We start from the raw sequence: 57,477 nt of genomic DNA, 5'->3' as shown, positions 1-57,477 counted from the left end.
CACCGTGGCAGAGACACCGTCAGCGGGGTCGTACTGCAGCTCCGTCGTGTACGGGTTGATGACCTGGCCGCAGCCGGTCAGGGTGGCGCCGAGCGTCACGGCGGCAAGAAGCACGCCTGCGCGGCGGCGCTGGGGGTTCATGATTCGTCGCGTCACGTGCCCAAGAGTATCGCCACCGCCGCGCGCATGCGCGCACCGGGTGCAGAGGTGACCGAATCGACACACAACTTTTTCGCCGTTCGCCGCGTGTCGCGCACCGCACGCACCTGCGAGGGGGCCTCATCGGGGTGTGCTATGGACCGGTGGCGAGGTTGGAGACGCCGTCGTTTTGCCCGGAATGGCGCGGCTGCGTGGTATTCTGGGGGTCGCGAAAGGGGCTATTACCACATGGAATTCAAAGTCGGCGAGACCGTCGTTTACCCGCACCATGGAGCCGCCACGATCGAAGAGATCAAGGTGCGCAAGATCAAGGGCGAGGACAAGCAGTACCTCGTGCTCAACGTGGCTCAGGGCGACCTGACCATCGAAGTCCCTGCAGAGAACTGCGACCTCGTCGGCGTGCGTGACGTGGTCGACAAGGCCGGCCTCGAGAAGGTGTTCGAGGTGCTGCGCGCCGAGCACACCGAGGAGCCGACCAACTGGTCGCGCCGGTACAAGGCAAATCTCGAGAAGCTTGCCTCCGGTGACGTCATCAAGGTCGCCGAGGTCGTGCGCGACCTGTGGCGCCGCGACCAGGATCGCGGCCTGTCCGCCGGCGAGAAGCGCATGCTCGCCAAGGCCCGCCAGATCCTCGTCTCCGAGCTGGCGCTCGCCGAGCACACGAACGAGGACAAGGCCGAAGCCACGCTCGACGAGGTCCTCGCGTCCTGAACGCCGGAGCCGTCGTCGTCGCCGCCGGGCTCGGCACCCGTCTCAAGGCGGGCCGACCCAAGGCGCTCGTGACACTGAGGGGGGTTCCCCTCGTGACGCACGCCGTCCGCCGCATCCTCGCGGGGGGCGGCGTGTCGCACGTCGTCGTCGTCACTCCGGCGACGCACGAGAGCGACTTCGACGAGGCTCTCGCCGAGTTCGACCCCACCCTCGTCACGCGCGTCGGCGGCGGCGCGGAGCGCAGCGACTCGGTGCGGGCGGGCCTTGCCGCGCTCGATGCGTCGTGCGACGCCGTTCTCGTCCACGACGCAGCGCGGTGCCTCGCGCCGCCGTCGCTCGTGGCTCGGGTGCTGGCGGCCCTCGACGACGGCGCTGACGCGGTCGTGCCGGGCGTCGCCGTCGTCGACACGATCAAGCTCGTCGAGGCGCGGGAGGCGCAGACGGTCGTCGCGTCGACTCCCGCACGCGCCGCGTTGCGCGCGATCCAGACGCCGCAGGGCTTTCGGCGCTCGGCGCTGCTCGCGGCCCACGCCTGCGGCGCCGACGCCACCGACGACGCCGCGCTCGTCGAGCTCGCAGGAGCGGACGTCGTCGTCGTCGCCGGTGACGATCTCGCCCTCAAGGTGACGACGCCGCTCGACATGGTGCTGGCCGAGCACCTGCTCGCCGCGGACGATGCCGTCGCCGGTGAGGTCACCGACACCCACCCGAGAGGTCAGTCATGACGCACCCCGTCTCATCGTCCGATCAGCCTGCGTCGCCGGTGTCGATGTCGTTGCCGCGCACCGGGATCGGTGTCGACATCCACCCGCTCGCCGACGACGAGCGGGAGCTGTCCCTCGCAGGTCTGACATGGCCGGGGGAGCGTGGCATCGAAGGTCACTCGGACGGCGACGTCGCCTCGCACGCCCTGTGCGACGCGCTCTTCTCGGCTGCCGGGCTGGGCGACCTGGGGCAGCACTTCGGCGTCGACCGCCCCGAACTCGCCGGTGCCCGCGGCGCGACGCTGCTCGCCGAGGCGGCGCGCCTCGTGCGCGAGGCCGGGTACGAGATCGGCAACGTCGCCGTGCAGATCGTCGGAAACCGCCCCAAGATCGGATCGCGTCGCGACGAGGCACAGGCCGCGCTCTCGGATGCGCTCGGCGGCGCGGTCGTCTCGGTCAGCGGCACGACGAGCGACGGGCTCGGCTTGACGGGCCGAGGCGAGGGAATCGCGGCCATCGCGACCGCGCTCATCGTGCCGCGCGCCTGAGGCGTCACCCGTTCGAGCTGTGTCACGCCGTGACGGCGGCTTCCTGATTCCCCGCCTCGGGGCGTCGAAACCCTTGTGATGACGGGGTTGTCAGCGCCGGGCACTACATTGGAACCAAAGTCGGGCACATGCGCCGAGGCCACCTCGAAGCGGTGCACCGACCCGTCGAGCCACCTTCCACACGAGGAGATCTTTCGATATGTCCCAGACGGTCAAGGGCGTCATCGCCCGCAGCAAGAACGCCCCGGTCGAACTCGTCGACATCGTCGTGCCCGACCCCGGCCCCGGTGAGGTGGTCGTCGACGTCGAGGCGTGCGGCGTCTGCCACACCGACCTGTCGTACCGCGACGGCGGCATCAACGACGAGTTCCCGTTCCTGCTCGGCCACGAGGCGGCCGGGCGCGTCGAGAAGATCGGCGAGGGCGTGACGAACGTCGAGGTCGGCGACTTCGTCGTGCTCAACTGGCGCGCCGTGTGCGGCGAGTGCCGTGCGTGCAAGAAGGGTCAGCCCTGGTACTGCTTCGACACGGCCAACGCGACGCAGAAGATGACGCTGGCCGAGGACGGCACGGAGCTGACGCCCGCTCTCGGGATCGGCGCGTTCATCGACAAGACTCTCGTCGCCGCCGGCCAGTGCACGAAGGTCGAGGAGTCCGACGCAGCCGCGGTCGGCCTGCTCGGCTGTGGCGTCATGGCCGGGTTCGGTGCGGCCGCCAACACCGGCCAGGTCGAACGCGGTGAGTCCGTCGCCGTCATCGGCTGCGGTGGGGTGGGGTGCGCGGCCATCGCCGGTGCCGAGATCGCCGGTGCGGCGCGCATCATCGCCGTCGACATCGACGACGCGAAGCTCGAGACGGCGAAGAAGTTCGGCGCGACCCACACGATCAACTCGAAGAACGTCGACGCCGTCGAGAAGATCCGCGAACTCACCGGCGGGTTCGGCGCCGACGTCGTCATCGACGCCGTCGCACGCCCCGAGACGTACGAGCAGGCGTTCTACGCCCGTGACCTCGCCGGCCGCGTCGTCATGGTCGGCGTGCCGACGCCCGATCTGAAGATCGAACTGCCGATGATCGAGATCTTCGGTCGCGGTGGCGCGCTCAAGTCGAGCTGGTACGGCGACTGCCTGCCCGAGCGCGACTTCCCGGCGCTCGTGGCCCTCTACAAGCAGGGCCGCTTCGACCTCGACGCCTTCGTCACCGAGCGCATCGGCATCGACGCCGTCGAGTCGGCGTTCGAGAAGCTGCACGAGGGTTCGGTGCTGCGTTCGGTGGTGGAACTGTGAGCGCCCCCGCGGGCCCGGAAGTCGTCGTCGCCGACGGCGGTCTGCGCATCGAACGCGTCGTCACCTCCGGCACCTTCGAGCTCGACGGCGGTAAGTGGGACGTCGACAACAACGTCTGGCTCATCGGCGACGACGAGCAGGTGATCGTCGTCGACCCGGCTCACGAGGCGGCGCCCATCCTCGACGGCGTCGCGGGCCGCGAGGTCGTTGCCATCGTGTGCACGCACGCCCACAATGACCACATCACGGCCGCCGCCGACGTGCGCGCCGCGACAGGTGCGCCCGTCCACCTGCACCCGGGCGACCGCGTGCTGTGGGACATGACGTACGACTGGGCGCCCGACGAGTCGCTGAGCGACGGGGACGAGCTGCGGGTCGCAGGGGCCACCCTGCGCGTCATCCACACCCCGGGGCATGCGCCGGGCGCGTGTTGTCTGTACCTCGAGGCGCTCGACGTCGTGTTCACGGGCGACACGTTGTTCCAGGGCGGCCCCGGTGCGACCGGTCGGTCGTACTCGGACGAGGACACGCTGCTCGCCTCGATCCGCGCGTCGTTGTTCACGCTGCCGGGCCACACCACCGTCCTGACGGGCCACGGTGAAGCGACGAGCATCGCGGCCGAGGGCGCCACGATCGGAGCTGGGTCCGAGCAGTGAGCATCCGAGGGTGACCCGCGTGTTCCTGCGCGGTGGTTCGACGGACGTGGCGCAGACTGGGAGGATGCGTCGCCCATCGAGCCTGCCCCTCGCCCACACCCGCCCCGATCGTCGCCTCGTGCACACCGGGGCGATCCTGGTCGGCGTCATCACGCTGGGGGCCGTCGGCGCCGGATGCTCCTCGGACGCGAATCACTCGGCGCCCGCGGCGAACGTGTCGTCGGGCGCTGGGGGTTCGGCGTCGGGAACGCACTCGGGCGCTGAATCGCCCGGGTCGTCGACGAGTTCGTCGAGTGCCGCGCCTGCGGCGACCATCACCATCGCCTCGAACGTCGCCCAGGGCTCGCCCCTGGGGTTGTCGCAGCCGGTGACGGTGAGTGCGAAGGGCGCCGATTCGAGCCCGGCACAGGTCACGGACGTCACCGTCACCGACGCGGCGGGCAAGAGCGTCGAGGGCAACTACGACGCGAGCGCGGGCACCTGGACGCCGGCCGGCCTGTTGACCAAGAGCGGCTCGTACACCGTAACGGCCACGGCCGAGACCTCGGACGGGCAGAGCGCGACGAACTCGCGGACCCTCCTCGCCGCCGCAAACGGTGCGAGCACGACCGGCCTCTACGCCGTCACGCCGTTCAAGCGTTCGAACGTCGGCAACGCTCAGCCGGTCGTGCTGACGTTCAGCCAGGCCGTGCCGCAGGCGCAGCGCGCCGAGGTCGCCAAGCGGTTCACCGTGAAGGACACGGCGAATGTGGAGGGCGCGTGGCGTTGGGTCAGCCCGACGCGCCTCGACTACCGCCCGAAGAACAAGTGGCCGGTCGGCGACAGCGTCACTGTCACCGGCTCGATCCAGGGCATGCCGATCGGCCAGACCTGGGGCGCGGGCACGCTCGGTGACGTCGGCTTCGACGTCACCTCCGACCTCGAGGCGGTGTACGACCCCGCGACGCACGAGGTCACCGTCAGCGAGGGTGGCAAGGTCACCCGCGTCATGAAGTCGGGTGGTGGCAAGAAGGGCTTCGAGAGCCTCACCGGCAAGATGGTCGTGACGGGCAAGGAGCGGACGGTACGCATGACGTCGTGCAGCGTCGGCATCTCCTGCACGCCCGGCGAGGCGAACTACTACGACGAGCAGATCAACAACGCCGTTCAGGTCTCCGAATCGGGCACCTACCTGCACGCCGCACCCTGGGACGACCTCATCGGCAAGGCGGACACATCGCACGGATGCTTCCACCTGTCGGCCGCCGACGCGAAGTGGTTCTACGACAAGGTGCTGCCCGGCAACCTGTTCGTCTCCAAGGGCACGAACAACCCCGTCTCCGTGACGAACGGCGAGGGCGACTGGAACCTCACCTGGCAGCAGTGGATCTCCTGAGCCACTGATCGACGCTGCGCCGCTCGATGGTGGGCAGGCGCTCGGGCGGGGCGTCAGGGCTGCGCGTCGCCGATAGACTGTGCGGCGTGAGCCTGCAGATCTTCGACACCGCCACGCGCGAACTGCGCGACTTCGAACCAGTTGAGCCCGGCAAGGTCGGCATCTACATCTGTGGGCTGACGACGCAGGGTTCGCCGCACATCGGTCACCTGCGCTTCGCCGTCGCGTTCGACGTGCTGCGCAACTGGCTGACGCGCGGTCACGGCTACGACGTCACGCTCGTGCGCAACGTCACCGACATCGACGACAAGATCCTGCGCAAGTCCGCGGAGGCGGGGGAGCCCTGGTTCGCGTGGAGCTACCTTCACGAACGTGAGACGAGCGACGCGCTCGACATCCTCGGCGTTCAGCGACCGACGTACGAGCCGCGCGCGACAGGGCACGTCACCGACATGGTCGAACTCATGGAACTGCTCATCGAACGCGGCCATGCCTACCCGGCAGCCGACGGTTCGGGCGACGTCTACTTCGACGTCAAGAGCTTCGACGAGTACGGCGCGCTGACGCGGCAGAAGCTCGACGACATGGAAGACGCCGCTGACGCCGACCCGCGTGCGAAGCGCGACCCCCGCGACTTCGCGCTGTGGAAGGGCCGCAAGGCCGACGAGCCGGCGTCCGCGAACTGGCCGACGCCGTGGGGTGAGGGGCGCCCCGGCTGGCACCTCGAGTGCTCCGCGATGGCGCGTCGTTGGCTCGGTGACACGTTCGACATCCACGGCGGCGGCATCGACCTGCGCTTCCCGCACCACGAGAACGAGCAGGCGCAGTCACGCGCCGCAGGTCTCGGTTTCGCGCGCTACTGGATGCACAACGGCTGGGTGACGCTGAGCGGCGAGAAGATGAGCAAATCGCTCGGCAACACGCTGTCCGTCACGGAGCTGACGAAGACGGTGCGTCCGCTCGTGCTGCGCTACTACCTCGGCTCGGTGCACTACCGTTCGACGATCGAGTACACGTCCGATTCGCTGGCGGAAGCGAATGCCGCCGTCGAGCGCATCGAGGGCTTCCTGCGTCGCGCCCTCGGCGAGGACGCCGTCCTGACGAGCGCCGACCTCGCCGACGTCGAACTGCCCGAGGCGTTCGTCGCGACGATGGACGACGACCTCAACGTCTCCGGCGCGCTCGCAGCGTGCTTCGACGCCATCCGCGAGGGCAACACCGCCATCGACGAGGCCGATGTGCGGCGCGTCGAAGAGCTCGCGCTGCAGGTCGCCGCGATGACCGACGTCCTCGGCGTCAACCCGCTCGACCCGAAGTGGTCGGGCAACGGATCGGCCGGCGGTGACGAGACGAAGCGTGCGCTCGGCGCGCTCGTCGACGCTCTCGTCGAGCAACGCAAGACCGCACGTGCGGCGAAGGACTTCGCGACAGCAGACATCATCCGCGACCAGCTGGCCGACGCCGGCGTCGTGGTCGAAGACACCCCCGACGGCGCCCGCTGGAGCGTGGCGCGTACGGGTCGAAAGGACAACGACTGATGCCAGGCAACTCATCGCGCCGCGGTGCGATCCGCAAGGGAGCGTCGAAGAAGGGCGCGACGACCGGCAGCGGCGGTCAGCGCCGACGCGGGCTCGAGGGCAAGGGCCCGACGCCGCGCGCGGAGGAGCGCCCGAACCACAAGGCGTACAAGTCGGCGCAGCGCTCCGGCGCCGCCAAGAACGCGCCCAACGCGCGACGTTCGAGCGGTGCGCGCCGCGACCGGACGTCGAGCGAGATCATCGCCGGGCGCAACTCGGTGCTCGAGGCGTTGCGTGTCGGCGTGCCTGCCGCGACGCTGTACGTCGCGAGCCGCATCGACTCCGATGACCGCGTGCGCGAGACGCTCAAGATCGCGCAGGAGCAGGGCGTCGCGATGCTCGAGACGCCGCGCGGTGAACTTGATCGGCTCACGGACGGCGCGGTGCACCAGGGCCTCGCGCTGCAGGTGCCGCCGTACGAGTACGCGCATCCGAGCGACCTCATCGACCCCGAACTGCCCGGCACGCCGCTCGTCGTCGCGCTCGACGGCATCACCGATCCCCGCAACCTCGGCGCCATCGTGCGTTCGACGGCGGCGTTCGGCGGCCACGGCGTCGTCATCCCGCAGCGTCGCAGCGCGGGCATGACCGCGTCGGCGTGGAAGACATCGGCGGGCGCCGCGGCACGCATCCCCGTCGCGCAGGCGAGCAACCTGACGGCCGCGCTCAAGGAGTTCAAGAAGGCGGGCTTCTTCGTCATCGGCCTCGACATGGACGGTGACGTTGACCTGCCCGGCCTCGAGCTCGCCGACCGGCCGCTCGTCGTCGTCGTCGGCTCCGAGGGCAAGGGCCTGTCGCGTCTCGTCAGCGAGACGTGCGACCAGATCGTCTCTGTGCCGATGAGCTCCGCGGTCGAGTCGCTCAACGCCGGCATCGCGACGTCCGTGACGCTGTATCAGGTGGCCGTCAACCGCGGGCTGGGCTCGACGCGCTGAGCCCCGGAGGTCGGATGCGGGAGGCTCCCAGCCCCGTATCGTGGTACGTCCAGGCACCATGATGAACGAGAGGGAGACCTTCACGATGTCGAACCACGACTCCTACGACGGATACCAGCCCGGCGACGGCCAGAACCCCGGTCACTACGGTCAGCCGTACCAGTACGACCAGACCGGTGACCAGGGGCAGTACGGGCAGTACGGTCAGCCGCACCAGAGCCAGTCGAACCAGTACGGCGCCCACACGTCCTACGACCAGACGCAGGCCAACCCCACGGCCGGCGCCCAGGCGTACGGGCAGCAGGTGCCCGCTGATCAGTCCTTGTCGGGCGCCGGGTTCTTCAAGGCGCTGTTCGACTTCTCGTTCTCGACGTTCATCACGCCGAAGATCGTCAAGTTCGCCTACGCCATCTCCGTCGGCGCTCTGGGGCTGTTGTGGGTCTTCATGGTGATCGGCGGCTTCGCGGACAACGCGGCGTCGGGTTTGCTCGCTCTCATCATCGGCCCCGTCCTCATCTTGCTGTACCTCGTCTTCATCCGGATGACGCTCGAGTTCTACGTCGCGATCGTTCGCATGAGCGAGGACATCCACCAGCGTCTGCGCTGACGCGTGCCCTGACGCGAAACGGCCCGGTTCCCTCGGAGAGGGGAACCGGGCCGTTTCACGTCTGGCGAGCTCGAGGCTCGCCCGCGGTGGGCGGGCGTCAGTCGCCGCGCACCACGATCGTGTGGACGATCTTGTCGTGCAGCGTCTGCTTGGTGTCATCCCACAGCGGCCACAGCAGGTCGACGATGAGCAGGAGTCCGCCGCTGATACCGCCGGCGACGGCTTCGAGCAGGTAACGCCCGAAGCCGACACCGGCGCCCGTCGGCTGACCCGTGCGCTCGTCGACGACCTTGAGGTGAAGCATCTTCTTGCCGAGGCTCTGGCCCGTCCTGCCCTGACGGATGGCGCGGTTCCAGAGGTTGAACAGCAACGCGACGAGCGGACCGAGCAGCGCCAACGCGACACCGCCGCCGGAGACGTTGTGCAGCGTCGAGTTGCCGTTGATGTCTTCCACCGAGTAGCTGTCCTTGAACGCCAGCCACAATCCGAGACCGGAGATGACGATCATCGGGACGGCCGACAGCAGGCTGTCGATGAGGTAAGCGCCCACGCGCGACCCCCATGAACCGTAGGGCGCGGACCCCACCCGTCGAGCGGGCGCACCGTACTGCTGCCCCTGATAGGGCTGATTCTGGTACGGCTGGCCGGGCTGCGGCGCACCCTGGTAGCCCTGCGGTTGGTACGGCTGGCCCTGGTACTGCTGGTACTGGGGGCCCGGCTGCGACTGCGCGCCGCTGCCGTACCCCTGGGCGCCACCGTGCTCGGGCGGCGGAACGTAGGGGTCGTATCCGTTGCTCATGTCCGTTCCTTCTCGTCAGGCGTCGATGGCGGGTGGGCCCCTCAGGCCGTGCGGACGACGAGCGAGTGGACGGCCTTGTCGTGCCACGTCTGGTTCTTGTCGTCCCACAGCGGCCACAGGTAGTTGAGCAGGGGGATGAAGAACAGCAGCGGGATCAGCTGCGACGGCAGCGAGATCAGGATGTCGACGGCGAGGCGGCCGAGACCACGGCCGACACCCAGGTACTGGCCGGTCCGCTCGTTGATGACGCCGATCTTGAGCACCTTCTTGCCAATGCTCTGGCCTCGCTTGCCCTGCAGGTATCCCTCGTTCCAGAGACGGAACAGCAGACCGAGCAGCGTGCCCGCGCCCATGAACGCCCAGGCCCGGTCCGTGAAGGGATCGGTGGGGTCGGCGCCCGGCGCGTCCCAGCCGTCCTTGAGGAAATCTCCGGTGCCGAGCGCGATGCCGACGCAGATGATGGTCGGCAGGATCGTGATGAACCAGTCCAGCAACGCCGCACCGACACGCGAACCCCAGCTCGCGAGGATCGGCATGTTCGGTGCGCCCTGACCGTACTGCTGGGCGTAGCCCGGTGCGCCGTAGGCGTCCGGCCGGCCGTAGCCGCCGCCGTACTGCTGGCCCGCGTCACCGTACTGCTGGGCAGGCTGGCCGTAGCTCTGTTCCTGGTATTCCTGCTGGCCGTAACCCTGCTGGTCATGGCTCGGCTGTCCGTAAGCAGGCTGGCCCTGCGGCGCGCCGCCGTACTGGCCCGGCTGCGCGGCGGGGTCGTGCGGATTCTGACCGTACGGCTGGCTGCCGTATCCATTCGTGTTGTTGCTCATGATGATTCCCTCCTGTGCTCCTTCGCACACGAGGTTACCGGGGCGCCGCGCTCAGCGCGCGGTCATCTGCAGGGGCGTTGCGTCGGGGGCGATGACGTTCTGCTCGTCCGGTTTCGTCGGCAGGATGTTCTCGACGTAGTCGGCGACGGCTTCCTCGATCGTCACGCCACGCTGCAGACGCTCCGACATGTACCAGCGGTGCTCGAGCACCTCGTGGAACATCTCGGCTGGTTCGAGCTTCTGACGCAACTGCGGCGGTACCGTGCGGGTGATCGGTTCGTAGATCGTCGCGAGCCAGTCATGCGCGACGGCGCGTTCGTCGTCGCTCTGGCGGTTCTTGCTCGCCGTGAAGCTGACGAGGTCGTTGAGCAGTCGTCGCGCCTGGTTCTCGCCGACCTCGAGACCGGTGAGGTGACGCAGGCGGCGCGTGTGGTAGCCGGCCTCGACGATCTGGGGCTTGATCGACATCGTCGTGCCGTCGATGTCGGTCGTGATGTCGAGCTCGCCGACGTCGAATCCGAGGTCGTTCAGCGAGCGGATGCGCTGTTCGACGCGCCACGCGTCCGAGGCGTCGAAACGCTCGGCCTGCGTGAGTGCCTCCCACAGCTCGTGATAGCGCTCGACGATCGTGTTGCTCACCTCGATGGGGTCCATGTCGTCGGGCACCATGCCGCCAGCCTGCAGATCCATCAGCTCCCCGGCGATGTTGACCTGCGCGATGTCGAGGTCGTGCTCGCGCTGGCCCTTCGACAGCTTCTCGCGCAGCTCACCGGTCTCCGCGTCGACGAGGTAGGCGGCGAACTCGCCCGCGTCACGACGGAACAGGGCGTTCGACAGTGACACATCACCCCACCAGAAACCGACGAGGTGCACCTTGACGAGCAGGACCGCGAGGGCGTCGATGAGGCGGGTCGCCGCGTCCGGGCGCAGCGTCTGGCTGATCATCGCGCGGTACGGCAGCGAGAACTGCAGGTGCCGCGTCAGCAGGCACGCGTCGAGCGGTTCGCCGTGCACGTCGGTGCGTCCGGTGACGACGGCGATCGCCTCGACGCACGGCAGGTGCAGGCGCCGCAGCTGCTTGAGCATCGCGTACTCGCGCAGCGCGATGTCGGCCTTGATCTCCTTGACGGCGAGGATGCGGCCGTCGACCTTCGCGAAGCGGACGATGTGACGCGAGATGCCGCGCGGCAGTGCCGCGAGTTGATCCTCTGGCCACTGCTCGAGGGGCACGCTCCACGGCAGTGCGAACAGCGCGGGGTAGGGGCGTGCTGCCTTGATGTCGAGTGCCACCTCGTCATCCTCCCACCGCGCGGGGGCGGCTGCCTGCATCCGCGTGACGGTGTGTTTCACCCGAAACGGTGCGTCGGCCACCCGTCGATACGTCGAGCGGACGATGGCCGCTCGCCATCGTCCGCTCGATCGTCATGTCAGCCCCTCGCGGGTGCGCGTTCAGTCGTTGATGCGCTCGCCGGTCTCGACGTCGAAGAGGTGGATGTGATCGGTCTTCGGCGCGAAGTACAGCGTGTCGCCCTTCATCGGGGGGCGGCGGCCGTCGACGCGGGCCATGACCTGCTGGTCCTCGCCCTCAACGGTCGTCTTGCCGTAGACGTACGCGTCGGCGCCGAGCTCCTCGACCATGACGACGTCGACCTCGAGACCCGCGTCGGACGGCGCGAGGTCCTCCGGGCGGATGCCGAGCGTGACACGGTTCGAACCGGGGCGGGCGTCCGCGGGCAGCGGAATCGACGCGGTACCGAGCAGCACCTTGTTGTCCTTGACCGGCACCTCGAACAGGTTCATCGCGGGGCTGCCGATGAAGCCCGCGACGAAGACGTTCTTCGGGTGGTCGTACATGTTGCGCGGCGTGTCGCACTGCTGCAGCAGACCGTCCTTGAGGACGGCGACGCGGTCACCCATCGTCATGGCCTCGACCTGATCGTGGGTGACGTAGACGGTCGTCACGCCGAGGCGACGCTGCAGGTCGGCGATCTGCGTGCGCGTCTGCACGCGCAGCTTGGCGTCGAGGTTCGACAGTGGCTCGTCCATGAGGAACACCTGCGGCTGACGCACGATTGCGCGACCCATCGCGACGCGCTGACGCTGGCCACCCGACAGGTCCTTCGGCTTGCGCTCGAGGTACTGCGTGAGGTCGAGGATCTGCGCGGCCTCCTCGACGCGCTTGCGGATCTCGCCCTTGTCGACGCCGGCGATCTTGAGCGCGAAGCCCATGTTGTCAGCGACGCTCATGTGCGGGTAGAGCGCGTAGTTCTGGAACACCATCGCGACGTCGCGATCCTTCGGCGACAGCGCCGTGACGTCGCGTCCGTCGATGAGGATGCGGCCGCTCGTCACCTCTTCCAGGCCGGCGAGCATGCGCAGCGAGGTCGACTTGCCGCAGCCCGACGGGCCGACGAGGACGAGGAACTCGCCGTCGGCGATCTCGATGTTGAGGTCGCTGACGCTGGGACGATCGGCCCCGGGGTAGGTGAGGGTGACGTTGTCGTACGTGACGGTTGCCATGGGGTTTTCCTTAGCGCTCACCGGCAGGAACGTGCCGGACGATCCGTTGTGAACGGGCGGCGCACGGATGTGACGCCGCACACAGCATGCCTGATGGGAGTGGCTCTTGACCAGCCCTTCTGCACATTTGTTTCAGTAGCGCTCATCTGAGCACCCCGTCTCGAGGGGTAGGTGGGTCGATCTGCATGCTCGCTCGGCCCTGCCTATCACCCGATCAACGCTCCTTGATCAAATCGTGACCGTGAAAAACTTTGCAGACCCTGAGTACACGCTGCATGCTGTGAAGCAGGCCACACTCGAGGTGTGGCCCTGAACAATCGGAGCACTCATGACCAAGCGCAGTGTGGCTGTCGCATTCGCGGGCGTCCTCGCCCTCTCCGTCTCCGCGTGCGGCGGCGGCTCGTCCTCGTCCGACTCGTCGAAGAGCGACACCTCTGCGGCTTCGTCGAAGTCCGGCGACGCGAAGGCGTCGGGCAGTGCTGCCGCCGGCAGTGACGTCAACGCCAAGGACCCGAAGCGTGACGCCAACGCCGACCTCGTCATCTGGGCTGACGGCACCGCGGCCCCCGTCGTCTCCAAGCTCGCGAAGCAGTTCGCGGACGAGAACGACGTCAAGGTTTCCGTCCAGGTCTCGACGGACGTGCGCGGCAACTACGGCACGGCCTTCAAGGCGGGCCAGGCCCCGGACGTCATCGTCGGCGCTCACGACTGGATGGGTGAGCTCGTCTCCAACGGCTCCGTCGCGCCCGTGCAGATCCCCGCCAACGTCGCTTCCGGCTTCAACAAGGAGGCCATCGCCGCGACGAAGTACAACAACCAGTCCTACGGCGTGCCCTACGCCGTCGAGAACATGGCGCTCGTGCGCAACACCGACATGGTCAAGGACGCGCCGAAGACGATCGATGAGCTCGTCTCCACCGGTCAGAAGGTCGTCGACGAGAAGAAGGCGACGAACGTCCTCTCCCTCGAAATGGGCAAGCAGGGCGACGCCTACCACGGCATCCCGTTCCTCACCGGCTTCGGCGGCGGCATCTTCGGCACGAAGGCCAACGGCGACTACGACGCGAGCAAGCTGCTCGTCAACTCGCCCGAGAGCCTCAAGGGCGCCAACCTGCTCGCCGAGCTCGGCAAGAAGAAGGTGCTGTCGACCAACGTCGACAAGACCAACGCTGATGCCCTGTTCGCCGACAAGAAGGCGCCGTACATCGTCACCGGCCCGTGGTCGCTGCCGACGTTCGACAAGGCCGGCATCAAGTACGAGGTCTCCTCGCTGCCCACCGTCGCCGGTGGCGGAAAGATGACGCCGTTCCTCGGCGTGCAGATGTTCTACGTCAGCTCGAAGGCGAAGAATGCGACCGTCGCTCAGACGTTCACCGCGTCCTTCCTCACCACCGCCGCCGCGCAGAAGGCGCTGTTCGAGGTCGGCAAGCGTCCGCCGGCACTGACGGCGGCGTACGACGAGGTCATCAAGTCCAACCCCGACGTCGCGAAGTGGGCCGAGGCCGGCAAGGGCGCGAAGCTCATGCCGAACATCCCCGCGATGAATGCCGTCTGGGGCCCGATGGGTCAGGCGATGGCCGACGTCATCTCCGGCAAGGCAGCCCCCGACGCCCGCTTCAATGCGGCGCAGAAGGAGATCGAGGCCGCCATCAAGGCCGGCAGCTGACGATCCACCCACGTCGCACCCGTGAGCCGGTGACCACGTCGGTCGCCGGCTCACGGCGCGTCGAGCGTCGACGACGACGCCCATCACGACAGGCCTGACGGCGCCCGCGAGGCGCCTCACGCCCCAGGCTGGTGCGGTGAGCACCGGTGAACGAATTCCCCGAGCGATGGAGAAGGACATGGCGACCCTCGCCGCCCCCGAGCAGACGTCGGGTCTGCCGCCAGCCAAGAGCCCCGTGTGGGCGCCGATCCTCAAGTGGGCGCTCGTCGCGGCCACCGTCATCCTCTGCATCTATCTCGCGACGCAGCTGGCCGACAAGGGGTACGGCCTCGCCGTCGTCGGTGTCGCGTTCGTCGCGATGGCCGTGCTCGTCGTGTACGGCACGCGCCGCAACGTGCCCGCGAAGTATCTGTTCCCGGGCCTGATCCTGCTGCTCGGGCTGCAGGTGTGGCCCATCGTGTACACGGCCGCGACGTCGTTCACGAACTACGGCCAGGGCCACCTCGTCTCCAAGGAGGAGGCGACGAAGCAGGACATCGCCTACTCCGTCCAGCAGGTCGCGGGGTCGCCGACGTACGGGCTGTCGATCGCCGTCAAGGACGGCCAGGATGTGACGTCCGCGCCGTTGCACTTCCTGCTGACCGACGAGAAGGGCAAGCACTTCGTCGGTGACGCCAAGGGGTTGCAGCCGCTCACGGGCAAGACGGAGATGGGCATCGGCCACCTCAAGTCGGCCGAGGGCTATCGCGTCCTCAAGCTCGGCGAGGCGAACAAGCGCAAGGACCTCGCCAACTTCGCGGTGCCGACGAGTGACGGCCACGGCATCAAGGCCAGTGGCGTCTCGCAGGCGTTCGAGGGCGCGCCGACGCTGAAGTGGGACAAGGCGAAGAACACCCTCACCGACTCCGCCACGGGCACGGTATATGTCGAGAAGGATGCACGCTGGGTGCCGCAGTCCGGCTCCGCGAGCCCGCTGCCGGTCGGGTGGAAGCAGGGCGTCGGGTTCAAGAACTACACCGACCTCGTGACGAACGACACGATTCGCAAGGGGTTCTTCGGCATCTTCGCGTGGAACATGGCGTTCGCCATCCTGTCGGTGCTGTCGACCTTCGTGCTCGGCATGCTGCTCGCGCTGCTGCTCAACGACCCGCGCATCAAGGGCCGCGCCATCTACCGCAGCCTGCTCATCCTGCCGTACGCCGTGCCCGTGTTCGTCTCCGCGCTCGTGTGGGCGTCGATGTTCAACCAGGACTACGGCCTCATCAACAACCTGACCGGCCTCGACATCGACTGGTTCGGCGACCCGTGGGCCGCGCGCGCCGCCATCCTGCTGACCAACCTGTGGCTGGGCTTCCCCTACATGTTCGTCGTGTGCACAGGCGCGCTGCAGTCGATCCCGGGTGACGTCATGGAGGCCGCACGCATCGACGGTGCCGGCCCGATCCGGACGCTGCGCTCCATCACGATGCCGCTGCTGCTCGTCGCGGTGGGCCCCCTGCTCATCGCGTCGTTCGCGTTCAACTTCAACAACTTCGGCCTCATCTACCTGCTGACCAAGGGCGGGCCGTTCGTCGGCGACAGCGCCCAGATCGGTTCGACCGACCTGCTCATCACCTACGCGTACCGTCTCGCGATCGACGGGACGAACCCGAACTTCGGTCTCGCATCCGCGGTCGCCGTCGTCATCTTCATCATCGTCGCGCTCCTGAGCTTCCCCGGCTTCCTGCGCAGCAAGGCCCTCGAGGAGGTCAACTGATGTCTGCCATGAACACCCCTGCGGCCGGCCTGCCCGAACCGGGAGCCGTGACCGGCGTGCCCGAAGCTGCTCCCGGTGGCACGCATGCTCGTGCGCCGCGCCTCGGTGGCGGCGTGTGGTGGCGCCACCTGCTCGCGCTGTGCGCGCTCGCCTTCGCGCTGTTCCCGATCCTGTTCCTGCTCTCGGCGGCACTCAACAAGGCGGGGACGCTGAGTTCTTCGACGCTGCTGCCGACGAGCTTCTCGCTCAACAACTTCTCCGACCTGTTCAGCAACGAGGCGCGACCGTTCGTCACCTGGTACAAGAACGCGCTGCTCATCGCGCTCGTCGGTTCGGTGTTCAGCGTCTTCATCGGCGCGTGCTCCGCGTTCGCGTTCTCGCGCCTGCGCTTCCGAGGCCGCCGGGCGATGCTGCTCGCGCTGCTGCTGCTGCAGATGTTTCCGGCGCTGCTCGCGTTCGTCGGCCTCTACATCACCTTCTCGAAGATCGGTGAGGTGATGCCCGCGTTCGGCCTCAACACCACGTGGGGGCTCATCCTCGTCTATCTGGGCGGCGCGATGGGATCGAACGTGTGGCTTCTCAAGGGTTACTTCGACACCGTTCCGAAGGAACTCGACGAGGCCGCGTTCGTCGACGGCGCCTCGCATGCCCGCGTGTTCTTCAGCCTGACGCTGCCGCTCGTGCGCCCGATCCTCGTCACGGTGTTCATGGTGTCGTTCGTCAGCCTGTTCGGCGAGTTCATGCTCGCGAGCATCTTCCTCACCGACGTCGACAAGCAGACCCTCGGCGTCGGCCTCTACGGCATGACGGTCGGCAACGACCGCAACGCCCTGTTCGGCCAGTTCTCGGCTGGTGCGCTGCTCAGCTCGATCCCGATCATGGCGCTGTACCTGGCCTTCCAGAAGCAGCTCATCGGTGGTCTCACCACCGGCTCGGTGAAGTGAACTCCTACCGTCGCGGCGCGACGGGAGCGGGCGCGTGAGCGCCACCGAGGACGCGGCGCTCAGGCGCGGCGGCGACGAATCGCCGCCGCGCCTGCAGCAGATCGCTGCTGCTGCGGGGGTCTCGCAGGCGACCGTCTCGCGCGTGCTCAACAACAAGGCCGGCGTCGCCGAGGCCACGCGCCGCAGCGTCCTCACCGCCGTCGACGTCCTCGGCTACGAACGCCCCGCGAGTCTGCGCCGCGCGGGGGCTGGCGCCATCGGCCTCGTCGTGCCCGAACTCGACAACCCGATCTTCCCCGCGCTCGCACAGGCCGTCACGACGCGGCTCGCGGCAGCGGGGTACACCGCCGTCCTGTGCCCGACGAGCGCCGGTGGGGTGCAGGAGGATGAGTACTTGTCGATGTTGCTGGAACGCGGCATCGCCGGGCTCATCCACGTCTCGGGGCGCCACGCCGACACGACGGCGTCGATCGCGCGCCATCAGGAACTCGTCGCGCAGGGCCTGCCCGTCGTCCTCGTCAACGGCCACCGCGACGACCTCGCCGTCACGTCGTTGTCGACGGACGACCACGTCGCGGTGCGCCTCGCCGTCAGCCACCTGCTGAGTCTGGGGCACCGCCGGCTCGGTCTGGCCGTCGGGCCGGCACGCTACACCCCGTCGATCCGCAAGCTGACGGCGTTCCGCGACGCCGCGGCCGAGTTCGGGTTCGAGGCGCTCGTCGAACACACGTGGTTCAGCGTCGAGGGCGGCGAACTCGCGGGAACGCAGCTCACCGCGCGGGGCGCGAGCGGCATCATCTGCGGCTCGGACCTCATGGCGCTCGGCGTCATCCGCGGAGCGCGTCACGCGGGCTTGGACGTGCCGAGGGAGATCTCCGTCGTCGGTTTCGACGGCTCGGCGATGACGGAGCACACCTCGCCGCCGCTGACGACGGTGCGCCAGAACGTCCCCGCGCTCGCCGACGGCGCCGTCGACACGCTGCTCGACCAGATCCGTGGGCTCGCAGCGGCCGCGCCGTGCGCCCGTGAGCTGGTGCTCGCGCCCGACCTCGTCGTGCGCGCCTCTACCGGCCCGCCTCCGGTGCGCTGACGGCGCCCTTACCGGCGTCGGCGTCGTCTCGGACGTCGGCGTCGTCTCGTGGCGCGTCGCGCCGCGCCTTCGTCAGCGCGCCGAGCAGAGCGTCGAGCAGCGGCGGGACGTCGGTGCAGCCGGGGACGCGGTGCGCTGCGGCGGTGTCGCCGTCGCCGACCTTGACGCCGATGTCGCTTCCCGCGCGCAGCGTCGTGAACACCGTCTCGTCGGTGACGTCGTCGCCCAGGTAGAACGTCGCACGCAGGTTGCGCTCGGCGGCGAGGGCCGCGAGTGCCGCGCCCTTCGACACGTCGAGCACCGACAGTTCGACGACGGCCTTGCCGCGCATCGCGTGGACGCCCGGGACATCCTGCGGGACGGCGAGCGCCGCGCAGGTCGCGCGCTCGGCCTCGTCCTCGTCCATGCCGCGGGTGTGCAGGACGACGCCGGCCGGCTTGTACTCGACGCGTGTCGCGGGCAGTCGTTCGGCGATCGTCTCGAGCGCGTGGGTGGCGCCGTCGAGGGCGGCGCGCTCGACGTCGCTCAGCGCGCTGCCGCCCGAGGCGGCGGAGCCGAGGGTGGTCGAGATCTCTGCGCCGTGGCTGCCGATGAGGACAATGGGGGAGGACTCGTCGATCCCCGTCAGCGCGCGCAGGGTGGCGAGGTCACGACCCGATGCGAGTGCGACGCTCACGCCCGGTAGCGCCGCCATCGCACTGAGTGCCTCGATCGTGCCCGGTTGCGGGCGGGCGCTCGCGGGGTCGAGGACGATCGGCGCGAGCACCCCGTCGAAGTCGGAGGCGACGAGCACGTCACCGCGGCGCGCGAAAGCACCCAGCTCCTCGCGTGACGGCGGCCGCAGCGGCGTCGCGGTCACGATGCGGCCTGCGTCGACGGCGCCTTCGGGGCGGCCTCGAGGCTCGCGAGGTAGTTCTTCGCCCACTGCTGCACCGAGTTCTCGCTCACGAGGGCACGCATCGAGTCCATCCGCTGACGACGCTGGGGCGCCGGCGCGTCGACGGCCTTCATGATCTGCTGCTTGAGACCCGCGATGTCGTGCGGGTTGCACAGGTAGGCGTCGCTCAGCTCCGTCGCGGCGCCGGTGAACTCGGACAACACGAGCGCCCCGTCGTCGGCGCAGCACGTCACGTACTCCTTCGCGACGAGATTCATGCCGTCGCGCAGCGGCGTGACGAGCATGATGTCGGCGGCCGCGAACATCGCCGCCATCTCCTCGCGGTCGAACGAGCGGTGCAGGTACGTGAGCGCCGTCGCGCCGATGCTCGAGAAGTCACCGTTGATACGCCCGACCGTCAGCTCGATCTGGTCGCGCAGATCCATGTACGCCTTGACGCGCTCGCGGCTCGGCGTCGCGACCTGGATGAGTTTGTGCTTGCTCGGGTCGAGCCGCTCGTCGGCGAGCAGTTCGCCGAACGCCTTGAGGCGGTGACGGATGCCCTTCGTGTAGTCGAGGCGATCGACGCCCAGCAGGATCTTCTCCGGGTTGCCGAGCTGCTCGCGGATCTCACGCGCCCGCGCCTGCACCGAATCCGACTCGACGATCTCGCGCAGCCCCTCGACGTCGATCGAGATCGGCACCGCGGCTGCGCGCACCTGACGTTCGCCGAGGTCGACGACGTCGCCCGTCACGTCGAGGTCGAGGTACTGACGCACCGCGCGCAGGAAGTTGCCCGCGTCCTCGGTGCGCTGGAAACCCAGGAAGTCGGCGCCGAGCAGCCCCTCGAGGATCTCCTCGCGCCCGGGCAGCTGCGCGAACAGCTCGACGGCGGGGAAGGGGATGTGGTTGAACCAGCCGATGCGCAGGTCGGGGCGCATCTCGCGCAGCATCTCCGGCACGAGCTGCAGCTGATAGTCGTGCACCCACACCGTCGCGCCCTGCGCGGCGACCTCGGCGCAGGCGTTCGCGAAGCGACGGTTGACGCGGCGATACACCGAACGCCAGCTGCGACGGAACGTCGGCGTGATGATGACGTCGTGGTAGACGGGCCACAATGTGTCGTTGCTGTGGCCCTCGTAGTAGTCGGCGACCTCCTGCTCCGACAGCGCGACCGGGTGCAGGTGCATGCCGCCGTCGTCGAACGGTTCGGGCGCCTCACCCGGCTCGCCCGCCCAGCCGACCCAGGCGCCGTCACGCCCACGCATGACGGCGTCCATCGCGGTGACGAGGCCGCCGGGGGAGCGGCGCCACTGCGACTCGCCGTCCGGCGTCGTCACGCGGTCGACGGGCAGCCGGTTGGCCGCGACGACGAAGTCGTAGGTCTCGCTCATCGGAAAGTTCCTTCGCTCATCGGTGCGCGGGACGAACAGGTGCGGCGTGCGCTCGAATTCGGCGGGGCGCCGGGGCCGTTCGCGTCTTCGTCACGAGCCTATCGCGGGCGGCGGGGGCGTGCCGGGCCGCGTCGATCCAGCACTTTGTCATGTGCGCGGCCTACCGTGGAGCCATGACGTCCCCGGAGCCTCCTGAGCCGACACGCGCCGGACACCGTCTGCCGCGGCGCACCCACCCGACGCCGTCGCCGACGCCCGAGCGTCACGACGACGCGACACAGGTGGCGCCGCAGGGCACGCGGACACGGCAGGGCTCGGGCGCTCACGCGGCCACCCCGGCCGACGGTGGGGACGTCGTCGGCCACTTCCGCATCCTCGACAAGATCGGCGAGGGCGGCATGGGCGTCGTCTACCGCGCGCTCGACACCCGAAGCTCGGACGGGCGGGAGGTCGCCGTCAAGGTGCTGCGCCCGCACATCGCCTACGACCCCGACGCGCGCACCCGCCTCGCGCGGGAGGTCGCGACGCTGGAACGCGTCCACACACCCGGCGTCGCCGCCGTCATCGCCGCGGAGCCGTACGGCGAGCGCCCGTACATCGCCACCGAGTACGTGCCCGGCATCCCCCTCGACGAGGTCGTCAAGCGCCGCGGGCCGTTCGAGCCCGACGCGCTGGCGCGCCTCGGGCGCGACCTGGCCGTCGCCATCCAGGCCATCCATGACGCCGGCGTCGTCCACCGCGACCTCAAGCCGGGCAACGTGCTCATGGTCGACGGGCGCCCCGTCGTCATCGACTTCGGCATCGCCCACATCGCCGACGACGCGCGCCTGACGTCGACCGGCCTCGTCATGGGCACCCCCGGCTACCTCTCGCCCGAGCTCGTCGAGGGTGCGCCCGTGTCGACGTCGACCGACTGGTGGGGCTGGGCCGCGACGCTCGCCTTCGCCGCGCAGGGTGAGCCGCCGTTCGGGCGCGGCCCGATGCCGGCGGTGCTCGACCGCGTGACGCGTGGTCAGGCCAACCTCGGCGGCGTCGACGCGCGGCTGCGGCCGCTGCTCGCCGCCGCGCTCAGCCCGGTGCCGCAGGAGCGACCGTCGGCCCGGCAGGTCATCGAACAGATGGAGCGGTACGCGCGCGGCGAACCGACGACGTACGTCCCGGTGCGACGCGCGGCAGAGCCGCGCGTGACTCGCCCCGAATCGCAGCAACCCCGCCCCGACGCGACGGCTGTGCTCGGCCGCCCGGACGCCACGCGCGTCGCGCCGGTGACGTCGCCGCCGCCGCTGAGTGCGGGGCCAACGGACGCCGAACGCGCTCAGCAGGGGGCCCCGGTGCGTCAGGGCGCCCAGGGGTATGCCAACCCGAGCCCATACGGCTCCGCGCCCGTTCCGTTCGCGCCGAAACCGCAGTCGCGCCCGGGCGAGCACGACCCGCGCATCAACCTGCCGCATCGATCGGGAACGCTGCAGGCGATCTTCGTCCTGTGGTTGGGCGTGACGGCGCTCGTGCCCGTCGTCGGGCTCGTGCTGCTCGTCGTGTGGAACCTCGCCGCGCGCTTCAGCGACTCCACGATCACCCAGACCGTCCTGCGACGCTACGAGGCCGGACGACGACGCAGCGACGGCGCCGTCGCCGTCGCGAGTGCGCCGTGGCACGCCTTGCGCGCGACGCTGTCGACGCTGTTCGCCCTCATCCTGCCGACAGTCGTCTTCGCCTGCGTCGCGGCGCTCGTCGGCATCGGTTGGGTGGCCGTGCGCGGCTGCGTGCCGCGCGTGTGGTGGGCGCTGCCGCTCGTGCTCGGCGCGGGCGCCGCGCAACTGGCGCTGTGGCGAGGCGCCGGTTCGGTCGGCTACCGACGCGGTTCGCGCTCGCTCGTGCGCGGCCTCGTGCCGCAGAACGCGACGCGCATCGTCGCGGGCATCGCCGTCGGCCTCGGCTTGTTCATGCTGGTCGGCTCGTTCCTGCAGCAGGGCGACATCTCGTGGTTCCCGTTGACGGGCGGCATCGACGACCCGCTGGCGCGGTACGCGCCGAGCGTGCAGCGCTGAGTCGATGCACCACAGCGCGTTCACAGCGCGCGCCGAGGGATCGTCACGTTCGGCGCCCTAGGATCAGGGAATGGGTCAGTACGGACGAGAGCACGGCACGACGGGGCCCAACCCGATCTCGGAGAACACGCAGCCGGTCCTGGCGCCGCGGATGCGGTTCCTGCGCAGCGAACCGGTCACCGAGCCGCTGCCCATCGCCGATGCGCTGAAGAACACTCCCTACCGCGACCCGAACGTCCTCGCGGGAGTCAGCGACGACTCGGCCCAGTACAAGGCGCTCGACATCGCCGTGCGCGTGGGGGAGTTGTTGCTGCGCTGCGGGGCGAGCACGCGTGACGTCGAGTCGAGCGTCGTCGCCGTCGCCGCATCGGCGGGGCTGCGCCGCCTCGAGGTCGACATCACGAACCAGGCGCTGCTGCTGCAGACGCCGTCACCGCATCCAGGCCATCCGCCGCTGACGATGCTGCGCGTCGCCCGTTCGTCGACGCGTGACTTCTCCCGACTGACGGCCGTGCACCAGTTCGTCGAGCGCCTCGTCGCGGGCGGCATGGATCTCGACGAGGCGACGAGGCAGTTGCGGCGCATCCAGCGGATGCCGCGGCTGTACCCGCGATGGCTCGTCTCGGTCGCGTTCGGTGGTCTCGCCGCGTCGGTCGCGACGATCCTCGGTGGTAGCTGGATGGCCGTCGCCGTCGCGTTCGTGTCGGCGATCATCGTCGACCGCATCGGGCGCGTGCTGAGCAACCTGGGGGTGCCGAGCTTCTACTCGGCGGCCGCCGGCGGACTCGCCTCGACGATGCTCGCGTGGCTCGCGTACATGTCGCACCAGAGTCATCTCGTCGGCGAGTTCGTCGCCACCCACCTGCCCGGCTCGATGACGATGGCCGACTTCGCGTACGCGATCTCGGGCGGCATCGTCGCGCTGCTGCCCGGTCGTCAGATGGCGTCCGCGGTCGAGGACGCCGTCACCGGCTATCCGGTCACCGCCTCCGGACGCGTGTTGACGGTGATCCTCGCCTGCGCGGGCATCACGGTCGGCGTCGGTGCGGGGTTGTCCTTGACGCTGAGTCTCGACAACGCCCTCGACCTCGGGCTCCAGTCGCCCGGGGTGCTGCGTTACGACTCGCCGTCGACGACTTTTCTGCTCCAGGTTGCCTGCGGTGCGCTCGGTGCGGTCTGCTCGGCCGTGACGATGCGTTCGCGTGTCCGGATGCTCGTGCCGACGGCTGTCATGGGCGCCCTGGGCGTGGGCGGCGTGACGTTCCTCGTCAGCTCCATCGGCCTCGGCGCGACGACGGCGACCGCGATGGCCGCGACGGCCGTAGGGTTCTGCGCGCGACTGCTCGCGCTGCGCCTGGGCGCCCCCGCGCTCGTGCTCGTCATGCCCGCGGTCTCGCCGATGCTGCCCGGCCTGCGCATCTTCCGCGGCATGTACGAGTCCGTGTCGGGTTCACTGCTCGGAGCGACGCGCGTGGCGCAGTCCGGGGTCGGGGTGACGACGATGCTCGGCGCCGTCGGGATCGCCCTCGCGCTGAGCACGGGGGCGCTTCTCGGGGACGTGCTGTCGGCGCCTTTCGACCGCCCGATCGTGCAGCGCCGCAGGGCTCGTCGCCGCTGACGGGCGGGGTGTTCTCGCGCGCGGCGACGGCGGGGGCCGCGGTGATTCACATTTTGTGACGTAGGTCGCGTAACGTTCTCCTCGCTGTGGCGATGTCGTGAGTGTCGCCCAAGCGGCTCACAACTCAACACACCAAGAATTCGCGGGCAGCGCCAACGCCAAACCTCGTCGGGCGCCGCTTCATTCGCACCGTGCGAACCGCAGACGAGGGTGGGGGACCCACTCGTGGCACTCGTTGAGTGCCTTGGGGTGAAGCCGGTCCCGAACCGGCCGAGCACCTGACCGCTCGAACCCGACAGCTCACCTCACCGGCGTCGTCAGGAAAGGAAACACCTCCATGGGTTACACCCCGAAGCACTCCGCTCCCTCCGACTCGACCATGGGTCGCAAGGCTGCGGGCGTCGCCCTCGTCGGTGCCGCCACCGTCGGCGCCGGCGTCACGAGCGCCACCACCGCCTCGGCCGCACCGGCCGGTTCGGTCTGGGACCGCGTCGCCGCCTGTGAAGCGGGCGGCAACTGGCACATCAACACGGGCAACGGCTTCTACGGCGGCCTGCAGTTCACGCAGCAGACGTGGGCCGGCTTCGGTGGCACGCAGTACGCCGCTCGCGCCGACCTCGCCACGCGCGAGCAGCAGATCGCGATCGCCCAGAAGACCCTCGCCGTCCAGGGCCCCGGCGCCTGGCCCGTGTGCTCCGTGCGCGGTGGCCTGACCCGCGCCAACGGTGGCAGCACCGCTGCGGCTCCTGCCGCTGCGGCCGCGAACACGCAGGTGTCGCGTTCCACCGCTCGTTCTGCCGTCAAGGCTCCCGCCGCGACGTCCGGCAAGCTCGCCGTCGACGGCATCCTCGGTCGCCAGACCGCTCGCTCGCTGCAGGCCTGGGTCGGCACGTACCGTGACGGCATCGTCGGCCCGCAGACGAAGATGGCCCTCCAGCGCACGGTCGGCACGACGCCCGACGGCATCATCGGCCCCCGCACGGTCGCCGCGCTGCAGTCGAAGCTCGGCATCTCCCAGGACGGCGCGACGTACCTCAACGCCCGCACCGTCCGCGCCCTGCAGGCGCACCTGAACAACCACTGATCGCGCGTCTGATCGCCTGATCGACGACGAGGGCCCCACCGCTTCGAAGCGGTGGGGCCCTCGTCGTGTGCCCTGGCCGGGCAGGCGGGCGGTGAGAGCTGGAGATGGGACTTGAACCCACAACCACCTGTTTACAAGACAGGTGCGCTACCGATTGCGCCACTCCAGCACACTGCCGGTATCGGCAGCCCTGTGATCTTATACGAGGCGGGTCGCGATGCCCGTCCCGTCGGGCGACGACCTACGATGAGGGCATGAATCTCAAGCCTGCAGCAGACGTCGAAACCGCACCCGTCGCCGCCCTCGGTCTCCTCGGCGGTTACCTCACCGCCCGTGAGACGGGCATCCGTCCGCTCGGGGGTGTCGTGCTTGCGCTCGCCGGTGGGTACGCGGGCCGCACGTGGCTCGCCAAGGGCGGCGCGGCCCAGACGGCGGCGCTGACCGCCGTGTACGTCGGCGGGTTCGGCGCCTCGCACCCGCTCGCGAAGAAGATCGGCGCGTGGCCGTCCGTCGTCGGGGTGGCGGCACTGTCGGCGGCGGCGTCGTACGTCCTGATCGACCGCCACTGAGCGGGCCCGCCCCCGAGGCTCGGCCTGCCCGAGTGCGCGGGGATACACTGACGTGTTTTGTTCGACGGCCGCGACGAGGTGAGGAGTGGCATGCCCGACTCCCTCACGCCTGCCGAGCGTTCGATGCGCGACCTGACGCCGTCGCGTGACGACTTCTCGCTGAGCACCACCGAGCCGCCGCCCCGCTTCGTGAGGGCGCTCGTGCGCCCGCTCGGTGGCCGCCCAGCGCTACTCATCGAGTTGTTCCTGTTCTGGATGTTCTTCCAGTACTTCACGTTCGCGCAGGAGCACATCCGCGGAGAGCACGACGAGTCGGTCCGGCATGCGCACCGCCTGTTCGACCTGGAGCAGTGGCTGCGCATCGACATCGAACGATGGCTCAACTCATCGCTCGCCGAGGTGCCCGTCCTCGCGCAGGGCGCCGGGTACTACTACGGCATGGTGCTCGCGACGGTGCCCATCGCGCTCGCGTGGGCCTGGTGGATGAACCCGGACGGGTTCCGGCGCCTCAGACGGTTGCTCATCGCGATGACGCTGCCCAGCCTGCTCGTGTTCTGGTTGCTGCCGATGGCCCCGCCCCGGTTCGCCGTCGACGGCATGATCGACGTCAACGCCGTCTACAACATCATGGGCGGTCGCCTCGCGCGTGACCCGTCGCAATCGGCCAACCTGTACGCCGCGATGCCGAGCCTGCACTGCGCCTGGTCCACCTGGGTCGCCTACGTCGTGTACGACACGTGGAAGCGGCGCCGGCCCGTGTGGGCCCGCGCCGCCTGGCTCTACCCGCTCGTCACGTACTGGGACGTCATGGCGACGGGCAACCACTTCGTCCTCGACGTCGTCGGTGGCATCGCACTCTTCTGTTTCGGTCTTCTGTACGTCAACCTGCTGCGCGGGGCCGAGGTGAAGATCTGGGACGAGGACCCGGGGTTCACTTCGGCGGCATACGCAGCGCACCGTCGAGACGAATGACCTCACCGTTGAGCAGCGGGTTCGCGACGATGTGCTCGACGAGTGCCGCGTACTCGCTCGGGCGGCCGAGGCGCGAGGGGTGCGGCACGACCTTGCCGAGCGATTCGCGCGCCGCTTCCGGCAGCCCCGCGAGCATCGGCGTCTCCATCGTGCCGGGCGCGATCGTCATGACGCGGATGTGGCTGTCGGCGAGGTCGCGCGCGGCGGGGAGCGTCAGCCCGACGATGCCGCCCTTGCTCGAGGCGTAGGCCGCCTGACCGATCTGGCCGTCGTAGGCGGCGGCGCTGGCCGTCATGACGATGACGCCGCGGTCACCGTGCGCGTCCGGTGCGCCGTCGTCGGTGGGGGAGGGCTCGTTCGCGACCATCGCCTCGGCGGCCAGACGCAGCAGGTTGAAGGTGCCGACGAGGTTGATGTCGATGACGGTGCGGTACTTCTCGAGCGCGTGGACGCCGTTCTTGCCGAGCACGCGCCCCGGGGTGCCGACCCCGGCGCAGGCGACGGCGATGCGCAGCTCACCGAGTTCGGCGGCGGCGTTGACGCCCTGGCGCACCTGCTCCTCGTCGCGCACGTCGGTGGGGACGAACAGGGCGCGCTCGCCCAGGTCGTCGGCGACGGCCTGGCCGTTCGAACTCGGTAGGTCGGCGATGACGACGGCCGCGCCGTCGGCGTGCAGGCGGCGGGCGGTGGCCTCGCCGAGGCCCGAGCCGGCACCGGAGATGAGAGCGACGGTGTGCTGCGTGATCTTCATGTGACGCACTCTAACGAGCGGTGCGAATGAAATGTGGGGTGGGTCACCCTCGTTCCCGCGGCGCCTGGCTCGTCGTGTCGCTCCGACGACGCGGCGGCCCCGCCTCCGTGCGCCCAGATGCACCTGCGTGCAAGAGCACCCGGGTGCATCTGGGCGCAACAGGGTCGGGCGAGGCCGTCGCGATGGTGCAGGAGGGCAGGAGGAGCTCGCGCGCTGAGGGGTCAGCGGTACAGCGTGACGTCGGTGGCCTTGACGCTCGCTGCGACGTGCGAGCCGCGGTGCAGGCCGAGTTCGGTGACGGCCTCGAGCGTCACGTCGGCCACGAGATCGGCCGCGACGCCTGCGTCACCCCGCAGGTGCACGCGGGCCGACGTCCCGGTGTGCTCGATCTGCTGCACGACGAGCGGCCAGGTGTTGCGAGGCGATCCGGCGGGCACCTCGCGCCACAGCGAGACCGCGGTCGGCGCGAAGGCCGCGAACGCCCGCTCGCCCGACGGCGGCACGTCGGCGGCCATGATGCGGGCGCCACCCGGTGTCGTGATGGCGCGACCGTCGCTCGTCCCTCGCCACAGGTTGAGGCCGACGACGCGGGCGGCGAACGCCGTGCGCGGATAGCGCACGACCTCCTGCGGCGGGGCGAGCTGCGTCACGCGCCCGGCTTCGAGGAACAGCAGCCGGTCGGCGAGCGTCAGTGCCTCCAGCGGGTCGTGGGTGACGAGCAGGGTGACGGCGTCGGTGCGCGCGAGGCGCTCGCCGAGCAGCGCGCGCAACTCGTCGCGGCCGCTCTGGTCGATGGCCGAGAGCGGCTCGTCGAGCAGCAGCACCCGAGGGGCGAGGGCCAGTGCACGGGCCAGAGCGACGCGTTGTGCCTGGCCTGACGACAACTCGTGCGGACGGCGGCTCGCGAGGTCGGCGATGCCCACCTGCTCGAGCTCCTGCCGCGCACGACGGCGCGCGGCGGAGCGCGATACGCCCCGCGCCCGCAGCCCGAACGCGACGTTCTCGAGGGCGTCGAGATGGCCGAAGATGTCGCCCGCCGCGGTCATGAGACCCACCTGACGGCGGCCGGGGGGCACGGCGTGACCGCGCCCGTCGTCCCAACAGGCTTCCCCGACGCGCAGCTCACCGCTCGTGAGATGTTCGAGGCCGCTGATGCCGGCCACGAGCGTCGACTTGCCGCTGCCGTTGGGGCCGAGCACCCCGAGCACCTCGCCCGGAGCGCACGTGAACGCGGCCTCGAGCTCGAACGAGCCGCGCCGCATCGTGCCGGCGAAGCTCAACCCCTCCGGTTCGGGCGTCTCAGGCGGTTCGGGCGAGAAAGACGGGTTCATCGCACACCGCTCCAGCGTCCGCGCAGCAAGGCGAGCACGACGAGGCAGATGCCGAGCATGAGGGCCGCGAGGGCGGTGGCGGCGTCCTGACTGATGTCGAGCGCCTGATACACCGCGAGGGGGCCCGTCTGGGTCGTGCCGGGGAAGCTGCCGGCGAAGGTCATCGTCGCACCGAACTCACCGAGAGCGCGTGCCCAGGAGAGCGTCAACCCCGCGAGCAGGCCGGGCGCCGCCATCGGGATGAGGACGCGGCGCAGCGTGTACCAGCGGCTCGCGCCGAGCACGGTGGCGGTGCGCGCCCACCGAGCGTCGATGCCGCGGAACGCGCCTTCGGCGGCGACGACGAAGAACGGCATCGCGACGAACGTCTCGGCCAGCACGACGCGCACCCACGAGTAGGGCAGCGACGTGCCGAAGCTGTCCTGCAGCACCGTGCCGATGAGGCCGCCGCGCCCCCACGCGTCGAGCAGGGCGACACCGGCGACGACGGGCGGCAGCACGAGGGGGACCGTGACGAGCGCCCGCAGCCACGCGGCGGCACGCCCCCGCAGGCGTGAGAGCCACCAGGCGAGAGGGGTGCCGAACAGTGCGGACAGGGCTGCCGTCGTCGTCGTGGTGCGAAGCGACAGCAGGAGAGCTTCGCGTGTGCCGGCGGTCTGCAGGTCGGCGGCGAAGTGCGACCAGCGCACCTCCAGCAGCAGCGCAACGAGCGGGACGACGACGAACGCGACCGCGACCGCTGCGAACACCCCGAGCACCACACCGCCGGCATCGGGGGCGCGGCGGGTGGGGCTCGTTCTGCTGGCGCTGGGGGCGCTCACGTCAGCTCGGCGAGCCGAACCCGGCGTCGCTCAGCACCTTGCGGCCCTCGGCGCCGGTGATGAGCTGCACGAACTGCTTGGCGTACTCGTTGTTGCTCCACGTCGCGATCGGCAGCGTCGTCTTGACGTTCGAGCCGGACGCGATATCGACGCCCGTCACCTTGTCACCGGCGGCCTTGACGTCCGTGCGGTACACGACCGCGGCGTCCGCGTCACCGGAGGAGACCTTCGCGAGCGTCGACTTGACGTTCTGCTCGTAACTGACGACGTGCGCGTGGACGTTCGCCTTCGCCAGCGCCTTGTCGGCGGCGCGCCCGCACGGCACGGTCTTGGCGCACAGCACGGTGCTGACCTTCGCGAGGCTCGCGAGGTCGGTGACGTGGCCCGGGTTGCCCTTGGGCGTCGCGATCTCGAGTTCGTTCGTCGCGAAGTCGGTCCAGGTCTTGCCCTGCGTGATGTCGGCCGGCATCGTCTTGGGCGTCGTCGTGTCGGCCATGGCGACGACGTCGGCCGGTGCACCACCCTTGAGTTGGCGCACGATGTCCTGGCTGCCTGCGAAGCTCATCTTGATCTCGACGCCGGGGTGGTTCTTCTCGAAGTCCTCGGCGAGCTTGGTGAAGCTCTCGGTGAGCGAGGCCGCGGCGAGGACGGTGATGGTCTTGCTCGAGCTCGCCGTGGCCGAGGAGCTGCCGGCGGCGTTCGAGCCCGACGAGTTCGTGCTGCTCGACCCGCCGCAGCCGGACAGACCCAGCACGGCGGCGGATGCGGTGGCGGCGGTCGCCGTCGTGAGGGAACGATTCATCCTCGTGGCCTTCTGTCTCTCGGTCGGCTGATCGGATCGGTTCTCGGGGCGAGGACGCCGGGGTGGTCAGGCCCGTCGGAACAGCTCGGCGGCGACGCTCGGGTCGATCGGCATCGGGTGGGGGCGTTTCGCCTCACGCCCGTCACCCGAGCTCGTGCCGCGCAGGCGGCGTTCGATCCACGGGCCGAAGTATTCCTTCGACCACTCGGCGTTCTCCGCCAGGCGCTGACGGGCTGGCTTCGGTTCGAGCGGCGGGAGCAGGTCGAGCCAGTCGCCCTCGGTCGGCAGGCCCAGCGTCCACGCCGCCTGCTGCGCGACACGGCGGTGGCCCTCGGGGGACAGGTGCAGGCGGTCGGCACCCCACATGCGCATGTCCCGCAGTGCACGCATGCCCCACACGTCGAGCACGTAGCAGTCGTGTCGCTGCGCGATGCCCCACAGGTTCGCGATGTGCCAGCTGATGCGCGGTCGCAAGCGGGTCATGATCTTCGAACCCGTGGGGTTGACCATCGTCGCGAGCATGACGTCGGCTCCGGCGTCCTTGAGGCGGACGACGGCGGCCTCGAGCTGATCGGCAACGTCGTCGAGGTCGACGTTCGGGCGCATGATGTTGTTGCCGCCGCCGACCATGCTGACGAGGTCGGGCTGCATCGCGAGCGCGGCGTCGAGCTGCGGGCCGACGACGTCGGCGAGCAGCTTGCCCCGGATCGCGAGGTTCGCGTACTCAAATGCGTGCCCCGCGCCGTCGGCGACCTGAGCGAGGTCGACGGCGAGCCGGTCGGCCCAGCCGAGGTAGGCGTCGTCCTGACGCGGGTCGGGGTCGCTCATGCCCTCGGTGAAGGAGTCACCGATGGCGACGTAGCGCCGCCACGTCCGCTCGTGGCCGCTGCGGGCCGCGGGCGCCTCTTCGGCGGTACGGGTGTCGGGGGTCGTGTCTGTCACGGGATGCGCCAATCGATCGTGTGCGTGCCGAGTTCTTCGAGCAGGGCGTTGGTGCGGCTGAACGGCTTGCTGCCGAAGAAGCCGCCGCGGGCCGACAACGGTGAGGGGTGGGCCGACTCGACGGTCGGCGTGTCGCCGAGGTGCGGCGCGAGTGAGCGCGCGTCGCGCCCCCACAGGATGGCGACGAGGGGCTGCTCGCGCTCGACGAGCGCGTTGATCGCCGTCGCGGTGACGTGCTCCCAGCCCTTGCCGCGATGGCTCGCCGGCTTGCCGGGCTGCACCGTCAGGACGCGGTTGAGCAGCAGCACCCCCTGATCGGTCCACGCCGACAGGTCACCGTGCTCGGGTGGGGTGATATCGAGGTCGTCGTGCAGTTCGGTGTAGATGTTCGCGAGGCTGCGGGGGATGGGCCGCACGTCGGGTGCGACGGCGAAGCTCAGGCCGATCGGGTGCCCGGGCGTCGGGTACGGATCCTGGCCGACGACGAGGACGCGCACCTCGTCGAACGGCTGCGTGAACGCGCGCAGCACGGCGTCGCCCGCAGGCAGGTAGCCGCGCCCCGCGGCCACCTCGTCACGCAGGAACGCCCCCGCGGCGGCGATGTGCTCGGCGGCGGGCGCGAGGGGTTCGACCCAGCTCGGGTGGACGAGTTCGTCGTACGGACGAGGCATGTGTCCAACCTATCGCGCGGGTCTGACAACCCGCCCCGAGCGCGGTTGGAACGGGCCGGGCGGCCTCGTATCCTGAGCGGATGGCCATGATCGAGACCCCCGCGGGTGCCCACGTGCCCGGTGACGCCGACGCGCCCGGGCTGAGCGAGCGCGACCGTGCGATGCTCGCCTTCGAACGCGAGTGGTGGAAGCTGCCCGGCGCCAAGGAAGCGGCGATCAAGGAGCGCTTCGGGCTGACGAGCACGCAGTACTACCAGCAGCTCAACAAGCTCGCCGACACCGAGGCGGCGCTCGCCGCGGATCCGTTGCTCGTCAAGCGGATCCAGCGACGCCGCGCGGGGCGTCGACGCACCGTCTGAACCGCGGCTCAGCGCGCCGCCACGTCCCCGCATGTCGCCGCTCTCGTGGCGCCGCAGCCCATCTTGGCAGCCGCACGACAGACGTCGGGGTGCCGCTATGAGCGAACAACACGCGGGTGCGTGCGCGGAGGGTTTGCACTCGGTGGGGGCGAGTGCTAATCATGGGGTTAGCACTCTGATCGTGAGAGTGACAAAAGCCTGACTGCAGCAGTGAGGGTTCGGGGCGCGCCGACATGACCGGCGCGTGATCGGGCCCGTCCGTCGCGGGCGCTGATGTGGTCGATCCGAACGTCACGTGGAGGAACCACAGCCATGGCCAAGACCATTGCTTTCGACGAGGAGGCCCGTCGCGGCCTCGAGCGCGGCATGAACACGCTCGCCGACGCCGTGAAGGTGACCCTCGGCCCCAAGGGCCGCAACGTCGTGCTGGAGAAGAAGTGGGGCGCCCCCACGATCACCAACGACGGTGTCTCGATCGCCAAGGAGATCGAGCTCGAGGACCCGTACGAGAAGATCGGCGCCGAGCTCGTCAAGGAAGTTGCGAAGAAGACCGACGACGTCGCCGGTGACGGCACGACGACGGCCACCGTCCTCGCCCAGGCGATGGTGCGCGAGGGTCTGCGCAACGTCGCGGCCGGCGCGAACCCGATGGCGCTGAAGCGCGGCATCCAGACGGCCGTCGACGCCGTCAGCAAGCAGCTGCTCGAGCACGCCCAGGAGATCGAGACGAAGGAGCAGATCGCTGCGACCGCGTCCATCTCCGCCGCTGACCCGCAGATCGGTGAGCTCATCGCCGAGGCGATGGACAAGGTCGGCAAGGAAGGCGTCATCACGGTCGAGGAGTCGAACACGTTCGGCCTCGACCTCGAGCTGACCGAGGGCATGCGCTTCGACAAGGGCTACATCTCGGGCTACTTCGTCACCGACACCGAGCGCATGGAGGCCGTCCTCGACGACCCGTACATCCTCATCGTCAACTCGAAGATCTCGAACATCAAGGACCTGCTGCCCGTCCTGGAGAAGGTCATGCAGTCCGGCAAGCCCCTCGCGATCATCGCCGAGGACGTCGAGGGCGAGGCCCTGTCGACGCTCGTCGTCAACAAGATCCGCGGCACGTTCAAGGCCGTCGCCGTCAAGGCTCCCGGCTTCGGCGACCGCCGCAAGGCGATGCTCGGTGACATCGCTATCCTCACGGGCGGCCAGGTCGTCTCCGAGGAGGTCGGCCTCAAGCTCGAGTCGACCGAGCTCGACATGCTCGGCCGCGCCCGCAAGATCGTCGTGACGAAGGATGAGACGACGATCGTCGAAGGTGCTGGCGACGACGAGCAGATCAAGGGCCGCGTGGCGCAGATCCGCGCCGAGATCGAGAACTCCGACTCCGACTACGACCGCGAGAAGCTGCAGGAGCGCCTCGCGAAGCTCGCCGGCGGCGTCGCCGTCATCAAGGCGGGTGCCGCGACGGAGGTCGAGCTCAAGGAGCGCAAGCACCGCATCGAGGACGCTGTGCGCAACGCGAAGGCAGCCGTCGAGGAGGGCATCGTTGCCGGTGGTGGCGTCGCGCTCATCCAGGCGACGAAGGACGCCGAGTCGGCCTTCTCCGCTCTCGAGGGCGACGAGGCGACGGGTGCGAACATCGTTCGCGTCGCTGCCGAGGCTCCGCTCAAGCAGATCTCGACGAACGCGGGCCTCGAGCCGGGCGTCATCGTCGAGAAGGTGCGCTCGCTTCCCGCCGGTCAGGGTCTGAACGCTGCGAGCGGTGAGTACGTCGACATGATCGCCTCGGGCATCATCGACCCGGCGAAGGTGACGCGTTCGGCGCTGGAGAACGCTGCGTCCATCGCGGCGCTGTTCCTCACGACCGAGGCCGTCATCGCTGACAAGCCGGAGAAGAACGCCGGCGCTGACGCTGCGGCGGGCATGGACGGTGGCATGGGCGGTATGGGCTTCTGAGAAAGCGCGCCTCCACGGGCTGACGCCCGCCTGAGTGAATGCTCGGGCGGGCGTCAGCCTTTTGTCGTCCAGGGAGCACTTCCTCTCGCGATGTTGCCCGGGATTCGGGGCGCCGCGCCTCGAATCGCGGGGCAACATCGAGGCGGTTGACATGCGCATCTGCGCATATGAAACTAAGTGCATGTCGTTGCAGCATGCGTTGCTCGTGTCCCTCGCCGAGCGCGAGGCGAGCGGGTATGACCTGACGCGGCGCTTCGACCGTTCGCTCGGGTTCTTCTGGAGCGCGACGCACCAGCAGATCTACCGCGTCCTCGCCAAGATGGCGGACGAAGGCCTCGTCGAGGTCCGCACCGAGGCGGGCGAGGGTCGCCCCGACCGTCGCGTCTACACGATCGCCCCGGCCGGTCGTGCGGAACTACTCGCGTGGACGCGCACACCCACCCCGAGCGAGACGCTGCGCTCCGAGTTCGCCGTCAAGGTGCGCGGCATGCGCTTCGGCGACGCAGACGCCGTCGTCGCCGACATCCGCCGTCATCGCGACGAGCACGCCGCCCAGCTCGCCTACTTCGAGGCCAACTGCGCGAGGCACTACCCCGATCCGTCATCCCTCAGCGACGAGGAGCGTCCGACCTACGCCGTCCTGCGCGGGGGAATCCGCACCGAACGCGCCATGCTCGAGTGGTGCGACGAGATGGTGGCGCTGCTGAGCGGCGAGACGCTGCCCACCCCCTGCGTGCAAGTGCATCCGGGTGCCCCTGCACGCAGGGGTGAGGACGGTGATGAGGACGGAAACCTGAACGTGGACGTCGACGGGAACCTCGCGGCGAGCGTCGCCGTGGACGACAGACCGCATGGCGTGAAAGACAGACCGCACGACAACGAACGCACCCCAGCACCCGGGAGAACACGATGAGTTACGAGCACCTGCTCAGCCCCCTCGACGTCGGCGGCATCACGCTGAAGAACCGCGTCATGATGGGCTCGATGCACACCGGCTTCGAGGACAAGGCTAAGGACTTCCCGCAGCTCGCGCGCTACTTCGCGGCACGTGCGGAGGGCGGCGTCGCGCTCATGGTGACGGGTGGTTTCGCGCCTAACATCACCGGCCAGCTCGGGCCGATGGGTTCAATGCTGACGGCGAAGCGGCAGCTCGGGCGGCACAAGCTCGTCACCGACGCCGTCCACGAGCACGACGGGCGCATCGTCATGCAAATCCTGCACGCGGGCCGCTACGGCTACACGCCCTGGAGCAAGAGCGCGTCGAACAAGAAGTCGCCGATCACGCCGTTCGGCACGCGCGCGATGAGCACGAAGGACGTCGAGAAGACGATCCGCGACTACGCGAACTCGGCGCGCCTCGCGAAGGAGGCCGGCTACGACGGCGTCGAGATCATGGGCTCCGAGGGCTACCTCATCAACCAGTTCCTCGCCGCCCGCACGAACGACCGGACCGACCGTTTCGGTGGCTCCGCCGAGAAGCGCATGACGCTGCCGCGCGAGATCGCGCGCGCCGTCCGCGATGCCGCCGGCGACGACTTCCTCGTCCTGTACCGCATCTCCGTGGCCGACCTCGTCGACAACTCCCAGACGTTCGAGGAGATCGCGACGCTCGCGCAGCACCTGCAGGGTGACGTGTCGATGTTCAACTCCGGCATCGGCTGGCACGAGGCGCGCATCCCGACGATCGTGACGTCGGTGCCGCGCGCCGCGTTCGCGTGGGCGACGGGCAAGCTGCGCGCCGAGGTCGACATCCCCGTCATCGCGAGCAACCGCATCAACACCCCCGAGGTGGGCGAGCAGATCATCGCGGACGGTCTCGCGGACATGGTCTCGATGGCGCGTCCGCTGCTCGCGGACCCCGACTTCGTCAAGAAGGCGCAGGCGGGCCGCGCCGACCTGATCAACACGTGCATCGCGTGCAACCAGGCGTGCCTCGACCACACGTTCAGCGGCAAGAAGGTGAGCTGCCTCGTCAACCCGCAGGCCGGACGCGAGGGCGAGCTCGTCCTGCTGCCCGTGCCGAAGCCGCGCGCCAAGCGCGTCGCCGTCGTCGGCGCGGGCCCCGCCGGGCTCGCCGCCGCGACGAACCTCGCCGAGCGCGGCCACGACGTCACCCTCTTCGAGGCACGCGACCACCTCGGCGGCCAGTTCCGTCTCGCGATGAACATCCCCGGCAAGGAGGAGTTCGCCGAGACGCTGCGCTACTTCATGACGCGGCTGGACGAGTTGAAGGTCGACGTCCGCCTCTCGACACGTGCCGACGCCGAAACGCTCGACGGTTACGACCACGTCGTCCTCGCCACGGGCGTGACGCCGCGTCGCCCCGCCATCGAGGGCATTGACCACGCGAAGGTCGTCATGTACGACGAGTTGTTGCGCGGTGAGAAGGTCGCCGGTGAGCGCGTCGCCGTCGTCGGTGCCGGTGGCATCGGCTTCGACGTCAGCGAGTACCTGCTGCACGAGCCGCACGAGAACCTCAAGCACTGGATGGAGCGCTGGGGCGTCACCGAGTCGGAGAACGTGCCCGGCAACATCGTCGAGAAGGTCACGGAGGAGCCGCGCCGCCAGGTCTACCTCGTGCAGCGCAAGCACACCGCGCTCGGCAAGGGCCTGGGCAAGACGAGCGGCTGGGTGCACCGCCAGACGCTCAAGGACTCGAAGGTCGAGTTCATCGGCGGCGCCACCTACGACAAGGTCGACGACGCCGGCCTGCACCTGACGATCACGCCCACGCCGCCGCGCGCCGTCGGGCCGCTGACGAAGGCGTCGAAGAAGACGGGCCTGCCCCTGACGATGGTGCCGCAGCTCAAGGCCCTCGACGCGAAGTACGCGAGCGTCCCCGCCGAAGCGAAGGCGAAGTTCGAGGGCCAGGAGCCGACCAAGCGCGTGCTCGACGTCGACACCGTCGTCATCTGCGCGGGTCAGGAGTCGGTGGCCGACACGTTCGGTCTCGACCCGGCGAAGGTCACCGTCATCGGCGGTGCCGACGTCGCCGCAGAGCTCGACGCGAAGCGCGCCATCAAGCAGGCCACGGAGCTCGCCGCGGCGCTGTGACGAACCGTCGGGCCCGACACGTCGTCGGGCCCGACGGCCGGCAGGTGCCGCGCTCAGGCGGTGACCCAGCGGCGCACGTTGTTGTCCTCCGCCGTCGAGTACTCGCTGCTCGTGAGGTGCAGCGTCGAGCTGATCGTGTCGAGCGTCGACTTCAGCTTGTTCATGTCGGTGTTCCACGTCGTCATGAGCGAGGTGAAGTTCGTCTGCGCCGAACCCTTCCACTGCGTCTGCAGCGTCGTCAGCTTCGTGTTGAGGTTCGTCAGAGACGTCTCGAGGTCGGTGACGAGCGTCGCGGTGTCGGTGCCGTGAGCGGAGATCGCGTCGGAGTCGACGGTGTACTGCGATGCCATGATGTGCCTTTCGTGGGGCGCGCGGGCTGCTCCCGTGGCGCTTGCCTCCGACGGTAGGCCGACGGCGCCCACCCGTGCTTCGGGCCGTCCACAGAGCCACGCAGCCGTCACAGCTGTGGATGAACGAGCCTGTCTCGCGGCCCGGGGGACGGTTGTCGGAGTGGACAGCTACCTTGGCATCATGACGAAGCGTGTGGTGGCAGCCGAGGCCGACGGCCTGACGATGGCCTACGGCGAGGATGACGCCCGGGTGCTCGCCCTCGACGGGGTGAGCCTCGAGCTGTTCGAAGGGGAGTTCACCGCCGTCATGGGCCCGAGCGGCTCGGGCAAGTCGACGCTCATGCACTGCCTCGCGGCGCTGGAGACGCCGACGTCGGGGCGGGTGTTCATCGGTGACGTCGAGGTCAGCTCCCTCGACGACAAGCGCCTCACGCGGCTGCGGCGCGACCACATCGGCTTCATCTTCCAATCGTTCAACCTCGTGCCGACGCTGACGGCGCGCGAGAACATCATGCTGCCCGCCTCGATCGCGGGCAGAAAGGTCGATCAAGAGCTGTTCGACGACGTCATCGATGCCGTCGGCCTGCGCGAACGGCTCGGGCACCGTCCGAGCCAGCTGTCCGGCGGCCAGCAGCAGCGCGTCGCGTGCGCCCGGGCGCTCGTCACGCAGCCCGACATCATCTTCGCGGACGAACCGACCGGCAACCTCGACTCCCGCTCGGGCGAAGAGGTGCTGTCGTTCCTGCGCCGCAGCGTCGACCGACTCGGCCAGACCATCGTCATGGTGACGCACGACCCCGTCGCCGCGGGCTTCACCGACCGCGTCGTCTTCCTCGCGGACGGACGCGTCGTCGACGAGATGCGTGAGCCGACGTCCGAGCGCGTCCTCGATCGCATGAAGGCGTTCGACGCCGCCGCGAGGCGCTGACGTGCTCACCACCTCGCTCAAGGCCGTCTGGGCGCGCAAGCTGCGCCTGCTCATGAGCACGTTCGCGATCGTGCTCGGCGTCGCGTTCGTCGCCGGCTCGCTCATGTTCACCGACTCCCTCAACCGCGCGTTCAGCGGCATCATGAACGGCACCGTCGGCGACGCCACCGTGCGTGCCACCCAGGACGCCTCGCAGCACTCGCGCGGCGGCGACACGCGCACGATCGGCCCCGACGTCCTCGCCAAGGCGCGCTCGGCCAAGGGCGTCGCGCAGGTCGACGGCGTCGTCTCGTCGATGAGCGCCACCGTCCTCGCGAAGAACGGCAAGGTCATCGGCGGCCAGGGGGCGCCCGCGTTCGGGGTGAACTACCACGACGCACGCGCCGCCGACGGCGTGCCCGGGCTGCACATCACGCAGGGGCGGGCACCGACGTCGGCGAGGGAGATCGCGCTCGATGCGAAGACAGCCGAACGCGGCGGCTACCACCTGGGCGACACCGTCAGCATCCTGACTTCGGGCCAGACGCCGCGCTGGTCCGGCCGGCTCGTCGGGTACGCGAGCTACGCGAACGGCTCGATGGTGGGCTCGACGCTCGCGGTCGTCGACACGAAGACTGCGCAGCAGTTGTTCCTCGACGGCAAGGACGCCTACACCTCGTTGTGGGTCCAGGCGCGCCCCGGGGTGTCGCAGAGCACCGTCGTCGAGCAGATCAAACCGTTCGTGCCGAAGGGTTTCGAGGCGGTCACCGGCAAGCAGGCCTCCGACGAGGCCGCGAGCGGCATCAAGAAGGCGCTGTCGTTCATCACGACGTTCCTGCTCGTGTTCGCGGGCGTCGCGCTGCTCGTCGGCTCGTTCCTCATCGTCAACACCTTCGGCATCCTCGTCGCGCAACGCAGCCGCGAACTCGCGCTCCTGCGGGCACTCGGCGCGTCGTCACGCCAGGTCCTCGCCAGCGTGCTCGTCGAAGCGCTCGTCGTCGGCCTCGTGGGTTCACTCGTCGGCATCGGGGTCGGCGTGCTGCTTGCGAAGGGCATCTCGGCGCTGCTCTCAGCGCTGGGCGCCGACATCGACACCGGTGGGCTCGTCCTCGAACCGCGCACAGTGGCGGTGTCGCTGCTCGTCGGGCTCGGCGTGACGGCGCTCGCCGCCTGGCTGCCGGCGCGGCGAGCCTCGCGCATCTCACCGATCGCGGCGATGCGCGACGACCAGGTCGAACCCGAGCAGACGGTGCGCCGCCGCGCCGTCGTCGGCGCCCTCGTCTTCGTCGTCGGTGCAGCCCTGGCCGCCTGGAAGCTCGCGGCCGACACCTCGATCTGGGTGTTCGTCGCAGGCATGGTGCTCATGCTGTTCGGCACGATCTCGGCGACGCCGGTGCTCGCGCGTCCCGTCGTGCGTGCGATCGCCGCCGTGGCGCGCCCGCGCTCGGGAATCGTCGCACAGCTCGCGGCCGAGAACAGCCTGCGCAACCCGCGCCGCACCGCGGCGACCGCGTCGGCCCTCATGATCGGCATGGCGCTCGTGTCGATGATGACGGTGTTCGGCGCGTCCGCCTCGGGCAGCGTCGATGCGCTCATCGCGAAGAACTTCCGCGGCGACTACGTCGTCAGCGGGCAGTTCTCCGAGCCGATCTCCGCCTCCATCGCGACGCGGATGCGCAGCGTCGACGGCGTACAGACCGTCTCGCGCCTGCGTCTCGGTGACGGCACGTTCAACGATGCGCCCGCGACGATCGAAGGCGTCGACGCCGCCACGTTCCGTCAGGTCGCACCCGTCGAACTCAACTCCGGCAAGGACGCCCTCGACGATCGCTCCGTGCTCATCTCGTCGGAGAAGGCGAAGGCGTACGGCATCACGGTCGGAGACGTGACGCGCCTGACGATCGGCAGGGCGAACGTCAAGCGCCTCACCGTCATCGGCATCTTCGACCGTGACGCGAGCCCGCGCGCGGCGGACTACGTCGTCAGCATGCCGACGTTCGAGACGGTGGGCGGCTCGACGAAGGACAACACCCTCTACGTGCTGCGCCGACCCGGCGCGGATGCGGCGAACGTCAAGAAGGGGCTCGACTCGGTCGTCGCCGATCTGCCGACCGTCACGGTCAAGGATCAAGCCGGCTACGCCGCCGAGCAGCGAGCCCCGATCGACACGATGCTGGTGCTCATCTACGGCCTGCTCGGTCTCGCCATCGTCATCGCGGTGCTCGGCATCATCAACACGCTCGCGTTGTCCGTCATCGAACGCACCCGCGAGATCGGCCTGCTGCGCGCCGTCGGCCTCGCCCGCTCGCAGTTGCGCTCCATGGTGCGCCTCGAGGCGGTGACGATCTCGCTCGTCGGCGCCGTCATCGGTGTCGTGCTCGGCACGATCTTCGGGGTGTTGTTCCAGCGCACGCAGGCGAACTCGGGCGTCGACGTGCTCGTCATCCCGTGGCTGCGGCTCGCGCTCTTCCTCCTGCTCGCTGCCCTCGTCGGCGTCCTCGCCGCCTGGTGGCCGGCACGGCGCGCCGCGAAACTCAACGTTCTCGCCGCGATCAGCGCGCCATGATCGGGTGCGCTCTCACGACGTCAGCGGCGCCGGGATCGGGCGCGCGTGGACGACACTCAGGGCGCTGACGGCGCGCGTCAGCACGACGTAGAGACGCCGCAGGCCGGTCGCCTCATCGGGTTCGGCGTCCGCGATGTCGGCGGGTTCGACGACGATGACACGGTCGAACTCGAGGCCCTTGGCGACCTGCGCGGGCACGAGCTCGATCTGATGGTCGGCGTCGTCACCGTGATCCGCGCCGAGGCGCCCGAAGCCGATGCCGGCGTGTGTCAGTGCCTCCGCGATGTCGTCGAGCGCGCCGGGGACGGCGATGACGCCGACCGACCCGGGCGTCGTCGTCGCATGGCGCACCGCATCCGTGACGGCGGCCGCGAGCGCGTCGGGGCCAGTCTCGACGAGGTCGAGTTCGCCGCGGTTGCTGCGCACGGACTGCGGTGCGGCGAGGCCGGGCGCGATGACGGGCAGCAGCTGCGCGGCGTATTCGATGACGGCAGCGGGCACGCGAAAGCCCTGCAGCAGCTCCTCGAGGTGGAAGTCGCTCTTGCCGAGGTGTGTCATCGTCGCAGTCCATGACCCCGGTGCCCACGGCGTCGTCGCCTGCGCGACGTCACCGAGCACCGTCGCCGAGCCCGTCGAGCAGCGGCGCCCGACGCCGCGCAGCTGCATCGCCGACAGGTCCTGCGCCTCGTCGACGATGACGTGCCCGAGGCTGGTCGTGCGTTCGATGCAGTCGGCGGCCTCGTCGAGCAGCGCGAGGTCGGCCGGCGACCACTTGGCGGACCCCTTGGTGCGCGGCGGCTTCTCCCACACCGCGCTCGCTTCCTCGTGCGGGTCGAGGTCGCCGTCGGCGCACTCGTGCAGGAAGTCGGCGTCCGACAGGAGGCGGTGGACGACGCCGGCGGCGTCGAGCTGCGGCCACAGGGCCTTGACGTACGCCTTCACCGGCGCGCTGCGGGCGATGGAATCCTGGACGCGATCGTCGGGGGAGTCGCCCGCGGCCTCGAGCTGCAGCATGACGCTGTGCGCGAGGCGCTGCGCCATCATCGCCCGCGCGGCCTCGTATCGCACGCCGCGCGAACGGAGTTCGGCGACGATCTCGGCCACCTCGTACGCGGGCACCCGCCAGCGTCGCGCGCCACGGGGGACGACGAGCGCCTCGTCGGGGTGCCCGACGTGGGCCCACACCGCGCGGTGGATGATGCCGGCCCACCGCGCATCGCCCTTGAGGACGGCGACCTGCGCCTCGTCCGCGCCGCGCACGAGCCAGCGTCGGTTCTTCGGGGTGTCGTCGCGGTAGCTGCCGTCGAGGAGCGTCTCGATCGTCGCGTGCGCGACGCGCGCCTCGCCGAGCGACGGCAGCACCGCGGAGATGTGGTCGAGGAACGCCGCGTTGGGGCCGACGACGAGGACGCCGGCGCGATCGAGGCGGGCACGGAACGAGTACAGCAGCCACGCCGCGCGGTGCAGGCCGACAGCGGTCTTGCCGGTGCCGGGCGCGCCCTGGATGCAGACGGTGGTCGCGACGTCGGCGCGCACGAGCGCGTCCTGCTCGGGCTGGATCGTCGAGACGATGTCGCGCATCGGGCCCGAGCGGGGGCGTTCGATCTCGGCGGCGAGGATGTCGCTGCCCGCCCGATCGTCGGCGCCCGACTCGTCGGTGCCCCCAGGAGCATCGAGACGCTCGTCCTCGTACGCCGTCAGCTCGCCGCGTTCGACGCCGAAGCGCCGCCGCAGCGACACGCCCATCGGTTCGGCAGGGGAGGCGCGGTAGAACGCCGTCGACACGGGCGCCCGCCAGTCGATGACGAGCGGGTCGCCCGCCTCGTCGGAGACGTGGCGGCGCCCGACGTAGAGCTCCTCGAGGCGCGCGGCGTCACCCGCGGCCGGGTCGCGCCAGTCGATGCGGCCGAAGAAGAGCGTCGTCGACGGGTCGTCGGTCAGCGCCGCGACGCGGCGGGCGAGCGTCGCCCCGAGCGCCTCGCTGCTGACGGCGTCGCTGGCCCGCGACGCGTCGAGCGAGGCGGCCGAATCGCGCATGCGCGCGAGTTGGGCGCGTGCGGCGGCGAGGTGCGCGCGTTCGTGGTCGAGGACGGGGTCGAGCGCAGGCTCGAGCACGGGAGCGGGCATGGCGAACCACCTTCGGGGGCAGTGGAGGCAGAATCCCTCACTCTACGCCTGGCACCCGTTGCGGGGAGCGCTCAATTCTTGACGTCGGACTGAGCTCCCAGCGTCACCGAGACCTCCTGCTGGCGACCGTCGCGGATGATCGTCAGCTTGACGGCGCTGCCGACGGTACGCGAGCGCACCTGACCGACGAGCGCGTTGGGCGAGGTGACGGGTTCGCCGTCGATCGCGGTGATCGCGTCGTCCTTGCGCAGCCCCGCCTTGGCGGCGCCGCTGCCGGGGGCGACGGACGCGACCTTCGCCGCCGTCAGCGTCGCGTTGCCGCTCTTGACCTCCGTCGGCGACGTGCCGATGCCGAGCAGCGCGTGCTCGGCCTTGCCCTTGGCGATGAGCTGGCCCGAGATGTTCTTCACGACGTTGCTCGGGATGGCGAAGCCGATGCCGATGTTGCCGCTCTGGCCGCCCGAGGCGCCGTTCGACAGCGACGCGATCGAGGAGTTGATGCCGATCAGCTTGCCGCTGCCGTTGACGAGCGCGCCACCCGAGTTGCCCGGGTTGATCGCGGCGCTCGTCTGGATCGCGTTCGTCACGACGGTCGAGGTCGACGTCGAGGAGCTGTCGGAGTCGCTCTCGCTCGTCGTCACCGGCCGGTCGAGGGCGGAGACGATGCCCGTCGTCACGGTGCCGGCGAGGCCGAGGGGGTTGCCGACAGCCATGACGGGCTGACCGACGACGAGCTTGCTGTCGTCGGCCATCTCGACGGGGTGCAGGTCCGGGACGTCCTTGATGCGGATGACGGCGAGGTCGGTGGACGGGTCGGTGCCGACGACGCTCGCTGGGTAGGTGCGGTTGTTGTTGAGCGTGACGGTGACGGTCGCGTTCGACCCGGCGCCGCTGACGACGTGGTTGTTCGTCACGATGTTGCCGCTCTTGTCGAGCACGACGCCGGAGCCCTCGCCGCCGCTGGAGCCGGAGCTGACGTCGATCGAGACGACGCTCGGGTTGACCTTCGCGGCCGTCGCCGACCAGTTGATCGCGCCGGCGTCGGCGAAGTCGGCCGGATCGGCCTTGATGACCGTCGAGTTGCCGCCGCCCGAGACGGCGCCGGTGTCGTCGCGCTGGACGACGGCGTACGTCCCGGCGGACGCGAGGGCCGCCGCGAGGAGCGAGGCCGCACCGATCTGCGCGAGACCGCGCCCGCCGCGTCCCGAACGCCCGCCACCGGCAGGCTGCGAGCCGACGCCGTACGCCGCGCCCGGCTGCTCGTATCCCGGCTGTTGCTGGACAGGCTGCGCGTGGCTCGGCTGCCCGTACCCCGGCTGTGCCCAGGGCTGTTGATAACCGGGCTGAGGCCCGGACGTCGGCGCGGGGGCGGACGCCGGCATCGCACCGGCGGGCGGGGCGTCGAGGCGGGCCGGTTCGGAGCGGATCACCTGCGTGTCGTCAGGGCGTGGAGCCTGGCCCGGCAGCTGGTGACGGCGGGCGCCGTCCGGTCGCTCGTCGGGGTTCGGGGCGCTGTCGGGCGTCTCGGTCATGGCACTGCTCCTGGTCTCGGATCGGCGCTGACGCGGGCTGCGTCGGTCGATGCGCTGAGGGGGCCTCTCGGGTCACGAGAGTAGTCAGTCGAGGCTATTCGACGTCATCAGTCTCGTCGGCAACGTGATGCGAGCTGTGCTGCGCCTGTGAATCCGGCGCGGCGAGCGGCAGACTGACGACGAACGTCGCGCCCCCGCCGGGGGTTTCGCGCACGCTCACCTCACCGTCGTGGGCGGCGACGATCGCGGCGACGATCGACAGGCCGAGGCCGGTGCTGCCGCTCGCGCGGTTGCGGGCGACGTCGGCACGGTAGAAGCGTTCGAAGATGCGGCCACGCATGTCGGCGGGGATGCCGGGGCCGTGGTCGGCGACCTCGACGACGGCGCGCCCGTCGACCGCACCGACGCCTACCTCGATGGGTTCGGTGCCCGGAGCGTAGCGTTCGGCGTTGCTCACGAGGTTCGTCATCACCTGGCGCAGGCGCTGCTCGTCTGCGCTGATGATGACGGGGCCCAGGCCGCCGCCGAGCCCGTGCAGTGCGAAGCGGCGCTCGCCGTCCCCGCGGGCCTCTGCGTCGCTCACGGCGTCCGCGGCGATGACGGTGAGGTCGACGTCGTGGTGGCGTCGCGGCGTGCCGGGCGCGGTGGCCCCGATCGTCGCGGCGCGCTGCTCCGTCTCGAGGCGAGAGAGCAGGAGCAGGTCATCGACCATGGCGCTCATGCGTTTCGCCTCGTCCTCGATGCGGCGGAAGGCGGCGGCGACGTCGTCGGGGTCGCTCACCGCGCCCTGACGGTACAGCTCGGCGTAGCCGCGGACGGTGGCGAGGGGAGTGCGCAGCTCGTGCGAGGCGTCTGCGACGAAGGAGCGCATGCTCTCCTCGCTGCGGTCCTTGATCTCCATCGAGCGTTCGACCTGGCTGAGCATGACGTTGAGCGAGCGCGCAAGGCTCTCCATCTCGTCGGCGGAGTCGGGGTTGGGGACGCGGCGTGTCAGGTCGCCCGCGGCGATGGCGGCGGCGGTGTCCTCGATGGCTCGTAGTGGTCGCATCGCCCGCCGCACCGCCCACAGCGCCGCGAGCGTCGCGAACAGCAGTGCGATTGCGCTGACGCCGATGGTGAGCACCTGCATGCGTCGCACGACGGTGTCGACGTTCGCCATGCTGACGGCGACGGCGTACGGCTCGCCGGTGGTCTCGTCGATGCCTTCGACGACGCGCCACGACACGGTGCTCTCGCCCTGCGAATGGACGGTGTAGGGGTGCCCGCCGTGCGCGATGGCGCTGGCCTTCGTCACGTCGGGGAAGTCGGGGCGGGGCCCCGTGGCGGGGACGAAGTCGTTCGTCTCCTGCGCGCCGACGATGCGGACGGCGTACACGTTGACGGGCACGGCGCTCGTCACGCGCGCGTGCTCGGCCTGTTGCTGGATCGTCGAGGCGACGAGGGTGGGCGCGGCGGCGACGAGGTCGGCGTCCTCTCGTTGGACGAGGTAGCTCTGCAGCTGCCAGGACCCGGCAGTGCCGACGACGAACATCGCTGCGCCGAGCAGGCCGGCGAGCACGGCGACGATGCGGGCGCGCAGCGGCCAGCGGTGGACGCCGCGCCGCAGTCGCAGGTACTGCTGGCGCAGCGTGTAGCCGTCGGGGGAGACCAGGGGGATCGCCTACGTCAGCGCGGTTCGCGCAACACGTATCCGACGCCGCGCTTGGTGTGGATGAGCGGTTCGAGACCGTCGACGTCGATCTTGCGGCGCAGGTAGGAGATGTACGACTCGACGATGCCGGCCTCACCGCGGAAGTCGTAGTCCCACACGTGGTCGAGGATCTGGGCCTTGCTCACGACGCGACCGGCGTTGAGCATGAGGTAGCGCAGCAGCTTGAACTCGGTGGGGGAGACGTCGATGACGCGGCCCGCGCGGCGCACCTCGTGGCTGTCGTCGTCGAGCTCGAGGTCGCCGACGGTGACGGTGGGGCCGTCCGAGTCGTCGGCCTTCGTGCGGCGAAGGACGGCGCGGATGCGCGCGACGACCTCTTCGAGGCTGAACGGCTTCGTGATGTAGTCGTCGCCGCCGACGGTGAGGCCCTTGACGGTGTCGTCGACGGAGTCGCGCGCGGTGAGGAAGACGATCGGGAGTTCGCGTCCGCCCTCGCGCAGGCGGCTCGTGACGGCGAAGCCGTCCATGTCGGGAAGCATGACGTCGAGCACGGCGAGGTCGAACTCCCGCGTCGCGGCGAGGGTGAGCCCTTCGCTCCCGGTGCCGGCGACGGAGACGTCGAAACCAGCGAACTTCATGCTCGTGGCGAGCAGTTCGCGGATGTTGGTGTCGTCCTCGACGATGAGGATGCGTGCTTCGGGCGTGCTCATGCCTGTCATTCTCGCCCGCCCGACTGGACGTTCGCTGGAAGTCGGCTGGAGAAGGTGACCCCTACGATGGGACGGCACGCAGCGGCACGCACCCGATCCTGATGGAGAGAAGACACGTCATGGGGCTCAAGTTCTACGCCGATCGCGGTTCGCGCCGCACCCGTCAGATCGTGGCCGACGTGGCCCTCGCGCTGTGGTGCGTCCTCGCGATCTGGGCGGGCACCGTCGTCCACGACCGGGCGCTCGTGGCGCAGAGCGGCGCGCAGAAGCTCGAGCACGGCAGCTCCAGCCTGGCGCTCGACATGACGGACGCGGCAAATGCCGTCGCGAAGGTCCCGTTCGTCGGTTCCGAGGTGCGCACCCCGTTCGACAAGGCCGCCGGAACCGCGACGGACATGGCCGGCTCGGGGCACGACCTCGCGACGGGGCTGGGCCGCTTCGCCGTCCTGCTCGGGGTCCTGACGGCGGCGCTGCCGATCGTCCTCGCGCTCGTGCCGTGGCTGCTGACGCGCCTGCGCTACGCCGTCACCGCGGGGCGCCTCGCCCGCCTGCGTTCCATGCCGGGCGGACGCCGCTTGCTCGCGCTCGAAGCGCTGACAAGCGCCTCGCCCCGTGCGCTCGCCGCCATCGACGACGACGTCGCCCGCGCCTGGCAGGACGACGACCCCGACGCGACGCGCAAGCTCGCCGACCTCTCGCTCGCGACGTCCGGGCTGCGGCTCAGGGACGACGTGCTGGAGAACGGCGTGCGCGAGGAGGACGTGCTCGACGGCGGCGCGACCGACTCCGAAGAATGATCGAAAAGGAATATTCCGGACGGGGCAGGTGTTGACGAGACTGCCGTCAGCCATGTCGTCCTGAGGAGTCACCACGAGCCCCACCTTCGCCTCGTTGTCCATCCGCAACTATCGCCTCTACGCGAGCGGCGCGCTCGTGTCGAACGTCGGCACGTGGATCGGGCGCGTGACGCAGGACTGGGTCGTTCTCACCGAATTGACGCACCACGACGCCGCCGCGCTCGGCGCGATCACCGCGACGCAGTTCGCGCCCGTCGTCCTTCTCGCCCCGTTCGCCGGATCCCTCGCGGACGCCTACCCCAAGCGGCGTCTGCTCATGCTGAGCCAGAGCGCGCTCGCGGTGACGTCGCTCGTGCTCGCGGGGCTGCTGCTGACGGGCTCGGCGACGCTCGCGAGCGTCTTCGGCATCGCCCTCGTGCAGGGCATCGCGACGGCCCTCGACAACCCGACGCGTCAGGCGTTCGTCTCCGAACTCGTGCCCGAGGGGCACCTGACGAACGCCGTCGGTCTCAACTCGGCGTCGTTCAACGCGGCGCGCCTCATCGGCCCCGGCGTCGCGGGTCTGCTCATCGCGGGCATCGGCACAGGCTGGGCGATGGTGCTCAACGCGGCGTCGTTCGTCGCCGTCCTCGCCGCGCTGCTCGCGATGAATCCGCGAGAACTACGGCCGGCGCCCCGACGGCGTGGCCGCGGCGGGGTGCGCGAAGGTTTCGCCTACGTGAGTCGGCGGCGCGACCTGCAGCTCATCATGGGTCTCGTGTTCGTGCTCGGCACGTTCGGCATGAACTTCCAGATCACGACGGCGCTCATGGCGACGAGCGTCTTCCACGCCGACGCGCGCGCCTACGGCATCATCTCGTCGGTGATGGCGGTGGGGTCGCTGGCCGCGGCGCTGCTCGCGGCCCGGCGCAAGTCGCCGTCACTGCGGCTGCTGCTCGCGGCGCTCGCCGGGTTCACGGTGTTCTCCGCACTCGCCGCGATGGCGCCGAACGTGTGGCTGTTCGGCGCGTTCCTCGTGCCCGTCGGGTTGTGTGCGCTGACGGCGTTGACGACGGCGAACGCGAGCGTCCAGCTCTCCGTCGACCCGCAGCTGCGCGGGCGCGTCATGGCGCTCTACATGGCGATCCTCATGGGCGGCACGCCCGTCGGCGCGCCGCTCATCGGGTGGATCGGCAACACCTTCGGCGCCCGCGCGACGATCGCCGTCGGCAGCGTCGCGGTCGGCGTCGCGACGCTCGTCGCCGGCCTCGCCCTGATGCGGGTGCGGCACTACGCGGCGCGCGACGTCATCGCGATGCGGCCCACCCATCTCGCGGTGAGAGAATCGGCGACATGACCCCGAAGACCCGCCGACTCATCGTCATCATCGCCCTCGCCGCGTTCGTGCTCGTGCCGCTCGTGGCGCAGCTCGCGAACTGAGGCCCGGCCCTTCGGGTATGTGGCTCAGGGGCGCGAGCCGTCGCTGACGGCCTGCGCGCGGCGGCGACGCTGCAGCTGGTCGACCTCCTCGACGACGATCCGACGCAGTGCCCCCGGCGCGTCGGGATGCGAGGCGAGCCAGGCTTCTGCGGCTTCGGTGTTCGGCTGGGTGTCGAACAGGCCGCGCACGAGGCGTGAGGCGATGACCTGGCTGCGCTCGCGCCACCACGTCTCGAGGTGATCGAGGTAGCTGTCGGCGTACGCGCCGGCCAGCTCGACGCTCGCGGGGTGGGTGAACCCGGCGACGAGCGCGGCGACCTGCTCGTTCGTCAGCGACGCGTCGTCGACGCGCTGCCACGCGGCCTGCTTGGTGTCGTCGAGGCCGAGAGCTGCCGTCGCGCCGAGCGCCTGGGCTGCACCGCGCTGCGTCGTGTCGCGCGTGCGTTCATCTGCGAGGCGGGCGTCGACGTCGCGACGGGCGTCGTCGTCACGGGTGTGCGCCGCGAGTGAGGTGAGGACGCTCCAACGCTCGTCCTGGCCGGGCTCGAACGGGGTGTGCGCGTCGAGCAGGGCGCGCAGTTCATCGTCGACGCTCGGGGCGAGGGCCGCGACGAGGAGGGCCAGTCGGCGCCACACGCCCGGAAGATCGGTGCCCGTCGACGCGTCGGCCCGGTCGATCGCGACACGCCAGAACGCCTGCGCCCAGTCGGCGCGCGAGGCGGCGTCGGGCAGGTAGGACGTGATCGCGGCGATCGCGAACCGTCCCGCGCCGTCGACGATCGTCGCCGACGGTTCGGCCGCGAGCTGGGTCAGTGTGGCGCGCACGAACGTCTCGGCGGGCAGGCGCGCATCACGCGTGGCCTGCCACAGCTGCCCCCACGCCGTGGCGCGATGCGTCGCCGAGGCGAGGTGGCAGAGCTGCGTCGCGAACAGCTCGAGCGTCTCGGTGCTCGGCGCGATCTTCGCGTACGTCCAGTCCTCGTCGTCGACGAGGACGACCGCGCCACGCAATTCGCCCGGCAGCTCGAGCGTGTCGCTCTCGCCTTCGAGGTCGAGCCACGCCTCGCCGGTGGCGTGCCAGGCGGCGGCTTCGGAGGCGTCGGGCGCCTCGACGTCGAATGCGGTGGCGTGGAAGCGGTGCGGGCGCGTGCGGTCGCCGCGGCGCGTGATGACGCCGCCGGCCACCTCGAGCGTGTCGGGGCCCGACGTCTGCAGCCAGGCCTGCGCCCACGCCGTCATGTCGCGTCCGCTCGCCTCGCCGAGGGCGTCGAGGAAGTCGTCGAGGGTCGCGTTCGTGAAGGCGTGACGTTCGAAGTACAGCGCCGCGCCCTCGTAGAACGCGTCCTCACCGGCGTACGCGACGAGCTGGCGCAGCACGGAGGCGCCCTTCGCGTAGGTGATGCCGTCGAAGTTGGCGCGCGCGGCTTCGACGTCGGGGATGTCGGCGACGATGGGGTGCGTCGTCGGCAGCTGGTCGGCGGAGTACGCCCACGCCTTGCGGCCCAGCCCGAACGTGGCCCACGCGTCGTCGAACTCGGTGACTTCGGACGCGGCCTGCGCGCCGATGAAGTCGGCGAACGATTCCTTGAGCCACAGGTCGTCCCACCACGGCATCGTGACGAGGTCGCCGAACCACATGTGCGCCATCTCGTGCAGCAGCGTCGTGGCGAGCGCTTCGCGTTCGCTGCGGGTCGCGTCGCCGCGCTTGAGGTAGTTCTCGTTGAACGTGACGAGGCCCGGGTTCTCCATCGCGCCGATGTTGTACTCGGGCACGAAGATCTGGTCGTAGGTGCCCCAGGGGTAGCTGCAGCCGAACTTGCGCTCGCACCACGGCAGCCCGGCCTTCGTCCAGCGCAGCATGTCCGCGCTGGGCAGGCTCGCGCGCATCGCCGGGCGGCACATGATCGACAGCGGCACGCGGCGTCCGTCGCTCAGCGCCGCCTCGTCCTCGACCAGCGCGTATGGGCCCGCGATGACGCAGACGATGTACGTCGACTGCGGCATCGTCGGGGTGAACGTCGTGAGGGTGAGGTCGGTGGTGGTGTTGCCGTGCGTCTCGTCGCTCGCGGCGGCCGGTTCGGCGCTCTCGGGTGCGCCGTTGCTGCGCACGAGCCAGTGCGACGGGGCGGTGACGCTGATCGCGAAGTGTGTCTTGAGGTCGGGCTGGTCGAAGCAGGCGAAGACGCGGCGGGCGTCGGTCGGTTCGAAGTGGGTGAACAGGTACGTCTCGCCGTCCTGCGGGTCGCGGAAGCGGTGCAGGCCTTCGCCGGTGTGGCTGTAGTGGCACTCGGCGATGACGGTGACGACGTGCTCGCGCCCCGGCGTCAGGCCGCGGACGGTGACGAGAGAATCCTCGAAGCTCGTGGCGTTCGCGTCGAGTTCGACGCCGTCGAGCAGAACGCATGGGGCGGCATCGGCGACGAGGTCGATCGACACCGCACCTTCGGTGCAGGTGAGGCGCAGTGTCGACGTCGAGGTGAACGTCGCGGCCTCCGTCGGCGCGCCCGTCAGATCCAGGTGAATGGATTGGTCGCTCAATGTCACTGTGCGAGAACGGTGCTGGGCGGTTTCGCGAGTGAGGTTGTGAGCGAGGGGCACGCGGTGGGCCTTTCGTTGGAGCGGCCTGAGGTGACGGTGGCGTCAGAGCCGTTCGATGACGTGGTCGATGCAGTGGGTGAGCGCCGCCACATCGGTGGGTTCCACGGCAGGGTACATGCCGACGCGCAGCTGATTGCGTCCCAGCTTCCGGTAGGGCTCGACGTCGACGATGCCGTTGGCGCGCAGCGTCGCCGCGATCGCCGCCGCGTCGATGGCGTCGTCGAAGTCGATCGTGCCGACGACGAGGGAGCGGTGCGCCGGGTCAGTGACGAACGGTGTCGCGTGCGGGTGCGCGTCCGCCCACGTGTAGAGGGCCTTCGATGAGGCGCGGGTACGTTCGACGGCGAAGTCGAGGCCGCCGTTCGCGTTGAACCAGTCGAGTTGCGCCTTCATGAGGACGTACGTCGCGAGCGCCGGCGTGTTGTACGTCTGCGCCTGACGGCTGTTCGTGATGGCGGCGTCGAGGTCGAGGAACGGTGGGATCCAGCGGCCCGACGCCTTGATGCGCGCGACCCGCTCGATCGCGGCGGGGGACATGAACGCGAACCACAGGCCCCCGTCGCTCGCGAACGATTTCTGCGGCGCGAAGTAGTAGACGTCGCACTCGGTCAGGTCGACGGGCAGGCCGCCCGCGGCGGACGTGCCGTCGATGAGGACGAGCGTGTCGTCGTCGGTGTTTGCCGGGCGCGTGACGGGCGCCATCGCGCCTGTCGACGTCTCGTTGTGCGCCCACGCGTAAGTGTCGATGCCGGGCTTCGGCTGCGCCTCGGCGACGCTGCCCGCCGGGGCTTCGACAATGTCGGGCGCCTCGAGGAACGGCGCCGTCGCGGACGTCGCGAACTTGGCGGTGAACTCGCCGAAGACGAGGTTCTGCTGGCGGTGTTCGATCAGGCTGAACGCGGCCACGTCCCAGAACGCGTTCGACCCGCCGAGACCCATCACCGTCTCGTAGCCGTCAGGCAGGTCGTACATCTGCGCGAGGCCCTCTTGCACCTCGCGTACGAGGTTCTTCACCGGCGCCTGACGGTGTGACGTGCCGAGCAGCGGAGTTGCACCCTCGCCTGCAGCGGCGAGCGCTGCGAGTGCGTCGGGGCGGATCTTGCTCGGGCCGGCACCGAAGCGTCCGTCGCTCGGCTTGAGAGCGTCGGGGATGACGATGGCGGGGCTCTTCGCGTCATTGCTCTTCGCGTCAGTCACGTTGTCGACTCTAGGACGGGCGCTGCAGCCCGCGCCGCCCGTTTCGCATGGCGGGTACCGTTTCCGCAGGGCGGATCGTGGGCTGGGCGCGGCCGAAATGGCGAGTCGACGGGGCCGTCCCGCGCGGGCCCGTCCCGCGCGGGCCCGTCCCGCGCGGGCGCGGGGTTGCGCACCCGCTGGTGCTCGTCCTGACCAGACAGGCTGGCCGGGCGTGTTGATCATGACGGGCCAGTGCGCGACCGGTGGCGGCGCCCGTCGACGCGTCGGGAGGGTGTCAAAGGCGATACGCGCCCTCGTCCCGAGGTGCGCAGACCGAGCGCCCACGCTCCGACAGGTTGTGACCCGTCAGGTCATCACCTGCCCGACGTGCCCGGCAGAAAACGTCAGTGTGACCGCCAACCAAGCGCCAAGCCGTGCAGCCGCGAGAACCGTCACGGCGGAGGCGCCGAGAATCGTCGCTGAGTGCCTCCGGAACCGGGCCTGTCCGCTCGTCCCGACGCAGATTGCGCCCCGGCGCCCTGCGCAGCGGCCCGGGCGGGCAAGATGGGGGCATGACCGAGGTGCGCATGGATTACGACGGTGAAGGTCTCGACGAGTCGCAGTTGCCCGCGGCGCCGCTCGAGCTGATCGAGGCGTGGGTGCGCGAAGCACGCGAACGCCAGAATGCCCAAGGCGACGTGCCCGAGCCAGAGGCCATCAGCATCGCGACGGCCGACGCCGCCGGCGCGCCGCACGTGCGGACCGTCCTCATGCGCTACCTCGGGGCCGACGGCCCCGGTTTCTACACGAACCTCGAATCGGCCAAGGGCCGTGACATCGCCGAGAACGACCAGATCGCCGGGGCGCTCACGTGGCCGCTGATGTTTCGCGCGATCCGCTTCACCGGTAGCGCCGTCGAGCTGCCTCGTGACGTCGTGCGCGCCTACTTCGACTCGCGCCCGTATGGTTCGCGCGTCGGGGCGTGGGTGTCGAAGCAGTCGCGGCCGCTGACGAGCCGCGCCGAGCTCGAGACCGCCAACGCCGAGATGACGGCCCGTTACCCCGACACCGGCGGCGCCGACGACGTCCCCCTGCCCGACTTCTGGGGCGGCTACCGCATCAACTGCGACGAGATCGAGTTCTGGGCGGGGCGCCGTTCCCGGCTGCACGACCGCCTCGTCTACGTGCGCGTCGGCGACGGCGACCTCGACGACCCGTCAGCCTGGCGCATCGAACGTCGCTGGCCCTGAGCCGTCGACGTGTGCAAATCGCAGATGGGGACGCGATTCGCCGGGGTGGACGCCGTTCGCAGATGGGGCGAGATTCGCGAATGTGGACGAAAATCGCCGATGGATACGAGTGGGGCGTCGCCGGCATGGCGAGGCGGGGCGGCGACGCGTGGCAGTGATGCGTCTCGAGGCCGCCCGCGAATCTGCCGTCGCTGATTCGCCGGCCCGCAAAACCGGAGCGGACGGCGTCACCACCTAGCGTGGAGGTATGACTGACTCGTCCACGCCGACACCCCACGACCCGTCGACCGATCGTGCCCTGGCAGCACTCGACGCGCAGGACGAAGGAGCTACCGCGACGCTCGACTCCCAGGCTGACGCTGCCGCGATGACGTCGGCCGCGCGGGACGTGCAGGCTGATCGTGCTGCCACGTCCGGCGTCTCTCAGGTGGACGGGCGCGTCGAACCCTCGACGGCGACGCGGTTGTCGCGCGAGACGACGACGGCTCTCGACCGCATCGCCCTCGACGCTCAGCGCTCGGGTCGCGTGCCGGGCCTCGCCGCCGGGGTGGCGCGACGCGGGACGCTGCTGTGGCACAACGGTTTCGGGGCGGCGCACCTCGGCCAGAACGTCGGCGCGGAGCGCGTCGGGCAGACTGCGCCCGACGAGAACACGCGCTTCCAGATCGCGTCGAACACGAAGACGTTCGTGGCGGTGACGATCATGGCCCTGCGCGACGAGGGCAAGCTCGACATCGACGCTCCGGCCCGCGACATCATTGACACCATTACCGCCGATTCGCCGCTAGCGCGCATGACGCCGCGTCAGTTCATGTCGCACAGCTCCGGCATCCAGCGCGAGGCCGTCGGCGACGTGTTCGACACGCTCGTCATGCCGGGTCGCGACGAGTTCCTCGCGAGCCTCGCCCACAGCGAACGCGTCTTGCCCGCTCACACGCGTTTCCACTACTCGAACCTCGGGTACGCGCTGCTCGGCGAGATGATCAATCGTCTCGACGGTGGCGACTGGTTCGCTAGCGTGCAGCGTCGGCTCCTCGACCCACTCGGCATGACGTCGACAACTCTCGGCCACCCGGGCGGCGTCGACACCGATCCGCATGCTGCGGGCACCTATTTCGTGCCGCCGTACAGCGACGTCCCCGTCGACGAACCCGTCTTCGACTCGCGCGCCATCGCGCCGGCCGCGGGCATGGTCTCGAGTGTGCGCGACATGGCGCGTTGGGGAGGTTTCGTCGCGAACCCCGACCCCGCGATCCTCTCCGCCGACACGCTCGAGGAGATGTGTCAGCCGCAGATCGTCGCCGACGTCGATCGCTGGGGCGCCGCATGGGGTCTCGGGTTCATGCTGCTGCGCCGTGACGATCGCATCTGGGTCGGCCACACCGGCGGTTGGCCGGGCGCGATCACCGGCGTCTTCACGCACCGCGAGAGCGCGACGACGGGCGTCGCTCTCATGAACGCGACGCACACCCCCGATCCCGCGGCCCTCGCCACGGACCTCGCGAGCGCCGTCCAGGAGCGCGAACCCGAGCTGCCCGCAGCCTGGACGCCCGGGATCACCGTGCCCCCGGAGTTCGTCCCGCTGCTCGGGGTGTGGTTCTCGGAGGGGACGCAGTTCACGTTCGTCGTCGAGGGCGGCACGCTCAAGGCTCGCGTCGAGGGGTTGCCCGAGTGGAAGGCGCCGGCCGTCTTCGAGCGCGTCGACGAAGACCGCTACCGCACCGTCGCGGGTCGCGAGCGCGGCGAATGGCTCGTCATCACCCGCGACGCCGACGGTTCCGTCACCCAACTCAACTGGGCCACATACCGCTTCACGCGCGAGCCGGCCGCGTTCGGCGAATGGCTCTGACAGCGCGTTGCGAAGCTCACAGCATCTTCACAGCCCTGGCTTCCCGATTTAACTTTCAATGATGGGGGGAGCGGGTGTAGCGTCTCGTCACGAAGCGCGCCGCACTCCCTCCCCCCTGGCGGCTGCGCTTCACCCCGAGGCCGCAGCGCTCTTCGTGAGCGCGCGCCTCGGGTTCTTCTCTTTCGGCCCCCTTGCCTTCGCGGCTCGCCCGGCCTCACCCCTGCCGACGTCGCTCCCTTGACGAACATCGCTCTGACGAACACCTCCGAGGCACTGCCCGTCGCGCCTGCTCATTCCGGCGGTCCGCTCGAGGCGATCCGTTCGCGCGACTGATGCTCCGAGCCTCGCCCCACCGACGCCGGTATCGCGAGCACCCGTGCGCGGCGGCGCCGGAGGTGGCACTCTTGTCGTCGTGACTGACCTGATCGACACCACCGAGATGTATCTGCGCACCATCTATGACCTCGAAGAAGAGGGCATCCCCCCGTTGCGCGCCCGCATCGCGGAGCGCCTCGGCCACTCCGGGCCCACGGTGTCGCAGACGGTCGCGCGCATGGAGCGCGACGGTCTGCTCCACGTCGCGAACTCCCGGCGCATCGAACTGACACCCGAGGGGCGCCTGCTCGCGACTCGCGTCATGCGCAAGCATCGCCTCGCGGAGCGGTTGCTCGTCGACGTCATCGGCCTCGAGCTCGAGTACGTCCACGACGAGGCGTGCCGGTGGGAGCACGTCATGAGCGAGCGCGTCGAGCGCAAGATCCTCGAGCTCATCGTCGACAAGGGCCTGTCCCCGTACGGCAACCCGATTCCCGGGCTGGACGAGCTCGGCTGGGGCGAGGCGCCGGAGGGTTTCCGTGACGGCGTGCAGTCGCTCGTCGAGGTGGCCGGCAGCGAGTCGCTGCGCGTGGTGGTGCGCCGCATCGGCGAGCCCGCGCAAGCGGACGCCGAGTCTCTCGCGGTGCTGACGAGCGTCGGGCTGAGCCCCGGGGTGGCCCTCGACGTGCGTGCTGACGGCGACCGCGTCCACGCGGCCGTCGCCGATCGGCCTGACGACGCCGTGTCGCTGCCCGAGGACATCGCCTCGCACGTATTCGTGTCCGTGACGGGTCAGCAGGCCTGAGGTTGCATGTGATGTTCATCACGAGC

The 57,477-nt window shown here is 69.9% G+C and carries 49 protein-coding genes, 1 tRNA gene and 1 riboswitch (1 of these 51 running past the window's edge); of the genes, 29 read left to right on the top strand and 21 right to left on the bottom strand.

Features of this window, described 5'->3' with window-relative positions:
* Positions 1–156: the beginning of a hypothetical protein gene (locus tag B2284_RS00580; RefSeq protein ID WP_006946420.1), read on the bottom strand. Its footprint begins 456 nt before the window's first position; only the first 156 of its 612 coding nucleotides appear in the window; the start codon lies at positions 154–156; its stop codon lies beyond the left edge, outside the window.
* A 231-nt stretch (positions 157–387) separates the two neighbouring features.
* Between B2284_RS00580 and B2284_RS00575 the strand changes: the two genes are divergently transcribed.
* From B2284_RS00575 to B2284_RS00535, 9 genes are all read left to right on the top strand, one after another.
* Entirely contained in the window at positions 388–870 is a 483-nt protein-coding gene (locus B2284_RS00575) for a CarD family transcriptional regulator (protein ID WP_006946459.1), read from the top strand.
* A complete protein-coding gene (ispD, locus tag B2284_RS00570; protein ID WP_074040830.1) occupies positions 867–1,595 on the top strand; it encodes a 2-C-methyl-D-erythritol 4-phosphate cytidylyltransferase in 729 nt (242 codons plus the stop codon). The genes B2284_RS00575 and ispD overlap by 4 nt, the downstream gene beginning before the upstream one ends.
* A complete protein-coding gene (gene ispF / locus B2284_RS00565; RefSeq protein WP_074045662.1) occupies positions 1,592–2,122 on the top strand; it encodes a 2-C-methyl-D-erythritol 2,4-cyclodiphosphate synthase in 531 nt (176 codons plus the stop codon). The genes ispD and ispF overlap by 4 nt, the downstream gene beginning before the upstream one ends.
* A 199-nt stretch (positions 2,123–2,321) precedes the next feature.
* Entirely contained in the window at positions 2,322–3,407 is a 1,086-nt protein-coding gene (locus B2284_RS00560; protein WP_006946443.1) for an S-(hydroxymethyl)mycothiol dehydrogenase, read from the top strand.
* A complete protein-coding gene (locus B2284_RS00555) occupies positions 3,404–4,063 on the top strand; it encodes an MBL fold metallo-hydrolase (protein ID WP_074040786.1) in 660 nt (219 codons plus the stop codon). Before B2284_RS00560 ends, B2284_RS00555 begins: the two co-directional genes overlap by 4 nt.
* A 10-nt stretch (positions 4,064–4,073) precedes the next feature.
* Complete coding sequence (locus B2284_RS00550; RefSeq protein WP_074040787.1) at positions 4,074–5,438, top strand: L,D-transpeptidase; 1,365 nt, start codon at positions 4,074–4,076, stop codon at positions 5,436–5,438.
* 86 nt (positions 5,439–5,524) lie between these two features.
* Positions 5,525–6,976: a cysteine--tRNA ligase gene (cysS, locus tag B2284_RS00545; protein ID WP_038569313.1), complete on the top strand. Its 1,452-nt coding sequence runs from the start codon at positions 5,525–5,527 to the stop codon at positions 6,974–6,976.
* A complete protein-coding gene (gene rlmB, locus B2284_RS00540) occupies positions 6,976–7,950 on the top strand; it encodes a 23S rRNA (guanosine(2251)-2'-O)-methyltransferase RlmB (protein ID WP_006946440.1) in 975 nt (324 codons plus the stop codon). Before cysS ends, rlmB begins: the two co-directional genes overlap by 1 nt.
* 58 nt (positions 7,951–8,008) lie before the next feature.
* Positions 8,009–8,557 carry a DUF4282 domain-containing protein gene (locus B2284_RS00535; RefSeq protein WP_006946488.1) on the top strand — a complete coding sequence of 183 codons (549 nt, stop codon included), beginning with the start codon at positions 8,009–8,011 and terminating at the stop codon, positions 8,555–8,557.
* 97 nt (positions 8,558–8,654) lie between these two features.
* On the opposite strand, the gene B2284_RS00530 is transcribed toward B2284_RS00535, so the two are convergent.
* From B2284_RS00530 to B2284_RS00515, 4 genes are all read right to left on the bottom strand, one after another.
* Positions 8,655–9,356, bottom strand: a complete 702-nt coding sequence (locus B2284_RS00530; protein ID WP_006946433.1) for an RDD family protein — start codon at positions 9,354–9,356, stop codon at positions 8,655–8,657.
* Positions 9,357–9,397: 41 nt separating this feature from the next.
* Positions 9,398–10,180 (bottom strand): RDD family protein, encoded by a 783-nt coding sequence (locus tag B2284_RS00525; protein ID WP_006946428.1) that lies wholly within the window; start codon positions 10,178–10,180, stop codon positions 9,398–9,400.
* 51 nt (positions 10,181–10,231) lie between these two features.
* Positions 10,232–11,509: a DUF4032 domain-containing protein gene (locus B2284_RS00520; protein ID WP_242600195.1), complete on the bottom strand. Its 1,278-nt coding sequence runs from the start codon at positions 11,507–11,509 to the stop codon at positions 10,232–10,234.
* Positions 11,510–11,629: 120 nt separating this feature from the next.
* Positions 11,630–12,700: an ABC transporter ATP-binding protein gene (locus B2284_RS00515; RefSeq protein ID WP_006946417.1), complete on the bottom strand. Its 1,071-nt coding sequence runs from the start codon at positions 12,698–12,700 to the stop codon at positions 11,630–11,632.
* A 328-nt stretch (positions 12,701–13,028) separates the two neighbouring features.
* Between B2284_RS00515 and B2284_RS00510 the strand changes: the two genes are divergently transcribed.
* The 4 genes from B2284_RS00510 (at position 13,029) to B2284_RS00495 (ending at position 18,156) form a co-directional block, all read left to right on the top strand.
* Entirely contained in the window at positions 13,029–14,366 is a 1,338-nt protein-coding gene (locus B2284_RS00510; RefSeq protein WP_040014906.1) for a sugar ABC transporter substrate-binding protein, read from the top strand.
* A gap of 136 nt (positions 14,367–14,502) precedes the next feature.
* The gene (locus B2284_RS00505; RefSeq protein ID WP_253184106.1) at positions 14,503–16,122 is read left to right on the top strand and encodes an ABC transporter permease subunit; all 1,620 of its coding nucleotides are present in this window, start codon (positions 14,503–14,505) and stop codon (positions 16,120–16,122) included.
* A complete protein-coding gene (locus B2284_RS00500; protein WP_006946432.1) occupies positions 16,122–17,066 on the top strand; it encodes a sugar ABC transporter permease in 945 nt (314 codons plus the stop codon). Before B2284_RS00505 ends, B2284_RS00500 begins: the two co-directional genes overlap by 1 nt.
* Positions 17,067–17,100: 34 nt before the next feature.
* Positions 17,101–18,156, top strand: a complete 1,056-nt coding sequence (locus B2284_RS00495) for a LacI family DNA-binding transcriptional regulator (protein WP_286697072.1) — start codon at positions 17,101–17,103, stop codon at positions 18,154–18,156.
* Here B2284_RS00495 and otsB read toward each other — a convergent pair.
* Together otsB and B2284_RS00485 are read right to left on the bottom strand one after the other, a co-directional pair.
* A complete protein-coding gene (otsB, locus tag B2284_RS00490) occupies positions 18,131–19,015 on the bottom strand; it encodes a trehalose-phosphatase (protein WP_006943712.1) in 885 nt (294 codons plus the stop codon). The genes B2284_RS00495 and otsB overlap by 26 nt on opposite strands.
* Complete coding sequence (locus B2284_RS00485) at positions 19,012–20,427, bottom strand: alpha,alpha-trehalose-phosphate synthase (UDP-forming) (RefSeq protein WP_006943725.1); 1,416 nt, start codon at positions 20,425–20,427, stop codon at positions 19,012–19,014. Before B2284_RS00485 ends, otsB begins: the two co-directional genes overlap by 4 nt.
* A 173-nt stretch (positions 20,428–20,600) precedes the next feature.
* On the opposite strand from B2284_RS00485, the gene B2284_RS00480 reads away from it, so the two are divergent.
* The 3 genes from B2284_RS00480 to B2284_RS00470 all read left to right on the top strand — a co-directional run bounded on the left by B2284_RS00480 (position 20,601) and on the right by B2284_RS00470 (position 25,177).
* The gene (locus B2284_RS00480) at positions 20,601–22,475 is read left to right on the top strand and encodes a serine/threonine-protein kinase (RefSeq protein ID WP_286697071.1); all 1,875 of its coding nucleotides are present in this window, start codon (positions 20,601–20,603) and stop codon (positions 22,473–22,475) included.
* 70 nt (positions 22,476–22,545) lie between these two features.
* Positions 22,546–24,093 carry a threonine/serine exporter family protein gene (locus tag B2284_RS00475; protein WP_286697070.1) on the top strand — a complete coding sequence of 516 codons (1,548 nt, stop codon included), beginning with the start codon at positions 22,546–22,548 and terminating at the stop codon, positions 24,091–24,093.
* Between the two features lie 182 nt (positions 24,094–24,275).
* Positions 24,276–24,422: riboswitch (cyclic di-AMP (ydaO/yuaA leader) on the top strand.
* Positions 24,423–24,430: 8 nt separating this feature from the next.
* Positions 24,431–25,177 carry a transglycosylase family protein gene (locus tag B2284_RS00470; protein ID WP_006943724.1) on the top strand — a complete coding sequence of 249 codons (747 nt, stop codon included), beginning with the start codon at positions 24,431–24,433 and terminating at the stop codon, positions 25,175–25,177.
* A 96-nt stretch (positions 25,178–25,273) separates the two neighbouring features.
* Here the strand turns inward: B2284_RS00470 and B2284_RS00465 are convergent.
* Positions 25,274–25,346: transfer RNA gene (locus B2284_RS00465), tRNA-Thr, on the bottom strand.
* Between the two features lie 85 nt (positions 25,347–25,431).
* Here B2284_RS00465 and B2284_RS00460 point away from each other — a divergent pair.
* The gene (locus B2284_RS00460; protein ID WP_006943710.1) at positions 25,432–25,746 is read left to right on the top strand and encodes a hypothetical protein; all 315 of its coding nucleotides are present in this window, start codon (positions 25,432–25,434) and stop codon (positions 25,744–25,746) included.
* A gap of 90 nt (positions 25,747–25,836) precedes the next feature.
* Positions 25,837–26,718: a phosphatase PAP2 family protein gene (locus B2284_RS00455; protein ID WP_050786425.1), complete on the top strand. Its 882-nt coding sequence runs from the start codon at positions 25,837–25,839 to the stop codon at positions 26,716–26,718.
* Here the strand turns inward: B2284_RS00455 and B2284_RS00450 are convergent.
* The 6 genes from B2284_RS00450 to B2284_RS00425 form a co-directional block, all read right to left on the bottom strand.
* The gene (locus B2284_RS00450; protein ID WP_006943715.1) at positions 26,678–27,469 is read right to left on the bottom strand and encodes an SDR family NAD(P)-dependent oxidoreductase; all 792 of its coding nucleotides are present in this window, start codon (positions 27,467–27,469) and stop codon (positions 26,678–26,680) included. The genes B2284_RS00455 and B2284_RS00450 overlap by 41 nt on opposite strands.
* A gap of 221 nt (positions 27,470–27,690) precedes the next feature.
* Positions 27,691–28,800 carry an ABC transporter ATP-binding protein gene (locus B2284_RS00445; RefSeq protein ID WP_235006213.1) on the bottom strand — a complete coding sequence of 370 codons (1,110 nt, stop codon included), beginning with the start codon at positions 28,798–28,800 and terminating at the stop codon, positions 27,691–27,693.
* Complete coding sequence (modB, locus tag B2284_RS00440) at positions 28,797–29,621, bottom strand: molybdate ABC transporter permease subunit (protein ID WP_313956482.1); 825 nt, start codon at positions 29,619–29,621, stop codon at positions 28,797–28,799. Before modB ends, B2284_RS00445 begins: the two co-directional genes overlap by 4 nt.
* A gap of 1 nt (position 29,622) precedes the next feature.
* On the bottom strand, positions 29,623–30,423 hold the full coding sequence (modA, locus tag B2284_RS00435) for a molybdate ABC transporter substrate-binding protein (RefSeq protein ID WP_006943714.1): 801 nt from the start codon (positions 30,421–30,423) through the stop codon (positions 29,623–29,625).
* 66 nt (positions 30,424–30,489) lie between these two features.
* Positions 30,490–31,365: an SGNH/GDSL hydrolase family protein gene (locus tag B2284_RS00430; RefSeq protein WP_006943716.1), complete on the bottom strand. Its 876-nt coding sequence runs from the start codon at positions 31,363–31,365 to the stop codon at positions 30,490–30,492.
* Positions 31,362–32,036: a uracil-DNA glycosylase gene (locus B2284_RS00425; RefSeq protein ID WP_006943720.1), complete on the bottom strand. Its 675-nt coding sequence runs from the start codon at positions 32,034–32,036 to the stop codon at positions 31,362–31,364. The genes B2284_RS00430 and B2284_RS00425 overlap by 4 nt, the downstream gene beginning before the upstream one ends.
* Positions 32,037–32,116: 80 nt before the next feature.
* On the opposite strand from B2284_RS00425, the gene B2284_RS00420 reads away from it, so the two are divergent.
* The 4 genes from B2284_RS00420 to B2284_RS00405 all read left to right on the top strand — a co-directional run bounded on the left by B2284_RS00420 (position 32,117) and on the right by B2284_RS00405 (position 37,399).
* On the top strand, positions 32,117–32,395 hold the full coding sequence (locus B2284_RS00420; protein ID WP_006943707.1) for a DUF3263 domain-containing protein: 279 nt from the start codon (positions 32,117–32,119) through the stop codon (positions 32,393–32,395).
* Positions 32,396–32,707: 312 nt separating this feature from the next.
* Positions 32,708–34,345, top strand: coding sequence for a chaperonin GroEL (groL, locus tag B2284_RS00415; protein WP_006943711.1), 1,638 nt, complete (start codon positions 32,708–32,710; stop codon positions 34,343–34,345).
* A 181-nt stretch (positions 34,346–34,526) separates the two neighbouring features.
* Positions 34,527–35,258 carry a PadR family transcriptional regulator gene (locus tag B2284_RS00410; protein WP_136788823.1) on the top strand — a complete coding sequence of 244 codons (732 nt, stop codon included), beginning with the start codon at positions 34,527–34,529 and terminating at the stop codon, positions 35,256–35,258.
* Positions 35,255–37,399 carry an NADPH-dependent 2,4-dienoyl-CoA reductase gene (locus B2284_RS00405; protein WP_136788824.1) on the top strand — a complete coding sequence of 715 codons (2,145 nt, stop codon included), beginning with the start codon at positions 35,255–35,257 and terminating at the stop codon, positions 37,397–37,399. Before B2284_RS00410 ends, B2284_RS00405 begins: the two co-directional genes overlap by 4 nt.
* 53 nt (positions 37,400–37,452) lie before the next feature.
* Here B2284_RS00405 and B2284_RS00400 read toward each other — a convergent pair whose 3' ends face one another.
* Positions 37,453–37,749, bottom strand: a complete 297-nt coding sequence (locus B2284_RS00400; protein ID WP_006943722.1) for a WXG100 family type VII secretion target — start codon at positions 37,747–37,749, stop codon at positions 37,453–37,455.
* 181 nt (positions 37,750–37,930) lie between these two features.
* On the opposite strand from B2284_RS00400, the gene B2284_RS00395 reads away from it, so the two are divergent.
* Together B2284_RS00395 and B2284_RS00390 are read left to right on the top strand one after the other, a co-directional pair.
* Positions 37,931–38,677 (top strand): ABC transporter ATP-binding protein, encoded by a 747-nt coding sequence (locus tag B2284_RS00395; protein ID WP_170957280.1) that lies wholly within the window; start codon positions 37,931–37,933, stop codon positions 38,675–38,677.
* Between the two features lies 1 nt (position 38,678).
* Positions 38,679–41,222, top strand: a complete 2,544-nt coding sequence (locus tag B2284_RS00390; protein WP_136788825.1) for an ABC transporter permease — start codon at positions 38,679–38,681, stop codon at positions 41,220–41,222.
* Between the two features lie 12 nt (positions 41,223–41,234).
* Here B2284_RS00390 and B2284_RS00385 read toward each other — a convergent pair whose 3' ends face one another.
* The 4 genes from B2284_RS00385 to B2284_RS00370 form a co-directional block, all read right to left on the bottom strand.
* A complete protein-coding gene (locus B2284_RS00385; RefSeq protein ID WP_074045652.1) occupies positions 41,235–43,349 on the bottom strand; it encodes a HelD family protein in 2,115 nt (704 codons plus the stop codon).
* Between the two features lie 71 nt (positions 43,350–43,420).
* Positions 43,421–44,881 (bottom strand): S1C family serine protease, encoded by a 1,461-nt coding sequence (locus B2284_RS00380; RefSeq protein WP_235006210.1) that lies wholly within the window; start codon positions 44,879–44,881, stop codon positions 43,421–43,423.
* A gap of 94 nt (positions 44,882–44,975) precedes the next feature.
* Entirely contained in the window at positions 44,976–46,439 is a 1,464-nt protein-coding gene (locus B2284_RS00375; protein WP_074045651.1) for a sensor histidine kinase, read from the bottom strand.
* 107 nt (positions 46,440–46,546) lie between these two features.
* Entirely contained in the window at positions 46,547–47,251 is a 705-nt protein-coding gene (locus B2284_RS00370; RefSeq protein WP_074045650.1) for a response regulator transcription factor, read from the bottom strand.
* A gap of 110 nt (positions 47,252–47,361) precedes the next feature.
* Between B2284_RS00370 and B2284_RS00365 the strand changes: the two genes are divergently transcribed.
* Positions 47,362–48,039: a hypothetical protein gene (locus B2284_RS00365; RefSeq protein WP_074045649.1), complete on the top strand. Its 678-nt coding sequence runs from the start codon at positions 47,362–47,364 to the stop codon at positions 48,037–48,039.
* Positions 48,040–48,133: 94 nt separating this feature from the next.
* Positions 48,134–49,375: an MFS transporter gene (locus B2284_RS00360; protein WP_074045648.1), complete on the top strand. Its 1,242-nt coding sequence runs from the start codon at positions 48,134–48,136 to the stop codon at positions 49,373–49,375.
* Between the two features lie 107 nt (positions 49,376–49,482).
* Here B2284_RS00360 and pepN read toward each other — a convergent pair whose 3' ends face one another.
* Positions 49,483–52,056, bottom strand: a complete 2,574-nt coding sequence (gene pepN, locus B2284_RS00355) for an aminopeptidase N (RefSeq protein WP_074045647.1) — start codon at positions 52,054–52,056, stop codon at positions 49,483–49,485.
* 42 nt (positions 52,057–52,098) lie between these two features.
* Positions 52,099–53,253: a phosphoserine transaminase gene (gene serC, locus B2284_RS00350; protein ID WP_006944995.1), complete on the bottom strand. Its 1,155-nt coding sequence runs from the start codon at positions 53,251–53,253 to the stop codon at positions 52,099–52,101.
* Between the two features lie 551 nt (positions 53,254–53,804).
* On the opposite strand from serC, the gene pdxH reads away from it, so the two are divergent.
* The 3 genes from pdxH (at position 53,805) to B2284_RS00335 (ending at position 57,451) form a co-directional block, all read left to right on the top strand.
* Positions 53,805–54,482, top strand: a complete 678-nt coding sequence (gene pdxH, locus B2284_RS00345; RefSeq protein WP_038571517.1) for a pyridoxamine 5'-phosphate oxidase — start codon at positions 53,805–53,807, stop codon at positions 54,480–54,482.
* Between the two features lie 247 nt (positions 54,483–54,729).
* Complete coding sequence (locus B2284_RS00340; protein ID WP_006944440.1) at positions 54,730–56,331, top strand: serine hydrolase domain-containing protein; 1,602 nt, start codon at positions 54,730–54,732, stop codon at positions 56,329–56,331.
* Positions 56,332–56,743: 412 nt separating this feature from the next.
* Complete coding sequence (locus B2284_RS00335) at positions 56,744–57,451, top strand: iron-dependent transcriptional repressor DtxR (protein ID WP_040014453.1); 708 nt, start codon at positions 56,744–56,746, stop codon at positions 57,449–57,451.
* The last annotated feature ends 26 nt before the right edge of the window (positions 57,452–57,477 follow it).

Origin of the sequence: Dermacoccus sp. UBA1591 (assembly GCF_002322065.1) — a bacterium.
Classification (GTDB): Bacteria; Actinomycetota; Actinomycetes; order Actinomycetales; family Dermatophilaceae; genus Dermacoccus; species Dermacoccus nishinomiyaensis.
This window is presented reverse-complemented; position numbering and strand designations above follow the sequence as displayed.

Excerpts from the sequence above, each read along its gene's own strand:
- B2284_RS00575 (WP_006946459.1), top strand. The coding sequence starts at position 388 with ATGGAATTCAAAGTCGGCGAGACCGTCGTTTACCCGCACCATGGAGCC.
- ispF (WP_074045662.1), top strand. The coding sequence starts at position 1,592 with ATGACGCACCCCGTCTCATCGTCCGATCAGCCTGCGTCGCCGGTGTCG.
- B2284_RS00560 (WP_006946443.1), top strand. The coding sequence starts at position 2,322 with ATGTCCCAGACGGTCAAGGGCGTCATCGCCCGCAGCAAGAACGCCCCG.
- rlmB (WP_006946440.1), top strand. The coding sequence starts at position 6,976 with ATGCCAGGCAACTCATCGCGCCGCGGTGCGATCCGCAAGGGAGCGTCG.
- B2284_RS00535 (WP_006946488.1), top strand. The coding sequence starts at position 8,009 with ATGATGAACGAGAGGGAGACCTTCACGATGTCGAACCACGACTCCTAC.
- B2284_RS00530 (WP_006946433.1), bottom strand. The coding sequence starts at position 9,356 with ATGAGCAACGGATACGACCCCTACGTTCCGCCGCCCGAGCACGGTGGC.
- B2284_RS00525 (WP_006946428.1), bottom strand. The coding sequence starts at position 10,180 with ATGAGCAACAACACGAATGGATACGGCAGCCAGCCGTACGGTCAGAAT.
- B2284_RS00520 (WP_242600195.1), bottom strand. The coding sequence starts at position 11,509 with ATGCAGGCAGCCGCCCCCGCGCGGTGGGAGGATGACGAGGTGGCACTC.
- B2284_RS00515 (WP_006946417.1), bottom strand. The coding sequence starts at position 12,700 with ATGGCAACCGTCACGTACGACAACGTCACCCTCACCTACCCCGGGGCC.
- B2284_RS00510 (WP_040014906.1), top strand. The coding sequence starts at position 13,029 with ATGACCAAGCGCAGTGTGGCTGTCGCATTCGCGGGCGTCCTCGCCCTC.
- B2284_RS00500 (WP_006946432.1), top strand. The coding sequence starts at position 16,122 with ATGTCTGCCATGAACACCCCTGCGGCCGGCCTGCCCGAACCGGGAGCC.
- B2284_RS00485 (WP_006943725.1), bottom strand. The coding sequence starts at position 20,427 with ATGAGCGAGACCTACGACTTCGTCGTCGCGGCCAACCGGCTGCCCGTC.
- B2284_RS00480 (WP_286697071.1), top strand. The coding sequence starts at position 20,601 with ATGACGTCCCCGGAGCCTCCTGAGCCGACACGCGCCGGACACCGTCTG.
- B2284_RS00475 (WP_286697070.1), top strand. The coding sequence starts at position 22,546 with ATGGGTCAGTACGGACGAGAGCACGGCACGACGGGGCCCAACCCGATC.
- B2284_RS00470 (WP_006943724.1), top strand. The coding sequence starts at position 24,431 with ATGGGTTACACCCCGAAGCACTCCGCTCCCTCCGACTCGACCATGGGT.
- B2284_RS00460 (WP_006943710.1), top strand. The coding sequence starts at position 25,432 with ATGAATCTCAAGCCTGCAGCAGACGTCGAAACCGCACCCGTCGCCGCC.
- B2284_RS00455 (WP_050786425.1), top strand. The coding sequence starts at position 25,837 with ATGCCCGACTCCCTCACGCCTGCCGAGCGTTCGATGCGCGACCTGACG.
- B2284_RS00450 (WP_006943715.1), bottom strand. The coding sequence starts at position 27,469 with ATGAAGATCACGCAGCACACCGTCGCTCTCATCTCCGGTGCCGGCTCG.
- B2284_RS00445 (WP_235006213.1), bottom strand. The coding sequence starts at position 28,800 with ATGAACCCGTCTTTCTCGCCCGAACCGCCTGAGACGCCCGAACCGGAG.
- modA (WP_006943714.1), bottom strand. The coding sequence starts at position 30,423 with ATGAATCGTTCCCTCACGACGGCGACCGCCGCCACCGCATCCGCCGCC.
- B2284_RS00425 (WP_006943720.1), bottom strand. The coding sequence starts at position 32,036 with ATGCCTCGTCCGTACGACGAACTCGTCCACCCGAGCTGGGTCGAACCC.
- B2284_RS00420 (WP_006943707.1), top strand. The coding sequence starts at position 32,117 with ATGGCCATGATCGAGACCCCCGCGGGTGCCCACGTGCCCGGTGACGCC.
- groL (WP_006943711.1), top strand. The coding sequence starts at position 32,708 with ATGGCCAAGACCATTGCTTTCGACGAGGAGGCCCGTCGCGGCCTCGAG.
- B2284_RS00410 (WP_136788823.1), top strand. The coding sequence starts at position 34,527 with ATGTCGTTGCAGCATGCGTTGCTCGTGTCCCTCGCCGAGCGCGAGGCG.
- B2284_RS00405 (WP_136788824.1), top strand. The coding sequence starts at position 35,255 with ATGAGTTACGAGCACCTGCTCAGCCCCCTCGACGTCGGCGGCATCACG.
- B2284_RS00400 (WP_006943722.1), bottom strand. The coding sequence starts at position 37,749 with ATGGCATCGCAGTACACCGTCGACTCCGACGCGATCTCCGCTCACGGC.
- B2284_RS00395 (WP_170957280.1), top strand. The coding sequence starts at position 37,931 with ATGACGAAGCGTGTGGTGGCAGCCGAGGCCGACGGCCTGACGATGGCC.
- B2284_RS00385 (WP_074045652.1), bottom strand. The coding sequence starts at position 43,349 with ATGCCCGCTCCCGTGCTCGAGCCTGCGCTCGACCCCGTCCTCGACCAC.
- B2284_RS00380 (WP_235006210.1), bottom strand. The coding sequence starts at position 44,881 with ATGACCGAGACGCCCGACAGCGCCCCGAACCCCGACGAGCGACCGGAC.
- B2284_RS00370 (WP_074045650.1), bottom strand. The coding sequence starts at position 47,251 with ATGACAGGCATGAGCACGCCCGAAGCACGCATCCTCATCGTCGAGGAC.
- B2284_RS00365 (WP_074045649.1), top strand. The coding sequence starts at position 47,362 with ATGGGGCTCAAGTTCTACGCCGATCGCGGTTCGCGCCGCACCCGTCAG.
- pdxH (WP_038571517.1), top strand. The coding sequence starts at position 53,805 with ATGACCGAGGTGCGCATGGATTACGACGGTGAAGGTCTCGACGAGTCG.
- B2284_RS00340 (WP_006944440.1), top strand. The coding sequence starts at position 54,730 with ATGACTGACTCGTCCACGCCGACACCCCACGACCCGTCGACCGATCGT.